General features: G+C 63.5%; 55 protein-coding genes, 1 other RNA gene and 2 pseudogenes (2 of these 58 only partly in view). 33 read left to right on the plus strand and 25 right to left on the minus strand.

The genetic code is table 11. From position 1 onward, the window contains the following. Both AB6802_RS12000 and AB6802_RS12005 read right to left on the minus strand, forming a co-directional pair. Positions 1–424 carry the start of an MATE family efflux transporter gene (locus AB6802_RS12000; protein WP_371010308.1) on the minus strand. It extends 1,046 nt beyond the left edge of the window, so only the first 424 of its 1,470 coding nucleotides appear in the window; the start codon lies at positions 422–424; its stop codon lies off the left edge, out of view. 105 nt (positions 425–529) lie between these two features. Beyond that, the gene (locus AB6802_RS12005; protein ID WP_371010309.1) at positions 530–2,002 is read right to left on the minus strand and encodes an esterase-like activity of phytase family protein; all 1,473 of its coding nucleotides are present in this window, start codon (positions 2,000–2,002) and stop codon (positions 530–532) included. 216 nt (positions 2,003–2,218) lie between these two features. Here AB6802_RS12005 and AB6802_RS12010 point away from each other — a divergent pair, with 216 nt between their 5' ends. Beyond that, positions 2,219–2,533 (plus strand): hypothetical protein, encoded by a 315-nt coding sequence (locus AB6802_RS12010; RefSeq protein WP_371010310.1) that lies wholly within the window; start codon positions 2,219–2,221, stop codon positions 2,531–2,533. A 20-nt stretch (positions 2,534–2,553) separates the two neighbouring features. Here AB6802_RS12010 and AB6802_RS12015 read toward each other — a convergent pair whose 3' ends face one another. Continuing rightward, positions 2,554–3,579 (minus strand): LacI family DNA-binding transcriptional regulator, encoded by a 1,026-nt coding sequence (locus AB6802_RS12015; RefSeq protein WP_371010311.1) that lies wholly within the window; start codon positions 3,577–3,579, stop codon positions 2,554–2,556. 195 nt (positions 3,580–3,774) lie between these two features. Here AB6802_RS12015 and AB6802_RS12020 point away from each other — a divergent pair, with 195 nt between their 5' ends. The 5 genes from AB6802_RS12020 (at position 3,775) to AB6802_RS12040 (ending at position 8,707) form a co-directional block, all read left to right on the plus strand. Beyond that, positions 3,775–4,806, plus strand: a complete 1,032-nt coding sequence (locus AB6802_RS12020) for a Gfo/Idh/MocA family protein (RefSeq protein WP_371010312.1) — start codon at positions 3,775–3,777, stop codon at positions 4,804–4,806. Next, positions 4,806–5,711, plus strand: a complete 906-nt coding sequence (locus tag AB6802_RS12025; protein ID WP_371010313.1) for a sugar phosphate isomerase/epimerase family protein — start codon at positions 4,806–4,808, stop codon at positions 5,709–5,711. The genes AB6802_RS12020 and AB6802_RS12025 overlap by 1 nt, the downstream gene beginning before the upstream one ends. 73 nt (positions 5,712–5,784) lie before the next feature. Beyond that, the gene (locus tag AB6802_RS12030; protein WP_371010314.1) at positions 5,785–6,792 is read left to right on the plus strand and encodes a substrate-binding domain-containing protein; all 1,008 of its coding nucleotides are present in this window, start codon (positions 5,785–5,787) and stop codon (positions 6,790–6,792) included. Positions 6,793–6,875: 83 nt separating this feature from the next. Continuing rightward, a complete protein-coding gene (locus AB6802_RS12035; RefSeq protein ID WP_371010315.1) occupies positions 6,876–7,673 on the plus strand; it encodes an ATP-binding cassette domain-containing protein in 798 nt (265 codons plus the stop codon). Then, positions 7,670–8,707: an ABC transporter permease gene (locus tag AB6802_RS12040; RefSeq protein ID WP_371010316.1), complete on the plus strand. Its 1,038-nt coding sequence runs from the start codon at positions 7,670–7,672 to the stop codon at positions 8,705–8,707. Before AB6802_RS12035 ends, AB6802_RS12040 begins: the two co-directional genes overlap by 4 nt. Positions 8,708–9,007: 300 nt before the next feature. Here the strand turns inward: AB6802_RS12040 and AB6802_RS12045 are convergent, their stop codons facing one another. Beyond that, positions 9,008–11,665 carry an ATP-dependent helicase gene (locus AB6802_RS12045; RefSeq protein WP_371010317.1) on the minus strand — a complete coding sequence of 886 codons (2,658 nt, stop codon included), beginning with the start codon at positions 11,663–11,665 and terminating at the stop codon, positions 9,008–9,010. 161 nt (positions 11,666–11,826) lie between these two features. Here AB6802_RS12045 and AB6802_RS12050 point away from each other — a divergent pair, with 161 nt between their 5' ends. Continuing rightward, positions 11,827–14,142, plus strand: coding sequence for a glucose/quinate/shikimate family membrane-bound PQQ-dependent dehydrogenase (locus tag AB6802_RS12050; protein WP_371010318.1), 2,316 nt, complete (start codon positions 11,827–11,829; stop codon positions 14,140–14,142). 144 nt (positions 14,143–14,286) lie between these two features. Here AB6802_RS12050 and AB6802_RS12055 read toward each other — a convergent pair whose 3' ends face one another. The 5 genes from AB6802_RS12055 to AB6802_RS12075 form a co-directional block, all read right to left on the minus strand. Next, positions 14,287–16,413 (minus strand): putative bifunctional diguanylate cyclase/phosphodiesterase, encoded by a 2,127-nt coding sequence (locus tag AB6802_RS12055; RefSeq protein WP_371010319.1) that lies wholly within the window; start codon positions 16,411–16,413, stop codon positions 14,287–14,289. Positions 16,414–16,755: 342 nt separating this feature from the next. Further along, positions 16,756–17,193 carry a hypothetical protein gene (locus AB6802_RS12060; RefSeq protein WP_371010320.1) on the minus strand — a complete coding sequence of 146 codons (438 nt, stop codon included), beginning with the start codon at positions 17,191–17,193 and terminating at the stop codon, positions 16,756–16,758. 274 nt (positions 17,194–17,467) lie between these two features. Beyond that, positions 17,468–17,917, minus strand: a complete 450-nt coding sequence (locus AB6802_RS12065; protein ID WP_371010321.1) for a response regulator — start codon at positions 17,915–17,917, stop codon at positions 17,468–17,470. Continuing rightward, the gene (locus AB6802_RS12070; RefSeq protein WP_371010322.1) at positions 17,914–19,011 is read right to left on the minus strand and encodes a histidine kinase dimerization/phosphoacceptor domain -containing protein; all 1,098 of its coding nucleotides are present in this window, start codon (positions 19,009–19,011) and stop codon (positions 17,914–17,916) included. Before AB6802_RS12070 ends, AB6802_RS12065 begins: the two co-directional genes overlap by 4 nt. Before the next feature lie 180 nt (positions 19,012–19,191). Continuing rightward, positions 19,192–20,085, minus strand: coding sequence for a DMT family transporter (locus tag AB6802_RS12075; protein WP_371010323.1), 894 nt, complete (start codon positions 20,083–20,085; stop codon positions 19,192–19,194). Between the two features lie 88 nt (positions 20,086–20,173). On the opposite strand from AB6802_RS12075, the gene AB6802_RS12080 reads away from it, so the two are divergent. Beyond that, the gene (locus AB6802_RS12080; RefSeq protein WP_371010324.1) at positions 20,174–20,650 is read left to right on the plus strand and encodes an Lrp/AsnC family transcriptional regulator; all 477 of its coding nucleotides are present in this window, start codon (positions 20,174–20,176) and stop codon (positions 20,648–20,650) included. 5 nt (positions 20,651–20,655) lie between these two features. Here AB6802_RS12080 and AB6802_RS12085 read toward each other — a convergent pair whose 3' ends face one another. Beyond that, positions 20,656–20,853 carry a hypothetical protein gene (locus tag AB6802_RS12085; protein ID WP_027168755.1) on the minus strand — a complete coding sequence of 66 codons (198 nt, stop codon included), beginning with the start codon at positions 20,851–20,853 and terminating at the stop codon, positions 20,656–20,658. 146 nt (positions 20,854–20,999) lie between these two features. Beyond that, positions 21,000–21,485, minus strand: a complete 486-nt coding sequence (locus AB6802_RS12090; protein ID WP_371010325.1) for a thioesterase family protein — start codon at positions 21,483–21,485, stop codon at positions 21,000–21,002. 164 nt (positions 21,486–21,649) lie between these two features. Here AB6802_RS12090 and AB6802_RS12095 point away from each other — a divergent pair, with 164 nt between their 5' ends. The 5 genes and pseudogenes from AB6802_RS12095 (at position 21,650) to AB6802_RS12115 (ending at position 24,873) form a co-directional block, all read left to right on the plus strand. Next, complete coding sequence (locus AB6802_RS12095; protein ID WP_371010326.1) at positions 21,650–23,062, plus strand: FAD-binding oxidoreductase; 1,413 nt, start codon at positions 21,650–21,652, stop codon at positions 23,060–23,062. A 70-nt stretch (positions 23,063–23,132) separates the two neighbouring features. After that, positions 23,133–23,582, plus strand: a complete 450-nt coding sequence (locus AB6802_RS12100; RefSeq protein ID WP_371010327.1) for an avidin/streptavidin family protein — start codon at positions 23,133–23,135, stop codon at positions 23,580–23,582. Positions 23,583–23,636: 54 nt separating this feature from the next. Beyond that, positions 23,637–23,774: pseudogene (locus AB6802_RS12105) on the plus strand (FAD-linked oxidase C-terminal domain-containing protein); the annotation flags it as partial. A 60-nt stretch (positions 23,775–23,834) separates the two neighbouring features. Beyond that, a complete protein-coding gene (locus AB6802_RS12110) occupies positions 23,835–24,251 on the plus strand; it encodes a GFA family protein (RefSeq protein WP_371010328.1) in 417 nt (138 codons plus the stop codon). A gap of 103 nt (positions 24,252–24,354) precedes the next feature. Then, on the plus strand, positions 24,355–24,873 hold the full coding sequence (locus tag AB6802_RS12115; RefSeq protein ID WP_371010329.1) for a hypothetical protein: 519 nt from the start codon (positions 24,355–24,357) through the stop codon (positions 24,871–24,873). A gap of 27 nt (positions 24,874–24,900) precedes the next feature. Here AB6802_RS12115 and AB6802_RS12120 read toward each other — a convergent pair whose 3' ends face one another. Next, on the minus strand, positions 24,901–25,869 hold the full coding sequence (locus AB6802_RS12120) for a Dyp-type peroxidase (RefSeq protein WP_371010330.1): 969 nt from the start codon (positions 25,867–25,869) through the stop codon (positions 24,901–24,903). A gap of 211 nt (positions 25,870–26,080) precedes the next feature. Between AB6802_RS12120 and AB6802_RS12125 the strand changes: the two genes are divergently transcribed. Beyond that, positions 26,081–30,049 carry an AsmA family protein gene (locus AB6802_RS12125; RefSeq protein ID WP_371010331.1) on the plus strand — a complete coding sequence of 1,323 codons (3,969 nt, stop codon included), beginning with the start codon at positions 26,081–26,083 and terminating at the stop codon, positions 30,047–30,049. A gap of 39 nt (positions 30,050–30,088) precedes the next feature. Here the strand turns inward: AB6802_RS12125 and AB6802_RS12130 are convergent, their stop codons facing one another. After that, entirely contained in the window at positions 30,089–30,520 is a 432-nt protein-coding gene (locus AB6802_RS12130) for a MarR family winged helix-turn-helix transcriptional regulator (protein ID WP_371010332.1), read from the minus strand. A gap of 229 nt (positions 30,521–30,749) precedes the next feature. On the opposite strand from AB6802_RS12130, the gene AB6802_RS12135 reads away from it, so the two are divergent. Continuing rightward, the gene (locus tag AB6802_RS12135; RefSeq protein WP_371010333.1) at positions 30,750–32,552 is read left to right on the plus strand and encodes a chloride channel protein; all 1,803 of its coding nucleotides are present in this window, start codon (positions 30,750–30,752) and stop codon (positions 32,550–32,552) included. Positions 32,553–32,562: 10 nt separating this feature from the next. Here the strand turns inward: AB6802_RS12135 and AB6802_RS12140 are convergent, their stop codons facing one another. From AB6802_RS12140 to AB6802_RS12155, 4 genes are all read right to left on the minus strand, one after another. Beyond that, a complete protein-coding gene (locus AB6802_RS12140; RefSeq protein WP_371010334.1) occupies positions 32,563–32,790 on the minus strand; it encodes a ribbon-helix-helix domain-containing protein in 228 nt (75 codons plus the stop codon). Positions 32,791–32,797: 7 nt separating this feature from the next. Next, positions 32,798–32,995, minus strand: coding sequence for a DUF4169 family protein (locus AB6802_RS12145; RefSeq protein ID WP_371010335.1), 198 nt, complete (start codon positions 32,993–32,995; stop codon positions 32,798–32,800). A 9-nt stretch (positions 32,996–33,004) separates the two neighbouring features. Further along, the gene (locus tag AB6802_RS12150) at positions 33,005–33,538 is read right to left on the minus strand and encodes an SspB family protein (protein WP_371010336.1); all 534 of its coding nucleotides are present in this window, start codon (positions 33,536–33,538) and stop codon (positions 33,005–33,007) included. Between the two features lie 116 nt (positions 33,539–33,654). Further along, positions 33,655–34,338, minus strand: a complete 684-nt coding sequence (locus AB6802_RS12155) for a TetR/AcrR family transcriptional regulator (RefSeq protein WP_371010337.1) — start codon at positions 34,336–34,338, stop codon at positions 33,655–33,657. Positions 34,339–34,569: 231 nt separating this feature from the next. On the opposite strand from AB6802_RS12155, the gene AB6802_RS12160 reads away from it, so the two are divergent. Beyond that, positions 34,570–35,775 (plus strand): multidrug effflux MFS transporter, encoded by a 1,206-nt coding sequence (locus AB6802_RS12160; RefSeq protein WP_371010338.1) that lies wholly within the window; start codon positions 34,570–34,572, stop codon positions 35,773–35,775. Positions 35,776–35,822: 47 nt separating this feature from the next. Here the strand turns inward: AB6802_RS12160 and AB6802_RS12165 are convergent, their stop codons facing one another. Both AB6802_RS12165 and ssrA read right to left on the minus strand, forming a co-directional pair. Next, a complete protein-coding gene (locus AB6802_RS12165; protein WP_371010339.1) occupies positions 35,823–36,380 on the minus strand; it encodes an AAA family ATPase in 558 nt (185 codons plus the stop codon). 98 nt (positions 36,381–36,478) lie between these two features. Beyond that, positions 36,479–36,839, minus strand: a transfer-messenger RNA (tmRNA) gene (gene ssrA, locus AB6802_RS12170). A 169-nt stretch (positions 36,840–37,008) separates the two neighbouring features. Between ssrA and AB6802_RS12175 the strand changes: the two genes are divergently transcribed. Both AB6802_RS12175 and AB6802_RS12180 read left to right on the plus strand, forming a co-directional pair. Beyond that, positions 37,009–37,320, plus strand: a complete 312-nt coding sequence (locus tag AB6802_RS12175) for a DUF2853 family protein (RefSeq protein ID WP_371010340.1) — start codon at positions 37,009–37,011, stop codon at positions 37,318–37,320. Between the two features lie 226 nt (positions 37,321–37,546). Beyond that, positions 37,547–38,341, plus strand: coding sequence for a thymidylate synthase (locus tag AB6802_RS12180; RefSeq protein WP_371010341.1), 795 nt, complete (start codon positions 37,547–37,549; stop codon positions 38,339–38,341). Between the two features lie 16 nt (positions 38,342–38,357). Here the strand turns inward: AB6802_RS12180 and AB6802_RS12185 are convergent. Next, positions 38,358–38,566 (minus strand): annotated as a pseudogene (locus AB6802_RS12185) (molybdopterin-binding protein). Between the two features lie 166 nt (positions 38,567–38,732). Between AB6802_RS12185 and modA the strand changes: the two are divergent. The 4 genes from modA to AB6802_RS12205 all read left to right on the plus strand — a co-directional run bounded on the left by modA (position 38,733) and on the right by AB6802_RS12205 (position 41,790). Then, entirely contained in the window at positions 38,733–39,527 is a 795-nt protein-coding gene (gene modA / locus AB6802_RS12190; RefSeq protein ID WP_371010342.1) for a molybdate ABC transporter substrate-binding protein, read from the plus strand. 19 nt (positions 39,528–39,546) lie between these two features. Further along, on the plus strand, positions 39,547–40,251 hold the full coding sequence (modB, locus tag AB6802_RS12195; RefSeq protein WP_371010343.1) for a molybdate ABC transporter permease subunit: 705 nt from the start codon (positions 39,547–39,549) through the stop codon (positions 40,249–40,251). Further along, on the plus strand, positions 40,248–41,360 hold the full coding sequence (gene modC, locus AB6802_RS12200; protein WP_371010344.1) for a molybdenum ABC transporter ATP-binding protein: 1,113 nt from the start codon (positions 40,248–40,250) through the stop codon (positions 41,358–41,360). The genes modB and modC overlap by 4 nt, the downstream gene beginning before the upstream one ends. 88 nt (positions 41,361–41,448) lie before the next feature. Continuing rightward, complete coding sequence (locus AB6802_RS12205; protein WP_371010345.1) at positions 41,449–41,790, plus strand: winged helix-turn-helix domain-containing protein; 342 nt, start codon at positions 41,449–41,451, stop codon at positions 41,788–41,790. Between the two features lie 110 nt (positions 41,791–41,900). Here the strand turns inward: AB6802_RS12205 and cobF are convergent, their stop codons facing one another. Then, on the minus strand, positions 41,901–42,665 hold the full coding sequence (gene cobF, locus AB6802_RS12210; RefSeq protein ID WP_371010346.1) for a precorrin-6A synthase (deacetylating): 765 nt from the start codon (positions 42,663–42,665) through the stop codon (positions 41,901–41,903). A gap of 140 nt (positions 42,666–42,805) precedes the next feature. Between cobF and AB6802_RS12215 the strand changes: the two genes are divergently transcribed. The 6 genes from AB6802_RS12215 to AB6802_RS12240 all read left to right on the plus strand — a co-directional run bounded on the left by AB6802_RS12215 (position 42,806) and on the right by AB6802_RS12240 (position 48,429). Then, positions 42,806–43,825 carry a DUF4424 domain-containing protein gene (locus AB6802_RS12215; RefSeq protein WP_371010347.1) on the plus strand — a complete coding sequence of 340 codons (1,020 nt, stop codon included), beginning with the start codon at positions 42,806–42,808 and terminating at the stop codon, positions 43,823–43,825. Continuing rightward, positions 43,825–44,343, plus strand: a complete 519-nt coding sequence (locus AB6802_RS12220; RefSeq protein WP_371010348.1) for a dihydrofolate reductase — start codon at positions 43,825–43,827, stop codon at positions 44,341–44,343. Before AB6802_RS12215 ends, AB6802_RS12220 begins: the two co-directional genes overlap by 1 nt. 134 nt (positions 44,344–44,477) lie before the next feature. Next, complete coding sequence (hflK, locus tag AB6802_RS12225; protein ID WP_371010349.1) at positions 44,478–45,587, plus strand: FtsH protease activity modulator HflK; 1,110 nt, start codon at positions 44,478–44,480, stop codon at positions 45,585–45,587. Then, positions 45,587–46,558: a protease modulator HflC gene (gene hflC, locus AB6802_RS12230; RefSeq protein WP_371010350.1), complete on the plus strand. Its 972-nt coding sequence runs from the start codon at positions 45,587–45,589 to the stop codon at positions 46,556–46,558. Before hflK ends, hflC begins: the two co-directional genes overlap by 1 nt. A 6-nt stretch (positions 46,559–46,564) precedes the next feature. Continuing rightward, the gene (locus AB6802_RS12235; RefSeq protein WP_371010351.1) at positions 46,565–46,750 is read left to right on the plus strand and encodes a DUF2065 domain-containing protein; all 186 of its coding nucleotides are present in this window, start codon (positions 46,565–46,567) and stop codon (positions 46,748–46,750) included. 161 nt (positions 46,751–46,911) lie between these two features. Beyond that, entirely contained in the window at positions 46,912–48,429 is a 1,518-nt protein-coding gene (locus tag AB6802_RS12240) for a DegQ family serine endoprotease (RefSeq protein ID WP_371010352.1), read from the plus strand. Positions 48,430–48,473: 44 nt separating this feature from the next. On the opposite strand, the gene AB6802_RS12245 is transcribed toward AB6802_RS12240, so the two are convergent. Both AB6802_RS12245 and serB read right to left on the minus strand, forming a co-directional pair. Beyond that, on the minus strand, positions 48,474–49,046 hold the full coding sequence (locus AB6802_RS12245) for a GNAT family N-acetyltransferase (RefSeq protein WP_371010353.1): 573 nt from the start codon (positions 49,044–49,046) through the stop codon (positions 48,474–48,476). Then, a complete protein-coding gene (serB, locus tag AB6802_RS12250) occupies positions 49,043–49,930 on the minus strand; it encodes a phosphoserine phosphatase SerB (RefSeq protein WP_371010354.1) in 888 nt (295 codons plus the stop codon). The genes AB6802_RS12245 and serB overlap by 4 nt, the downstream gene beginning before the upstream one ends. On the opposite strand from serB, the gene miaA reads away from it, so the two are divergent. Next, positions 49,920–50,858, plus strand: a complete 939-nt coding sequence (gene miaA / locus AB6802_RS12255; protein ID WP_371010474.1) for a tRNA (adenosine(37)-N6)-dimethylallyltransferase MiaA — start codon at positions 49,920–49,922, stop codon at positions 50,856–50,858. The two genes, serB and miaA, sit on opposite strands and share 11 nt — an antisense overlap. A gap of 126 nt (positions 50,859–50,984) precedes the next feature. Next, the gene (locus tag AB6802_RS12260) at positions 50,985–51,776 is read left to right on the plus strand and encodes a GGDEF domain-containing protein (protein ID WP_371010355.1); all 792 of its coding nucleotides are present in this window, start codon (positions 50,985–50,987) and stop codon (positions 51,774–51,776) included. A 166-nt stretch (positions 51,777–51,942) separates the two neighbouring features. On the opposite strand, the gene AB6802_RS12265 is transcribed toward AB6802_RS12260, so the two are convergent. Then, on the minus strand, positions 51,943–53,772 hold the full coding sequence (locus tag AB6802_RS12265) for an ATP-binding protein (RefSeq protein ID WP_371010356.1): 1,830 nt from the start codon (positions 53,770–53,772) through the stop codon (positions 51,943–51,945). Positions 53,773–53,922: 150 nt separating this feature from the next. On the opposite strand from AB6802_RS12265, the gene AB6802_RS12270 reads away from it, so the two are divergent. The 3 genes from AB6802_RS12270 (at position 53,923) to AB6802_RS12280 (ending at position 55,368) form a co-directional block, all read left to right on the plus strand. Continuing rightward, positions 53,923–54,489 carry a helix-turn-helix domain-containing protein gene (locus tag AB6802_RS12270; RefSeq protein ID WP_371010357.1) on the plus strand — a complete coding sequence of 189 codons (567 nt, stop codon included), beginning with the start codon at positions 53,923–53,925 and terminating at the stop codon, positions 54,487–54,489. A gap of 5 nt (positions 54,490–54,494) precedes the next feature. Continuing rightward, entirely contained in the window at positions 54,495–54,803 is a 309-nt protein-coding gene (locus tag AB6802_RS12275; RefSeq protein WP_371010358.1) for a hypothetical protein, read from the plus strand. An 88-nt stretch (positions 54,804–54,891) separates the two neighbouring features. Then, entirely contained in the window at positions 54,892–55,368 is a 477-nt protein-coding gene (locus AB6802_RS12280) for a GNAT family N-acetyltransferase (RefSeq protein WP_371010475.1), read from the plus strand. Here AB6802_RS12280 and AB6802_RS12285 read toward each other — a convergent pair. Continuing rightward, a protein-coding gene (locus AB6802_RS12285; RefSeq protein WP_371010359.1) for an NAD(P)-binding domain-containing protein crosses the window boundary here: on the minus strand, positions 55,365–55,749 show its end. The gene runs 1,418 nt beyond the window's last position; 385 of the gene's 1,803 nt are visible here — the last part of the coding sequence; its start codon lies off the right edge, out of view — the gene reads right to left on this strand; its stop codon occupies positions 55,365–55,367. The two genes, AB6802_RS12280 and AB6802_RS12285, sit on opposite strands and share 4 nt — an antisense overlap.

The raw sequence follows: 55,749 nt of genomic DNA on the forward strand, positions 1-55,749 counted from the left end.
TGCGCGCCAGCGGCAAGGCGTCGGCCGGCGTGCCGAGGCCGGTGAGGATGGCATCGACCCAAATCCAGCCGCAGACGGCGAACACGACCGAGATGAGGAAGAAGAAGGTGGCGCTGGTGCCGACGATGCGCTTGGCTTCGGGCAGGTCGCGGGCGCCGACCGACTGCGCGACCAGGATCGTCGCCGCCATGCCGATGCCGAACACGGTGCCGAGGATCAGGAACAGCACCAGATTGGCGTTGGAGGTCGCCGTCAGCGCCGCCTCGCCAAGGAAGCGACCGACCCAGACCGCGTTGATCGAGCCGTTGAGCGACTGCAGCACGTTGGAACCGAGCACGGGCAGCGCGAACAAAAGCAGCGTGCGCGGGATCGGGCCGCTGGTCAGGTCGCCGACGCGTTGGCGGCTGGGCTTGTTGTCATCCATGTCGGCACCGAAAATCATTCAGGCCCGCGATGCTATCGCAGGCCTGATGCACATGCACGCCTTTGTGGCCGAGCCAGATGGGCAGGTATCTGGCGCTGCGCCGCCTTACTGGGTGTTGCTGGCGAGGCCAGGCAGGGTCACCTGGAAGACAAGGAAGGTGGTGTCGACGTCGGCGCCGTCGTCGGCCTTGTAGGGGGCGCCGACCTGGAAACCGTCCTGGGTCAGGAAGTCATTGTCATTGGCGACGAACAGAAAATAGTCGTCGGGCAGCTTCGGATCCAGCACCGAAGCCAGCGACATCGCCTCCCATTTCTCCGAGAGATTGTTCTTGTCGTTCGGCGCGCCGTTGTGCATGCCGAAGCGGCCGAGCTCGGCATTGTCGTTGATGTCGATAAAAGGCGTCAGCTTGGCCGTCGTCACCGACGGATCGAGCACGCCCTTCGGCGCGACCGGCTTGTCGGCGGCGTCGAACGGGCCGTTGGCGATATCGGTGGCTTCGGAGAGATCGACAATGTTGATCTTGCGATAGATCGACTCGGCGCCCTTCAGGCCCTGGCCGTTGCCTGAGTCGCGTGCCAGCATCAGGAAGCGGGTGTCGGAGAGCGCCACGATCTCGCTCTGCGCGGCCACCTTGGTCTTGCCCTTGGCGTCCTTGAACACCGGCAGCGGCACGACATATTCATGCGCAAGCTTGAGGTGGGCGAGGTCGGAAGCGTCATAGACCAGCGCGCGGGTGTTCTGGCGCGTCGAGCCGGAATCGCCGCCATCCTGGCGGGTTGCCGACTGCAGCACGGCGATCAGGAACTTGCCGTCCGGCGTCATCGCCATGCCTTCGAGGCCCTGGTTGTTCTGGCGGCCGGTCTCGGGATCCTTCGGATCGGGCTCGGCGGCGCCGGGGCCGGGATTGTCGGACGCGAAGTTCGGCTTGCCGTGGCGCATGGGCACCAGGGCAGCCGGCGGCTGGGTGGCCGACATCAGATGGCCGTCGGCCGAGAAGCGGTAGATGTTTGGGCCATATTCGTCGGAGATGAACATGGTGCCGTCTGGCAGGCGCACGATCGCCTCATTGTCCAGCGCCAGCTTGCCATTGTCGGCCTGCGGCAGGATCGGCATGTCGCCGGCGGCCGGGCGCACGCCGTTCAGTGGATCGAGCCCGGTGGTGTCGGCGCCCTTGTCGTCGGTCAACAGCATGGTGTCGGCAAGTGCTGCCTTGACGCCCGACCGTTCCTGGCCTGCTGTCGGTGCAGCACCCGGCACCACCGGCGCAAGCTCGATCGAAATGGTGTTTAGGCGCGGGCGGTAATCGGTGGTACCGGCGACGTTGTAGCCGCGATCCGGCAGCAGCCAGAGCGAGCCCTTATAGGCATTGCCGTCACGCGCCCAGCCCTTGGTGTCGATCGCCATGCCCGAGCCGGAACCGAAGGTTTCGCCGAACTTGTCCTTCTGGCTGGCCGGGATGCGACCGATGCCGACCAGACCCTTGTTGACATAGGCAACGCCGTCGGCAAGCGCGGGCGTCACGGCGGTGAACAGCGCAAGCGCGGCGCCAAGCGAAACAGTTCGGGTCAGATGTTTCATGGATATCCCCTTGTGGCAAAACAGCTCGGAGCAGACGTCGCATCGGGGCGCCGCCCGCACCCTTCCGCCAAGCGGTCTAGGACGCGAACGTGATGGTTGCGTGACAGGGTGGGTTGGCGGGTATCCCGGAACCATTTCTCTCTCCGATCCGTTGGAGGCAAGCTCCGGCCGCCTGCGATCGGTGTGCGGCGCCGCGGGATTTGAGGAGAGGGAAAAATGGGTTTCGATCAGTATCACGAACCGGCGAACGAACTGTCGCAGAAGGTGCGGACCTTTGCCCGCATGATCACCTCGCTGATCGAGGAGGCGGAAGCGATCGGCTGGTACGAACAGCGCATCTCGGTGGAGAAGGACCCTCAGGCAAAGGCGATCATGAAGAACGCGCAAGCCGAGGAGTTCAAGCATTTCGGCATGGATCTGGAATTCCTGCTGCGCCAGAAGCAGGACTGGCGGGCGGAACTGAAGGAAATCCTGTTCACCACGGGCGATATCGTCAAGGCTGGCGAGCGGGGCGAGAAGAAGGTGGATTGATCGGCTTTCGCCGATTGCCATCAATCGCTCTCTCGCGCGATCAGTTCCAGCGGCCAGACCTCGCGGATGATGCGCGGCCCGTCCGGGCCAGCAAAGGCGGGGAGGGAGGCGAGCAGCATTCCGGCCAGCCGCTGGCCCATCGGTTCAAGCGCCGGACGGAAGGCGGTCAGCGTCGGCGAGAAGTAGCGGCAAAGCGGCGTGTCGACGATGACGATAACCGCCATGTCATGGCCCGGCTTGATTCCCATCTCGGCCAGCGCCTTGCAGCCGCCAAGCGCCATCGCGTCATTGTTGAAGATGATGGCCGTCGGCGGGTCCTTTGAGCGCATGACTTGCGGCGTCACCTGGTAGCCGCCGGTCTCGTTGATGAAGCCGTCGGCGACCAGGTCAGAGTCGACCTCGATGCCGTGCCGCTTCAGCGCCTTGCGGTAGCCGTCGAGGAACAGGTAGCCGAAGTTGAGATCAAGCGAAGGGCGGATGGCGGCAATGCGGCGGTGGCCGCGTGCGACCAGGCGGTCGACGGCTTCATCACCCGCTCTCTCGAAATCGATATCGAGCGAAGGATAGGTGTCGCCGCCGGACTGACTTCGGCCAAGCGTGGCAAAGGGAAAGCCGGCCTTGCTGAGATAGTCGATCCGATCGTCTTCCCGTCGCGTATTGGCCAACACGACCGCGTCGACCCAGCGCGTCTCAACCACGCGGCGCAACCGCTCCTGTTGATATTGGCCGGGCTCACCCATCACGACCATCAGATCGAGGCCATGCTCGGCAAGCTTCGCCTGTAGCCCGATCAGGAAAGGGATGAAGAACGGCTCGCCATATTGCTGGTCGCCCGGATGTGGCTGCAGCATGAAGGCGATCGAATGGGTGGCGCCTTGCCTGAGGCTGCGGCCGGACCGGTTGGGCGAATAGTTGAGCTTTTTGGCCGCATCGAGAACGCGCTGGCGAGTGTCGGCATTGACGTCGGCACGGCCGTTCAGCGCCCGCGACACGGTGCCGATCGAAATGTTCAGGTGACGCGCAAGGTCGTGGATGCTGGACGCCAAAGATCATTCTCCCCCTGCCTTGGCTACCACCGGCCGCCGCTCAGGCCAAGGCTTCGGAACGATTTTCGAGAGACCGCCAGTTGACATTCTACGCTATCGGGTGTGTTCTCGTAAACGTTTACGGAAAAACGTTTACGGTGATGCCGTGGATGCCGTGACATTCGGCCTGGAGGGGCCGGACGGGAGGAACGCCGGATGATGAATGTCGTCCTCGTCGGCTGCGGCGCGATGAGCAGGCAGTGGCTCGATGCCGCAAGGCAGATTGACGGGCTCGCCATTGTCGGGCTTGTCGACCTCGACGCCGAACGGGCCAAGGCGAGGGCGCGCGAATACGACCTCACCGGCGCCATCGTCGGTACCAGCCTTGACGCCGTTCTCGACCAGACAAAGCCCGATGCCGTCTTCGATGTCGTGGTCCCCGCCGCGCGCCGCGAGGTCGCGTTTTCCGCCTTTGCCCATAATTGCCATCTGCTAACCGAAAAACCGCTGGCCGACAGCCCGGAGAACGCGCAGGCGATCATCGAGGCAGCGCGCCGTGCGGGGCGCGTGCACGCCGTGGTCCAGAACCGACGGTATGTCGCCAACGTCCGGCGCATAAAGCGCTTCCTCGACTCCGGCGCCATCGGCGCGCCGACCAGCATTCATGCCGACTTCTTCGTCGCGCCGCATTTCGGCGGCTTTCGCGAGGAGATGGCGCATGTGCTGCTGCTCGACATGGCCATTCATACGTTTGACGCCGCCCGCTACATGGCCGGCGGCGAGCCGGCCAGCGTCTACTGCCAGGAATGGGAGCCGGCCAATTCCTGGTACCGGCAGGGATCGTCGGCAAGTGCCGTCTTCGATCTCGGCGGCGGCAAGGTGTTTACCTATGCCGGCTCCTGGTGCGCCGACGGTTTTCGCACCAGCTGGGAAGGCAGCTGGCGCATCGTCGCCGAGCGCGGCAGCGTGTTGTGGGACGGCCATGACGGGCTGAAGGCGGAAGTGGTTGCGTCCGGTCGCGACGGCATCATCGCCAAGACCCAGCCGATCGAAGTGCCGCCACTCGATCCCGCCGATCGCGTCGACGGCCATCTCGGCATCATCCAGGATTTCATGCACGCCGTGGAGACCGGCGCCGAGCCGGAGACGCACGGCGCCGACAACATCAAAAGCCTGGCCATGGTTTTCGGCGCCATCGAAAGCGCCGAGACCGGACGCCGCGTGACGATTTCGCAGGAAGCACAGTGATGCCAAATCCACTTCTCGACATCCGCATCGGCACCATGGTGCGGGCCAACCTCGATGAGCCGGCGGCCTACATCAAGCAGATCGTGCCGCTCGGTTTCGAGAGCATCCAGCCCTTCTTCTGGCAGACGCTGGGCGGCAAGGATTTGCCACGCCTTGCCGGCGAGATCCGCGACGCGATCGGCGATGCGGATGTCATCGTGTCTTCCCTGGGCGTGTTCGGCAATCCGCTGGAGGATGGCGAGGTCGATCGCGGCGTGCTTGCCGCCTGGGAAACCGTCATCGACAATGCGCATCTGTTCGGCGCTTCGATGGTCAGCGGTTTCACCGGGCGTCTGCGCGGCAAGAAGCTAACGGACAGCCTGCCGCGTTTCCGCGAGGTGTGGGGTCCGCTGGCCAAGCGCGCCGCCGACAAGGGCGTGCGCATTGCCTTCGAGAATTGCGCCATGGACGGCAACTGGGCCGCCGGCGACTGGAACATCGCCCACAATCCGGACGCGTGGGAGCTGATGTTCAACGAATTGCCTGACGACAATCTCGGGCTGGAATGGGAGCCGTGCCATCAGCTCGTCTATCTGATCGATCCACTGCCGCAGATCCGCAAATGGGCGCCGCGCATCTTCCATGTCCACGGCAAGGACGCCACGGTGCGCTGGGACGTGATCCGCGAGCATGGCGTGTTCGGCAGGTTGCCCTTCGTGCAGATGCGCACGCCCGGCTTCGGCGACAGCGACTGGGCGCGGGTGATCAGCGAATTGCGGCTGGCCGGTTACAAGGGCGCCATCGACATCGAGGGCTGGCACGACCCGGTCTATCGCGACGACCTCGAGATCACCGGGCAGGTCCGTGGCCTGGAGTATCTGAAGCAATGCCGGGGAGGGAACAGCTACTTGCCCAATCCGGCTTGAGTACCGGCCGGCTGGAGGAGCCGGAAATCATTGTCGAAAACCCTCGATCGAGGGACAAAAGGGAGGAACGTGCATGAGCATCACGACCAGAAGGACTGTTCTGCGCTCGACCGTCGTGGCCGCAGCCACGGCGCTGTGCGCCTCGATTTCCACCTTGCCGGCGCAGGCGCTCGACGCCCAATGGTGCAAGGACGTGCACATCCGCTTTTTCGTCGGCGGCGCCGAGGGCGACGCTTTCGGTACCATCGTCTACAATGGCGCCAAGCAAGCGGCCGCCGATCTCGGGCCGAAAGTCGACTACATCTTCTCGGGCTGGGACGTCGAAAAGATGGTGCAGCAATTGCGAGAAGCCGTCGCCGTCAAGCCGAACGGCATTGCCATGATGGGCCATCCCGGCGACGCCGCGATCATGCCGCTGGCCGAACAGGCGCACAAGGACGGCATCAAGATGATGTACCAGAACGTGCCGGTGCCGACGGTGACGGCGGCATTTGGCGGCGGTTACGTCGGCGCCCAGCAGGAACAGCAGGGCCGCGCGCTCGGCGCCGAGGCGTTCAAGCTGGCCGGGCTCAAGGCCGGCGACAAGGCGATCATGATCGGCCCATTCGAGAATGAAAGCCGGGGCGCACGCGAGCGCGGCACAGTCGCGGCACTGAAAGAGGCGGGCGTCGATGTCGTTCAAATCAATTCCGCAACCGAGTGGGCCGCCGATCCGAATCTCGCGATCCCGGTGATCACCGCGGCGTTGCTGAACAATCCCGGCGTCAAGGCGGTCGGCTATCCCGGCGGGCAAATGCTCGGCAATGTGCCAACCTATATGCAGGCCGCCGGACGCAAGCCCGGCGATATCTTCAACTTCGGCTTCGACACCAGCCCGCAGATCGTCGAGGCGTTCAAAGGCGGCTGGGTGCAGCTGACCGCCGACCAGCAGCCGTTCCTGCAAGGCTACCTGCCGATCCTGAGCCTCTGCCAGCAGGTGGTGCTGGGCCTGTCGCCGATGAATGTCGACACCGGCGCCGGCTTCGTCACGCCGCAGAATTATGAGATCGTCTCGGAGCTCGCCAAGCAGGCGCTGCGCTGACCTCCCAAGGCTGCCGGCCGGGTTTGTTGCCCGGCCGGCCGGATCGCCGGCAAGCGGATCGGCAGAATTCAAGCGAGGATCGCATGGGCGAACGCATCATCGAATTGCGCGACATCAAGAAATCCTACGGCCAGGTTTACGCGCTGGGTGGCGTCAATCTGAGCGTCGACCGCGGCGAGGTCGTCGGCCTGATCGGCGACAACGGCGCCGGCAAGTCGACGCTGATCAAGATCCTGTCCGGCGTGGTCACGCCGACCAGCGGCGAAATCCTGGTGCGCGGCAAGCCGGTCACTGGATGGAGCGCGGCGCGCTCGCGCGACGCCGGCATCGAGACGGTGTTCCAGGACCGGGCCTTGGCCGTGCAGCAGACCATCGTGCGCAACATCTTCATGGGCCGCGAGCTGACCGGCTTCATGGGCTGGCTGAAGGTCAACAAGGAGATCGAGGAAGCAAGCCGGCTGATGCGCGAGATCGGCTTCACCTCGAAAGTGTTCACGCCGCAGTCGATCGTCGGCCAGCTCTCCGGCGGCGAACGTCAGGGCGTGGCGATCGCGCGCGCCATCTACAAGCAGGCGGAGCTGATCATCCTCGACGAGCCGACGACGGCGCTGTCGCTGACCGAGACCGCCAAGGTCTTCCATTTCGTGCGCCAGGTGCGGGCGAGCGGCCGCTCGATCCTGTTCATCGGCCACAACATCCATCATGTCTTCGACATCGCCGACCGCTTCGTCGTGCTCGACCGCGGCAAGGTGGCGCTGACGACCGACCGCAGCCGGATGAACTCGGCCGAGGAGTTGATCAATTTCATGGAAGACGTGGCGCATCCGGGCGGCCTGGCCGGATTGCACGAAGCCGGTGAAACGGAGCGGCTGGCACGATGAGCAACACGATGGAACCCGATCTCGATACACCTCTCGGCGAAGCTTCCACCAAGGAATGGAAGCATCCGTCCGATCACTGGCTGCGCGGCTTTGTCCTCGACAACCGCGCTTCACTCGGCACGCTCGCCGTGTTCGTCGTCATGATGGCGGTGTTCACGATCGCCAACCCGACCGTGTTCACCACCTGGTATCTCTACAGCTCGGTGCTGACGACACTGCCGGTGGCGCTGTTCGTCGTGGTGCCGCTGGTCTTTGTCGTCACCTGCGGCGAGATCGACCTGTCGTTCCCGGCGACGATGGGTTTTGCCTCCTGGGTGTTCGCGCTGGTCGTTCAGGCCGGCTACGATCCGTTCCTCGGCATTGCCGCGGCACTCGTCACCGGCATGCTGCTCGGTGGCCTCGTCGGCTCGCTGGTGGTCTATGGCGGGCTGTCGTCGCTGATCGCTACGCTCGGCATGAATTTCCTGCTGCGCGGGCTGATCCAGATCATCAACGAGGGCAAGTCGATGGCGCTGACCGGCCTTGCCGACAGCGCGGCCTACAGGATCTTCTCCAGCCAGGTCTACGGAATCCCGGTGCAGATCTTCTGGGCCATCGGCTTCGTCGTGCTGTCGGCGATGCTCTACAACAGGCATCGCTTCGGCGCACAGGTGAAGGTCGTCGGCGACAATCCCGACAGCGCACGGCAGATGGGCATCGACGTCAAGCGCGTGCGGGTGAAAGTGTTCGTCTTCACCGGCATTGGCGCCGCGATCGCCGGCACGTTTTCGGTGATGATCAACTTCACCTGGTGGCCGACGGCCGGCGACGGCTATCTCCTGCCGGTGCTGGCCTCGGTGTTTGTCGGCGGCACGCCGACCTGGGGCGGCATCGGCACGGTCGCCGGCGGCGCCATCGGCGCGGTCACGGTGTCATTCATCCAGACCGGCGTGGTGGCGGCGGGCCTGAGCGGCTTCTACGTGCAGTTCTTCAACGGGCTGATCATCATCCTGTCGCTGCTCGGGCACAAGTGGAACCAGGCGAGGTACAGGTGAGAAGGCTATTTCGTTGACTGACCGCATGTCTTGACGATTGGGGCGGACGCCCATCGTTTCGTCATCCACGGGCGGAGCAAGGAGCGTAGCGACGCGCCGCAGACCCGAGGATCCATGCCCGGATTCAAACGCCCCACCACGGTGCAGAATTCTGCTCTGCTGCACTCTTCGGCCAAGGTCACGGAATGCATCCTCGGGTCTCGGCGACGTCGCTTCGCTCCTGCTTCGCCCGTGGATGACGATGGTGGGAGGCTTCCGCCAGAGAATGGTCACTTGTGGGACAACGGGACAGGCGGACGCTCACACCGCCGCGACAAACCCGTCCAGCACGCGTTTCTGGCCGGCCTTGTCGAAGTTGATCGTGAGCTTGTTGCCTTCAATCGCCGATATATTGCCGTTGCCGAATTTCTGGTGGAACACGCGGTCGCCGACGTTGAAGGCGGATGGCGTGTCGGAGACGGATTTGGCGACCAGCTCGCCCTCGATGGTGCGGCCTTTGACTGAAGTACGACCGGCGCCGTAGCCGGAGTCGGTCTCGCCATAGCCGATGCGCTCGACCTGGTGGCCGGAGCGGGTGCCCCAATTGCGATCGGTCGCCTCGGTGCGGTTGGCCTGCGCGCGCTGCCAGCCAGGCGTGGCATAGGTGTTGGAAAAGCTGCCCTGATCCTTGGCGCCGATGTTGTCGAAGCGCGAGGCGCCATAGGGGTTCTGCCGGCCGCCGCCGCGTCCCGAGGCAAAGGCGCCGCCGCCATAGGGATTGCCGTAGCCGCCGTAGCTGTTGCCGCTGTCGGCAATTTCGACATGAGTTTCCGGCAGTTCGTCGAGGAAACGCGACGGTATGGTCGATTGCCAAAGGCCGTGGATGAGACGGTTGGAGACGAACCAGATGTGCAGGTTCTTCTTGGCGCGCGTCAGGCCGACATAGGCCAGCCGGCGTTCCTCCTCGAGGCCGGAACGGCCGCCTTCGTCGAGCGCGCGCTGATGCGGAAACAGGCCTTCCTCCCAGCCGGGCAGGAAGACGGTCTCGAATTCGAGGCCTTTTGCCGAATGCAGCGTCATGATCGAGACGGCGTCCTGGTCGGCATTCTGCTCGGCGTCCATGACAAGAGCTACATGCTCGAGGAAGGAGCGCAGCGATTCATACTCCTCCATGGAGCGGATGAGCTCTTTCAAATTCTCCAACCGTCCGGGCGAATCCGCGGCACGGTCGTTCTTCCACATGTCGGTGTAGCCGCTCTCTTCGAGAATGGTCTCGGCGAGCTCGGTGTGAGGGGTGGTTTCCAGCGCCTTCTGCCAGCGCTCGAAATTGGCGGCGACCTCGCGGAGTGCAGCGCGCGGCTTCGGCTTCAGCTCGTCACTTTCGGCAAGTGTGGCGGCCGCTTCCAGCATCGGGATGCGCATGGCGCGCGCCGTGTCATGGATCTGGCGGATGGTGGCTTCGCCGAGGCCGCGCTTCGGGGTGTTGACGATGCGCTCGAAGGCGAGGTCGTCGCCACTGTTGGCGACGACGCGGAAGAAGGCCAATGCATCGCGGATTTCCAGCCGCTCATAAAAACGCGGGCCGCCGATGACGCGGTAGTTCAGGCCGAGCGTGATGAAGCGGTCTTCGAAGGCGCGCATCTGGAACGACGCGCGCACCAGGATCGCCATATCGTTGAGCCGGTGCTTCTGGCGCTGATAGGTCTCGATGGCGTCGCCGATGGCGCGGGCCTCTTCCTCCGAATCCCACGACGCATGGACATGCACCTTGTCGTCCTCGGGATCGTCGCGGTCGGTGAACAGCGTCTTGCCGAAGCGGCCTTCATTGTGGGCGATGAGGTGGGAGGCAGCCCCCAATATATGCGCGGTCGAGCGGTAGTTGCGCTCCAGCCGGATGATGGTGGCGCCCGGGAAATCCTTGTCGAAGCGCAGGATGTTGTCGACCTCGGCGCCGCGCCAGCCATAGATCGACTGGTCGTCGTCGCCGACGCAGCAAATATTAACTTTGTTTTCGCTCACGGCCGCGCGCGAGCTTCGCTCGCCGGCCTCCGCGGGGGCGGCCTGGGCGGCCGACGCCCGGTCGGGCTTGCGGCCTTCGGCCGTTCGCAGATCTGGCGATGTGGAAGGACGTCCGGTATCCGGCCGCTGCGCCAATAGCCGCAGCCACATGTACTGGGCGGTGTTGGTGTCCTGATACTCGTCCACCAGGATGTATTTGAAGCGCTTGTGGTATTCCTTCAGCACATCGGGATTGGCGCGGAAGATGCGGATAGGGTGGCAGAGCAGGTCGCCGAAGTCGCAGGAATTCAGCGTCTGCAGGCGCTCCTGATAGGCCTTGTAGAGCTCGCGGCCCTTGCCGTTGGCGAAGCTGCGCGCGTCGCCCTCGGCAATATCGGCGGGTCCTTGCCCCTTGTTCTTCCAGCCGTCGATCATCTGCGCGAACTGCTTGGCCGGCCAGCGCTTGTCGTCCAGCCCTTCGGCCTGGATCAGCTGCTTGATCAGGCGCACCACGTCGTCGGTGTCGAGGATGGTGAAGTCCGATTTCAGCCCGGCCAGCTCGGCGTGCCTGCGAAGCAGTTTCACGCCGATCGAGTGGAAGGTGCCGAGCCAGGGCATGCCTTCGACATTGCCTTCGCCGATCAGGATGCCGATGCGCTGCTTCATCTCGCGCGCGGCCTTGTTGGTGAAGGTCACGGCCAGGATCTGCGACGGGAAAGCTCGGCCGGTGGCGAGGATGTGGGCGATGCGGGTGGTCAGCACCCGCGTCTTGCCGGTGCCGGCGCCGGCCAGCACCAGAACCGGACCTTCGGTCGTTTCGACGGCGAGCCGCTGTTCCGGGTTGAGGCCCTTCAGATAATCGGGCGCGCTGTTTTGGCCACTGCGCGCCGCCATGGCGCGCGCGGCTATGCCGCCGGACGGGGCCGCGGGCCGCGCATTCGGTTCATCGAAAAAAGGCATGTCTTCGGAAAAGCCCGACATCGTCCCCGAATGTAGTGATTCGGCAGCGAAAGACCAGAACTGTCTACGTTTTGTTCTATTTTTGCGTGTCCCGCGCCAACTTGACAGCCGGAGCGGGCAGGGGAAAGCTGCGAGGCAGGGCAGGACCCGGATGCCCACGCTCGCATCGAAGGAGCATCGTCTTGGCTGTCGTCATCACATCCCTCGTTCTCTTTCTCATCGGTCTCATTCTCGGCGGCGGCGGCATCTGGCTCGCCGTGCTGGGCGGCAGCTGGTACTATGTCGTTTCAGGCCTGGTCTTCCTGATCACCGCTTGGCTGCTTTTCAGGCGCCGATCGACATCGCTCTGGCTATACGCGTTCTTCGTGCTCGCCACGCTGTGCTGGGCGGTGTGGGAAATCGGCTTCGACTGGTGGCAGCTCGGTCCGCGCGGCGGCGTCATCGTCCTTGTGGCCATATGGCTGCTGACGCCTTGGGCCAGGCGAGGGTTGACAGGCCCCGACGGGCGGGCGCCGCTGATCCTGGCCGTGCTCGCTTCGCTTGCCGTCGCCGGTTATTCGATGACCGCCGACCCGCACGACATCGGCGGCACGCTCGGCATGGACAAGGTGACGCCGACCGCCAATCTCGGCGGCGACATGCCGGCGGGCGAATGGCACTTCTACGGCCGCACGCCCTTCGGCCAGCGTTATTCACCGCTCGACCAGATCACGCCGGACAATGTCGCCAAGCTGCAGCCGGCCTGGACCTATCGCACCGGCGATGTGAAAGGCCCCGACGACATCGGCGAGACCACCTATCAGGTGACGCCGCTGAAGATCGGCGATGCGCTGTTCATCTGCACGCCGCATAATTTCGCCATCGCCATCGACGCCGCAACCGGCAAGGAGAAATGGCGCTACGATCCGAAGATCAAGCTGGACCCCGACCGCCAGCACCAGACCTGCCGCGGCGTGTCCTACTATGCCGATGCCAAGCTCGCCGCCGGGCAGCCTTGTGTTCAGCGCGTCTATCTACCGACCTCGGACGCACGGCTGATCGCGCTCGACGCCGCCAACGGGCAGGTGTGTCCGTCCTTCGCCGAAGCCGGCACGCTGAACCTGCTGAACAATATGCCATACCCTAAGTCGGGTTATTATTATTCGACTTCGGCGCCACTGATTGTCGGCGGCAAGATCATCGTCGGTGGCGCGGTCAACGACAATTATTCGACGCAGGAGCCGTCGGGCGTCATCCGCGCCTTTGACGTCAACAGCGGCGCACTGCTGTGGAACTGGGATTCCGGCAATCCGGACCAGACGACGCCGCTGCCCGCCGGCCAGACCTATACGGCCAACTCGCCCAACATGTGGTCGACGCCAAGCGCCGATGACAAGCTCGGCCTGCTCTACGTGCCGCTCGGCAACCAGACGCCGGACCAGCTCGGCATGGGCCGCAGCGCCAATGTCGAGAAATTCTCCTCTTCGATCGCCGCGCTCGATCTCAACACCGGGCAATTGCGCTGGGTGCGGCAGACCGTGCATCACGATCTGTGGGACATGGACGTGCCGGCGCAGCCGACGCTGGTCGACATCACCACCGCAAGCGGTGTCGTGCCGGCGCTGGTCGGGCCGACCAAGCAGGGCGACCTCTATGTGCTCGACCGGCGCAGCGGCGAGCCGATCATTCCGGTCAAGGAAGTGCCGGCGCCGGGCGGCGCGATCGATGGCGATCATGCCTCGCCGACGCAACCCGCCTCCGATCTTTCCTTCAATCCGAAACCGCTGACCGGCGCCGACATGTGGGGCGTCACCATGTTCGACCAACTGGCGTGCCGGATCGAGCTCAGGAAATTGCGCTACGAGGGCCGCTACACGCCGCCCTCGCTGCAGGGCTCGCTGGTCTATCCCGGCAATTTCGGCGTCTTCAACTGGGGCGGCGTCGCGGTCGACCCGGTGCGCCAGGTGATGTTCGGCATGCCGACCTATCTGGCGTTCACATCCCGGCTCGTGCCTCGCGCGGACGTGCCGGCGCCGGGCGACAACACCAAGGGCAGCGAGCAGGGGCTGAACCGCAATGACGGCGCGCCCTATGCCGTGGTGATGGGGCCGTTCCTGTCGCCGCTCGGCGTTCCCTGCCAGGCGCCGCCATGGGGCTATGTCGCCGGGGTCGACCTCAAGACCGGAAACATCGCCTACAAGCACCGCAACGGCACCGTCTACGACATGACGCCACTGCCGCTGCCGCTCAAGGTCGGCGTTCCAGGCATCGGCGGGCCGATGATCACGGCAGGCGGCGTCGCCTTCCTGGGGGCCGCGGTCGACGATTATCTGCGCGCCTACGACCTCGCCACCGGCAAGCAGCTCTGGCAGGCAAGGCTGCCGGCCGGCGGCCAGTCGACGCCGATGACCTACACCGTCGCCGACGGCCGCCAGTTCGTCGTCATCGTCGCCGGCGGCCATGGCTCGGTCGGCACCAAGCCGGGCGACTATGTGATGGCCTACACGCTGCCGAAGTAGGCGGCTGATATTCAGGTGAGGCCGGCCTGCGAATGGCTCGTTCCTGCGCTTCCGGTGCTCACGTACTTTTAGTACGCTCCGCTCCGGTTCTCGGACCGAGCCATTCTCGACTCGGCCTGACCTGAATCTCAACCACCTATTGCGCTAGGCCACGGCTTGGGCGGGAACTACCAGCGAGATCACGCTTGTCGCAGCTTCGCCACTCATCAACGCAAAGATCTCGCCGAACGGCGCTGGCCTGCCGAGCAGAAAACCTTGCGCCTCGTTGCAGCCTTCGGCGCGCAGGATCGACAATTGGCTGTGCGTCTCGACACCTTCGGCAAGCACCGGGATGTGGAGGCTCTGGCCGAGCGCCAGCACGGCGCGGATGATGGCCTTGGCCTGCGGGCTGGTTTCGACCTCCGACATGAAGGAGCGGTCGAGCTTGATCTTGTCGAACGGGAAAGCGCGCAGCGTCTCCAGCGAGGAATAGCCGGTGCCGAAATCGTCGATGGCGATGGTGACGCCAAGCGCCTTGATGCGCCGCAGGATGTTCAACGTGCGGTTCTTGTCGGCGATAATCGTGGATTCGGTGATCTCGAGCTCAAGCCGGCTCGGCCGCAAGCCGGTTTCGAGCAGGATCTCGTGGACGAGCTTCGGCAGGTCGGCGTGGGCGAACTGTACAGGCGAGAGGTTGACCGCGATCTTATAGGGTTGATCCCATGTGGCGGCCTTGGCGCAAGCTGTGCGCAGCACCCATTCGCCAAGCGGCAGGATGAGGCCGTTTTCCTCGGCCAGCGGAATGAATTCGGCAGGCGAGATGTTGCCGCGGCTCGGATGCTTCCAGCGCAGCAGCGCCTCGTAGCCGCGAATGTCACCGGTGGAGACGGATGTCTGCACCTGGTAGTGCAGGTCGAGTTGACCATTGTCGACGGCGTCGCGCAGGTCGTTGGCCAGCGTCCGGTTGGCGCGCACGGCCTCATCCATGGCCTGCTCGTAAAAACAGACGTTCTGGGTCACATTCGCCTTCGCGCGGTACATGGCGAGGTCGGCATTGTTGACCAGCGTCTCGCGATTGTGCGCGTCGCTCGGATAGATGGCGACGCCAAGGCTGGCGCCGGTCGCCGTCTCGATGTCGCCGATCCTGACCTGTGCGAAGAGCGCCGTTTCGAGACGTGAAACGAAGTCGACGAGATCCGACTGGTTCTTCATGCGCTTGACGCCGGCGAACTCGTCGCCGCCCAGGCGGGCGACGAACTCGCCTTCCAGCAAGAGCCCGTTCATGCGTTCGGCCAGGTCCTTCAACGTCTTGTCGCCGGCGCCGTGGCCCCAGATATCGTTGATCTCCTTGAACCGATCGAGGTCGATGCCGACCACGGCGACCTTGCTGCCGAGTTCGCGGGCGCGGTCGATCTCGCGGTCGAGATGATCGTTGAAATTCGCACGGTTCGGCAGGCCGGTCAGGGCGTCGTTCATCGCCAGGTGATGCAGGCGCTGAAAGGCCTCCGAGCGCGTCTGGTCATCGATCAGATAGCTTGCCAGCCCGGTGCCGATGATGATCAGGCCGGCGACGGCAACGCCGAGCGCCATGGCATGCAACGCCGCGCTATCGGCGTGGGCGCTCTGCATGACCAGCGGCGTCACCCGCACCGCCGCCATCGCGGTAAAATGCAAGCTGACGATAGCCAGTACCAGAATAGCGGCAGCCCAATATTTGCGGGTCGCCATGCGTTTGTTCAGAGCGATATTGATGGCGAGACAGGCAAACACCACGGAGAACAGGACAGACGCCGCGATATAGCTGGCGTCCCATTCGACGATGCCGTCGACATGATAGGCCGCCATGCCGGTGTAGTGCATGCCGGAGATCGCAAAACCGACAATCGTGCCGCCGAGTAGGGGAGCGATGCGCGGGGCGTGGCCGGTGGCCGCGATGAAGCCGGCCGCGGTGCCGGCGATGGCGATGAACAGCGATGCAATCGTCAAAACCGGATCGAAGGCGATCGGGGCGCCGGGATCGTAAGCAAGCATGGCGATGAAATGCGTACACCAGATCGAAGAGCCGGCGCACACGGCAGTCAGGAAATGCCAGCCGATCTGCTGCAGCCCGGTGGCTTCATGCGAGCGCAGGAAAAGCCTGATCGTCGCCCAGGAGCCGGCGCTGCAGACCAGCGCCGCGACAAGCACAAGCCAGAGGTTGTGATCCACCGTCACGCAGGAGATGACGCGCATCATGGCCGGGTCGACCTTTTCGATCTCGGAGGTGCGAACCTTCCTGCCTTGCCAGACCATCGCCCGGTGCCCGTCAGTGCGGACATCCGATTTGTTGTGGCGGGGTGTGACAGGCGGTAAAGGCAGCCGCCCCCAATGCGGATACCGATAAATTCGACCACAACCTGCGGTGCAACTTCTAATGGTTGGTTAATTGCGGTGGAGTGTGCCCGTCCCGGGCAACGGCATGGTTTCCGCAATGTGTATGATAATTCAATAATTTATAAAATATCGATTTTTTGCGCATAATCCGCTCGGAACAGTTCAGGCAAATAGTCTAGGCGACCCGTTGAATTTCAATCGGCCCGCACTGCAGCGCGGCCAGCGGAGGCGAAACATCCTCCGCCATGCCGCGGTCGAAAATCAGAGGCCGAGATGGCCCTTCAGGCTCGGCACCTGGTCCAATACCTGATTTGTGAGATCAGGTCCGGCGGCTGCTTCGGCCTGCTGGATCAAGGTCGAGCCGGCCTTTTGAATCTGCGCCATATCGAGGCCGGATGCCTTCAGCGCGGCAACGCCATTGATGAGCGCGCCGGCCTTTTCGCCGAGCACGCCGCCAAGCGCGCCCTGCAGGGACGACAGAAAACCGCCACCGGAACCGGCCGCGGCGCCGGCGGCCATCACATCGTATTCTTTGGCCAGCGCGTCGGCGCCGGGGATCTGGGCGAAGAAAGCGGAAATGCTGGTGCCTTCCGCTTCATGCTCGAGCACGGAGAAGATGGTGCCGACGACCTTTTCCGTCGTTGCCTGGTCGAGCCCCGCCTTCTGCGAAACGGTGTTGACGATGTCCTGGATGTTCATGGCATTCTCCTTTCGTCGTCGCTTGGATCGGCGAGGCCGCGTCGGCAGCTTCCCGTCCTCATGTGACAGTATCATCAAGGCTTTGCGAAATGACCAAAATGTGATGAGCCGCCGCGATCGTCCGCGACCGTCACGGGCCGTGACCGGACCGTGCAAGTCTCGGCCCTGTCTTGCGGGTCAACCTAAGAGGGAGCGCCATGAACGAACCCGTTGCAAAGCCCGTCATCACGCAGCCTGTCATCACTCAGGCGATGATGCTGGAGGGATCGGGCGGTCAGGCGACCGATGGCGACCATACCGTGCTAAATGCCGGCGAGAGAGTGAATCCTGTCGGTAGTTGCGAGACGGGAGGCGGGCGCCTGACGCCTTCCTGCAGGTAGCGCAGCGCCGACACCAGGCCGTTCATCGTGTATGGTTTCGAAATGACGCCGATGGCGCCGGCGAAGTGGTCGGGTATGCGCTTAGGATTGGCGGTCATGAACACCACCATCGGCCGGCCCGATTGCTTCAAATGCTCGGCGACATCGACCCCCGTCGGGCCATCGGCGAGGTGGATATCGACAAAAGCAATGTCGGCATCGCTGCCTTCGGCAATGCTCCTCGCTTCATCCGACGACATGGCCCATCCGACGACCCTGTGGCCGGCTTCCTCGACGAGGCTTTCGAGCTCCATCGCCAGCAAGGCCTCGTCCTCGACAATCAGCACTTTGAGCGGTTCGGTCATTGGGTCTGCCTTTGCTGCTGTGGGCCGTTCGGCATTGTTATGACAACCTGTGTGCCCGGACCGGCATCGCGCCATTCGACATCGGCGCGCAATTGCCGGCCGAGCTGCCGGATCAGTCGCATGCCGAAGGAAGTGTCGCCGTCGGCGCCATCCATGCCGATGCCGTCGTCGGACACTTCGATGATCAGGTGTCCGTCCGGCTGGCTCATCTTGAGGCCGATGTTGCCGGGCCGTGTTTCATCCTTGAAGGCATGCTTGAGCGCGTTGGTCACCAACTCGTTGACCATCAGTGCGACCGGCGTCGCCTTCTCTGCCGGCACGATAACCGGCGCGAGGTCAAGCTTCGAGCCGATGTGAGATCGGCCGGAGGCTGCAAGCAGGTCTGAAACGAGATCGCGGGCGAAATCGGAGACATCGAAGGTGCTCACGTCCTTCGACTGGTAGAGCCTTCGATGCACGGTGCTCAATGCCTCGATCCGTTCCAGCATCGTCGCCAGCGAGTCCCTGACGGCCTTATCCTTGATGGTCCGGCTCTGCATGAGGATCAGTGACGAGACCATCTGCAAATTGTTCTTCACGCGGTGGTCGACCTCGTGCACCAGCGTGGTCTGCGTTTCGAGCGCGGCTTCAAGCTCCCTTGTGCGCTCCTTCACCGCCTTCTCGAATTTTTCCTTGTCCGCCGTCATGCGACGTTCCGACACCTTGCGGTCGGAAACGTCGAGCTGGGAGGCGAAGAAGAACAAAAGCTCACCTTTGTCGTTCGAGACTGGACTGATGTAGAGCGCGTTCCAGAAACTGGAACCATCCTTGCGATAATTGAGAAGGTCGACGCTGATGTCGCGGCTCTCGGCGATAGCGGCCCGAACCTCGGCGATGGCCGCTTTGTCCGTCCCCGAGCCTTGCAGAAAGCGGCAATTCTTGCCCATGACTTCCTCGCGCTCGTAGCCGGTCAGGCGCAGAAACGCGTCATTGGCGAAGACGATTGGATTGTCCGCTTGGCGCGGATCGGTGATGATCATCGACATGCGTGTGGCGCGAATGGCTGCCGCGAACGGATCACCCTTGCCTTGTTCGGCATGAAGATCGTCCGTCATGTGCCATGCGTCGGCAGATTCTCTGGTCCGCTTCCAATCCATGAGAAAACTCCAAGCCTTATTCGCCGCCACAACGACGCAGACTTGGAATTGGTTCACTCGCGAGTTTTGTTGCCGCAGTCGGAAAAGTGAAGGAACCAAACCGTTGTTGGCCTAAGTTTTTGGGCGCTAACGGCTTTTCTAATCTGTTGCCGCATTTGGCTTGTGGGCGGCGACACCGAACACCACCAGCGCAATGCCGAGGCAATCGGTCAGGCTCGGTATCTGACGCAGCACGAGGGCGCCGATCAGCGTCGCTGTGAGCGGCAATAGCGACAACATCAGCGCGAAGCTTGCGCGCGGCAGCCGCGCCATGGCCAGTTGATCGCAGATGTAAGGGATGACCGACGAGCACACCCCGACGCCGACGGCAGCGATCAACAACTGCGGCGCCGAGAAGGCCGGCAGCGCCTCGCGAAAACCGATCGGCAGGACGACGAGGAAGGCAATCACCATGGCAGTGCCGAGGCCGGCAATGCCGAGGCCGGTCCGGGCAATGCGGTGGCCGATGACGATGTAGCCGATGAAGAGCGCGCCGTTGAGGAAAGCCCAGAACAGGCCAACGGGATCGCTTGACCATTTTACGTCGATGAGCAGCAAGGTGCCGGTGACGGCAATGGCCAGTGCCCCGAAATTGCGCCGGCTTCTGAGGCCGACAAGCGCGACGCCGATCGTGCCGACGAATTCGATCGAAGCCACCAGCGATATCGGCAGCCGGGCAAGCGCGAGATAGAAAGAACAGTTCATCACCGCCAGGCAGACGCCGAAGGCGAGAAGCAGCAGCCGGTCCGAGCGATTGGCGCTGGCGAACACACGCCAGGGCCTGGTCAAAGGCGCGAAGATCAGCGCTGCGGTGGCAATGCGCAACCAGGCCATGCCCAGGACCCCGACCTCGTCGAACAACAGCACGGCGAAAGCCGGCCCGAGATAGTGGAAGACGGCGCTGACGCAGAACCAGACATGCGGCGGCAGGGCGTTGGCCAATCCGGCCAGAGCGGAGCGGGCAGGTGGCGAGGCTTGCGCTGGTGTATCCATGCGCTCATTATCGCAGGCCAATCCCGCAACTGACATGGCGGATCGACGTCAGGTCAGCCATTCTCCCTTGAGAAGAAAGATATTCCTGGTGAAGCGCCTTCGAAACGAAAATACCGACCTTGACGCAGCCGACCTGAAAATCCTGCGCCTGCTCGAAAAAGACGCCCGCACCAGCACGGCCGAATTGGCGCGTGCCGTCGGGCTGTCGGCGCCAAGCTTGGCCGAGCGCATCCGCAAGCTGCAGGAGCACGGCGTGATCGAGGCCTATACGGTGAGGATCAACCCGGCCGCGCTTGGACTGAAACTGTCGGCATGGCTGCGCATCAGGCCGGTGCCCGGGCAGCTATCGGTTGTGGCCGAGATCATCCGCGAGTTGCCCGAGATCGCGCAATGCGACCGTGTCACCGGCGAGGATTGTTTCATTGCGCTCGCGCATGTCGGCTCGGTGACGGAACTGGAAAGGGTGATCGACCGCATCATTCCCTATGCGATGACCAACACCGCCATCATCCAGTCGTCGCCGGTCGAGCCGCGTTCGCCGCTCGGGGCCTTGCGAAGCCGTTGAACGGATCAGGCGTGGCCGCGCTTCATGCGCGCCTGCTTCAGGATCGCGCGCCAGCGGATCATGTCGAACGGGATAGGCTCATTGTTGTTGGCGATGTGGAAGATCTCGTTGTTCACGTTCTTCAGCGATCGCCAGAAATCATAGTCGGTGATGCGAGGATCGGCCGCCAACCGTTCCACTTCGACCTTGATGTCGGTTTTCATGCACTGTCCTCGTACCGCATCCCGCCAGCCGCCCGCGCGCAAACCCGGTACGGCGGTTTTCAAACACGCCACTGAGTCGTTCAACGGGCTCAAACGGCTTGTTAACGTTAAAACCTTGGTAAGGTTAACGCGGCTTAACAGGTGCTTCAAGCGGTCTTGCGTTTGATGCCGATCGCACGCCCGGCGCGCTCCGGCATCGGCAGAGCGGCATGGGCGGCGCGCATCGCTTCGACCTTGGCCATCACATCGGGCGGGAAGGGCGCGACCTTCGGTCCGGCCATATCGACATGCAGCGCAAGCTGCTCGGAGGTGGCGGCGAGCCAGCCATCGACATGGCGGATTTCCTGATAGGCGCGCAGGCGCTTCTCATCGTGGTCGAGGAGCTGGAAGGAGACCGTCACCTTGTGATCGAGATGCAGTTCCTGCACGTAGCAGACATGGACTTCCGCGGTGTAGATGGTGAGACGGCGGTCCTTGGCGTAGCTCGGCCCCATCCCCATCAACTCGAAAGCCTGGTCCGAGCCGCGGTCGAACAGCACGTTGTAATAGGCCATGTTGAGATGGCCGTTATAGTCGATCCAATCCTTCTCGATGCCCATCGGGCTGGTGATGATAGGCGAAGGGGTCGTCATCTGGTTTTCCTCGATCGTCGCTGGACAGGGCGTGGCTGGTGAGATTTCTTCAGTTCTGGAGCAATTCCGGGCGGAAAACCGCTTCACACTTTTCCTCCAATTGCTTTAGGCATCTCCATAGCTGCAGAACAAGCGTGGACGCTGGTCCATTCGCGGAGGAATTCATGGCTCTGAGCGACCTCAATCCGGTCGAACGCAACGAGGAAGGCATCGCCGCGGTGCTCGGCATCCTCAAGCAGCGGTTGGGCGAACGCTTTCAGACGGGCGCGGCGATCCGCGGCCAGCATGCGCACACGACCACGTATATCCCGACCCAGGCGCCCGATGGCGTCGCTTTCCCGGAGACGACGGCCGAGGTTCAGGAGATCGTGCGCGCCTGCGCCGCGCATCGTGTGCCGGTGATCGCCTTTGGCGTCGGCTCGTCGCTGGAAGGCCACACCAACGCGCCGGGCGGCGGCATATCTGTCGATACGTCACGGATGAACCGCATCCTTGCGGTCAATCCGCAGGACCTCGACTGCACGGTCGAACCCGGCGTGACGCGCGAGGATTTGAACCGTCACTTGCGCGACACCGGCCTGTTCTTTCCGATCGATCCCGGCGCCAATGCCTCGCTGGGCGGCATGGCGGCGACCAGAGCTTCCGGCACCAATGCGGTGCGCTACGGCACGATGCGCGAGAATGTGCTGTCGCTGACCGCCGTGATGGCCGACGGCGAGACGGTAACGACCGGTAAGCGAGCGAAAAAGAGTTCGGCGGGCTACGATCTGACCCGGCTGCTGGTCGGCTCGGAAGGCACGCTCGGCGTCATCACGTCGCTGACCCTGCGACTCCAGGGCATCCCGCAAGCGATCTCGGGCGGCGTCTGTCCGTTTCCAAGCCTTGAAGCCGCCTGCAACACGGTGATCGCTACCATCCAGATGGGCATCCCGGTGGCTCGGATCGAGCTGGTCAACGCGCTGCAGATGCGGGCGATGAAGACTTATTCCAAGCTCGACTATCCGGAGAGCCCGTGCCTGTTCGTGGAATTCCATGGCAGCGACGCCGGGGTAGCCGAACAGGCCGAAACCTTCGGCATGATCGCCGAGGAGAATGGCGGCGGGCCTTTCTTGTGGACCACCGTCGCCGAGGAGCGGACGAAACTGTGGAAGGCGCGGCACGACGCCTACTGGTCGTCGCTGACGCTGCGCCCCGGCGCCAAGGGCCTGTCAACCGATGTCTGCGTGCCGATCTCGCGGCTTGCCGAATGCGTCACTGAGACCGAGGCCGACATTGCCGAGATGGGCCTGGTAGCACCCATCGTCGGTCATGCCGGCGACGGCAATTTCCACGTGCTGGTGCTGATGGACGTCGACAACCCGGCCGAGATCGCGCTTGCCGAGAAATTCGTGGCGCGGCTCAACATGCGCGCCATCGCCATGGAAGGAACCTGTACAGGCGAGCACGGCATCGGCCAAGGCAAGGTCGGCTTCCTGCGCCACGAGCTCGGCCACGGCGTCGATGTCATGCGCACGATCAAGCAGGCACTCGATCCGCAAAACATCATGAATCCCGGCAAAATACTGCCGAGAGACTAGCCAGAATTCGCACGCGGCTCGTTGATCAATCACGGATTCGAGCCGAGATCGGCCGCACGGTGGGCCTGAAATGGCCCGCACCCTCGGAACCCGAGTCTCGGCTTTCGCGTTGCGGCAACCAACGGATATCGTCAAAACGGAGCGGTCGTCCATGAATTGGAAAGGTGTCTGGAAGAATCAATATGGGTCCATTGTTGAAATCACCGATGATGCGGACAATCGCATATCGGGATCGTTTCGAACCGCGCTGGCGGATAGCGGTTTCCATGGCCAGGAAATTCCGGTTCTGGGAGTCCATCGCGGCGACTGCATCAGTTTTGCAGGCGGCGGGAAAACGGCGGTTGGAGATGCTGTCGTTTCCTATACCGGCCTGCTTCGGGACGGAAAAATGGAGACGTTATGGTTTGTCGTCGCGGATGCGGCGATAAAGGCCGGCGGCGAGGGACAACCCGCGAAAATCGAAAAACTGAATTGGTGGCGCTCGATGTCGACCAGCGCGGACACGTTCCAAAGAAGCTAATCCCACGGCAGAGAGGCTAACTCGGATTGGCCTCTCCGGCGATCGCGATGGCGCGAGCACGGCATCGGCCGGGGCAAGATCGGCTTCCTGCGGCCCGAGCTTGGCCATGGCGTCGACATCATGCGCGCGATCAAGCAGGCTCGATCCGCAGACATCATGAACCCGGGCAAGATATTGCCGGGCGTGGGGTAGGGCGAAGCGGGGACAGAGAGAGCCGGAGACATCGGAACCGTCCTGAGCTAGCATTGCTGGATGCTGGATGGTTCATGTGCTTGCGGCCATGTCCGCTACAAGATCGAGGGTGGGCTTCTCGGGCCAGTCACGTATTGTCATTGCTGGCGATGCCGCAAGCATTCCGGGTCGAGTTTCGGGACCACCGCAGGCGTGCGCGCAGAGGATTTTGCGATTGTTCTGGGTGCCGAATTGCTGAAAGTGTGGGAGTCCAGCCCCGGTGTGCAACGCTTCTTCGCCAGTTGTTGCGGCTCGCCAATCTACAAGACCGACCAAACCTTCCCTAAGGAACTGGGGTTGAGACTCGGAACGCTCGATACCGATCCATCGGTGACGGTGGCCGAGCATTTCATGGTTGGATCGAAGGCTCCTTGGGTCGAGATTGTCGATAAATTGCCGCAAATGAACGGCGGTCCCCCATTTGGGGAGCGCGATTAGCTCGGCGCGGATACGGCTCGTCTTGACCGCGCCACCATTCAGGTCGAGGCTCCCTCGGCGGCAAGTCTGAAAAGACAGGCACCGCCCGCTGAGGAGGATTGTCATGGCCATTTCACGGAAGGAAGAAGCGCGCGCGCTGAGCGCCGACGAACAGGAATTGGTGGAGAAATCGCACCATCCGGCGGTGCAGGAGCTTGCCGATGTCGACCTTTCCGGCCTGGTCAAGCTGCTGCGCGCGCGGCGCGACAAGGCGCAGACCGAAGCGCATCGCCGCCGGCGTGAAATACGCGGCAAGGGCGCGGCAAAAGGGGCTGCGCGCTCCAAGGCCGATGGCGGCTCACAATTGAAGCTCGAGGTTCTGGCGATGGCCATGCGGCGGCTAAACGGCGAGGCCGAACGCCGTCGCCAATTGGCGGCGCGTGCCTCGTTGATCAAGAACGCGCGCAAGGCGCTGGACAGCAAGCAGGCGGCCGCGAAGAGCCCGGACTTCAACACCCGCACCGCGCATCGCGGCATGCGGGCGGTGGCCAATCAGAAGGCTGAGAACCTGGTCCGGCCGATGGAACGTGGGCGGCAGCGAAAGGCCGCTGCGGTGGCGCAGGCCAAGCGCGACGCGCGCTAAACGCGTCGCAGCAGATTCTTACGCTGGTTAAGCTCCGGGTTGTTCGGTGAGCTTCTGCAGCAGCGGTCGCGTCGGCGCGAAGAAGGTCGTGCCGGTATGCGGCGTCGAAAAATCGAGCAGCCGGTCATAGGCGCCTGGCGGTTCGCCGACATACATGCGCTGCAGCATCTTCTCGATCACCCACAGATAGCGCGTGTAGCCGATGAAATAGGTGCCGAACTCGTTCTGCCCCGGACGGCCGAACGGCATGTTGTCGCGCAAGATGTCGAATTCGTTGCCGGCGTCGTCCTCGATCGTGGCCAGTGACTTGTGCGATTTGCGCGGCTTGTCGTCGTCATCGATTTCCATGTTGTCGATCTTGGTGCGGCCGATGATCTCTTCCTGGACATGCGTCGGCGTTTTGCCCCACGCGGCCATGTCGTGCAGGTATTTTTGCACCACGACATAGGAGCCGCCGGCAAAGTCGGCGTCCTCGTCGCCGACGAGAGCCGAGGCGGGCAGGTCGAGACCGGTCGGGTTGGCGGTGCCGTCGACAAAGCCGAGCAGGTCGCGCGCGTCGAAATAGCGAAAGCCCGAGACCTCATCGACGACGCTCACGCAGTCGCCGAGGCCATTGAGCAAAATACGCTCGAACTCGAAGCACATGTCGGGCCGCTCGGCGCGGATGTGGAAGAGGAGGTCGCCCGGCGTCGCGGGCGCCGAATGCACCGAGCCCTTGATCGGCGCGAAGGGTTTCAACTCGCGCGGCCGCCTATTGGGTGAAAGCCGGTTCCAAAGGTCAGCGCCAATGCCGGCGATGCAGGACAGCCGGCCGGACAAGTCGCGAAAACCGACATTCTTGACGAGATCGTCAAGGCCGCCGAGCACCGAAGCGAACTCGTCGAGCGCCGCCTTGTCGGCGCCAACGGTGACGACGAGGAAAATCGCGGCCATCGACAGCGGTGCGTCGACGCTTTGCGCGTCGATCGGCACTCTGTCCCAGTTCTTGCCTGACATCGGGAACGCTCCGTGTTGGGTTCAGCTTTGAGACGGCCAAGGGCATGGCCGGGAGGGGCAGGGGATTGCGAAAGAGATATCGCGACCGCGAGCGGTCGCGCAACTGCCGAGATTGCCCGGGATTGCGGGCCGACATTGCCGAATTGCCTCTTTATCGACACGCGGATGCGGGTAGAGTGCGGCTGGCTTTCATCCCAACCCCCTGGAGCAAATGCTCGCACGCCTGTTCGTGATCTTCGGTGGCTTGTTCGTGCTGGTGCTGTGCGCGGCGCTGGTGGTGCCGTATTTCATCGACTGGACGGGCTACCGTGCCGATTTCGAGCGTGAGGCGAGCGCCATTCTTGGCCGCAAGGTGACGGTGAAGGGCGATGCCACCGCACGGCTGCTGCCGTTTCCGTCGGTGACCTTCTCCAATGTCGAGGTTGCCGGTGGCCCGGCCGGCCAGCCGGCCATGACCGTCGAGACCTTTTCGATGGATGCCGAACTCGCGCCATTCCTGCGCGGCGAAGTGCTGATCTTCGACATGCGGCTGGTGCATCCGAAAGCGATCATCGACGTCGCCAGCGACGGCACCGTCGACTGGGCGATGCGGCCATCCTCGCCCTTCGATCCCAACCAGATCTCGATCGAAAAGCTGACGATCACAGAGGGGCAGATCGAACTGCGCCACGAGGCCGGCGGACGCAATCATCTGATTTCGCAGATCAACTCGACGGTGTCGGCCAAGTCGCTCACCGGCCCTTGGCGCATGGACGGCACGCTGCGCTTCGATGGGCTGCGCACGGACGTGTCGGCCTCGACCGGCAAGGTGGAAGCCGACGGCCAGATGCGGATCAGGCTGAAGGCCGATCCCGATGCCTATCCGCTTGTTATCGAGACCGACGGCAATGCCGGCATCGTCAAGGGTGCGGCCGTCTATTCCGGCCAGTTCAAGGTTACAAGCTCTGAGCAGAATGGCGCCGACAGGAACTCGGTCGAACTGCGCGGCACCGACGGCGAGCCGGTCAAGGTCGGCACCGGCAAGCCCGATCCGGGTTTCCGGCTTAACGGCAAGTTCGCGCTCGACTATCAAAAACTCGGTGTCGACGAGTTCCGCTTCGAGACCGGGCCACTCGACAATCCCTATACCGCCGACGGCAAGGCCGCAATCGATCTCGGCTCGAAGCCGCATTTCTCGATCGAGGCCAGCGGCGCGCAGGTGCAATTCGACGAGGCCGTCGGTGCAAGTGCCGGCGCCGGGCTGACGCTCGACCAGCGCCTCGCGGCCTTCGAGCAGACGCTGCAGCACATGCCGAAGCCGACCATACCGGGCACGGTCGAGGTCAAGCTGCCGGCGGTGGTGGCGGGCGACACGACGGTGCGTGACGTGCGGCTTTCGGCCGAGCCGGTCGAGGGCGGCTGGTCGGTGAAGTCGCTTGCCGCCACGCTGCCGGGCCGCGCGACGCTCGAAGCCAACGGCATGCTGAGCATCGAGGATCATTTCGGCTTCACCGGCTCGCTGCTGCTTGCGGTCGGGCAGCCTTCCGGCTTTGCCGCCTGGCTGTCGAAGGATGTCGACGAAGCGATCCGACGACTGCCGGCCGCCGGCTTCAAGGCCAAGGTCGATCTCAGCGACAACCGGCAGTCGTTCAGCGATCTCGAACTCATCCTCGGCAAGGCGAAATTCTCGGGCGACATCGATTCCAGCCAGCCGGACGGCGCCAGGCCATCGGTGCTGATGCGGCTCACCGGCGGCGAAATGGACCTTGACGGGCTGGCCGCCTTCGCCTCGATCTTTATCAGTGATAAGGGCGCCAACCGCTTTTCCGACCGCGATCTCGATTTCCAGATCAAGGCCGGTCCGGTGAGCGCCGGCGGGCTCACCGCCGACACGGTCGACACGGCGCTGCGGCTGCGCGAGGGCCTGCTGGAGGTGGACAAGCTCTCCATCGGCGGACTGGCCGGCGCCTCGATCAGCGCCACGGGCCGGGTCAAGGATTTTCCGCAGGCGCCGACGGGCAAGCTCAATGCCTCCATCGTGGCGGTGGATTTGAAGCCGCTGATCGATGTTGCGGCCGAGCACTATCCTGACAATGTCGTGCTGAAGGGCCTCGCAAGCCGCGCGGCGGCCTATCCCGAACTGTTCCAGGATGCCCGTGTCGATCTGCTGACAAGTGCCGCCGACAATGGCGACGGCACCACCGGCCTGGCGCTCTCGGCCCAGGGCAAGGCCGGCGGTTCGGCCTTCTCGGCTTCGCTGTCCGGCAAAGGAACCGCGGACAAATTGCTCGAAGCGCCGGTATCGATCACCTTCAATGCGCGCAACGACAACGCCACGCCGCTGCTTGCGCTTTACGGGCTGCCGGCGCTGCCGCTCGGCATGCTCGGCCACGCCACAACCGACATCTCGGCAAAGGGCTCGGTGGCCGGCGGTCTGGCGACCAGCTTCAACCTGACTGCCGATGACTTCAAAGCGAGTTTTGGCGGGACCGTCGCCGCCACGCCGCAAGGTGCGGCCGCCAAGGGCAAGGTCAATCTCGACGCTGCTGATATCGAGCCGTGGTTGATGACAACGGGCGTCGGCTTGCCCGGCATGGGCACCGGCACCTCGGCATCGCTCGCGGCCGATGCCGATTTCGGCAACGGGCTGCTGGTGCTGAGCGGTCTCACCGGTTCGATCAACAAGGCGTCGGTGTCGGGCGACGTCAATATCGATGCCAAGGACGGACTGCCGCATCTGGCCGGCGCGCTGGTGCTTGACGAACTCGATCTCGATCCGCTGGCCGTGTCGCTGTTCGGCGACCAATCCTTCGCCACGGCCAAGGACGGATGGCCGACTGCGCCGTTCAGCCAGAAATCGACGCTGCCGTTCAATGCCGACCTCGACCTCACCACATCGGCGCTGACCGCCGGGCCGTTCGCCACGGCGCATGACGCGGCCTTTTCGCTCAAGCTCGATCGCGAAGGCATCCATGTAGCGGACCTCAAGGCCAAGCTCTACGGCGGCGTGCTGACCGGTCTGTTCGAGCTCAAGAACACCGAAGGTACCGGTCTGTTCTCCGGGCAGATGAAGCTCGCGGGGGGTGATCTTCCCGCTGTGCTGCCGGGTGCCGGCGTCAGCGGCAACGGCGACATTTCGGCGGCGCTCTCGACCAGCGGCAAGTCGGTCGACGCGATGATTGCCGCTCTTTCCGGATCGGGCACTGCGACCTTGAAAGGACTGAAGATCGACGGCCTCAATCCGGACGGGTTTGCCGCCATCATTGCGAAGGCAGATACGATCGGGCGCGATATCGACACCGCCAAGACGGCGGATTTCGCGCCGCGGATCGCCGGCGCAGGCGGCTTTGCCGCCGGCGATACGGATATGGCCTTCACCGTCGCCAATGGCACGCTGCGCGCGCCGCCGATCAGCCTGGAGAATCCGGCCGCAACCTTGTCCGCCGACGTGATGGCCGACCTCAACACTGAGACCGTCACGGCAAAGGGGGCTTTGACCTATCATCCGGGCGACGAGGCGCTAGTCGGTTCGGAACCGGCCGTCAACTTCAGCCTTGCCGGACCGCTGGGGGCGATCGCTGCCAAGTTCGACAGCGAACCGCTGGCGCAGTTCTTGACGCAGCGCGCGCTGGAGAAGGAGCAGCAACGCGTCGAGGCGATGCAGGCGGCGCTGCTCGAAAAGCAAAGGCTGCGGCGCGAGGTGCGCTACTACGCAGCGCTCGAGACTGAGCGCGACAAGGCGGCCGAGGAATTGCGCCGCCAGGAGGAAGAGGCGCGGCAGAAGGCGGAGGCCGACGCCAAGGCAAAGGCCGAAGCCGAGGCGCAGGCCCAGGCGGAAGCCGAAGCAAAAGCCAAGGCGGACGAGGAAGCGAAAGCCAAGGCGGACGCTGCCGCGAAGGCTCAGGCCGAGGCCGATGCAAAGGCCAAGGCCGACGCTGAGGCAAAGGCCAAGGCTGACGCAGAGGCAAAAGCCCAGGCCGAGCAACAGGCGGCCGACAAAGCAGCCAAGGCGCGAGCCGAGGCGGACCGCAAGAAGGCCGAGCAAGCTAAACAGGAGGCCGAGCGCAAGGCCGCCGAGCAAGCGCCGAAGGCCGACCAATCGCTACCCGGCGTCAATGACGGCTCGATTTCAGCGCCGGCGAAGCCGAAGCCCAATCCGTTCACCATCGACAATCTGTTGAAGTCGCTCGACGGCGGTTGATGCCTCCCCAATGGATAGCGGCCGAAGTCGTCGCGGCGCTCAGGATGGCTCGCGGCGTGAAAGCAGGCGCCGAAGCATAGGCTCGATGCGGGAAAGCTCGTCGAGATGCGCGACTGACAATTCCGCCAGCCGGTCGTCGGCCAGAGGCGTCAGCTGCAGCAGCACACGCCGGTTGTCCGCCTTGTCCTGATCCCTGACGACAAGCCCCGCCTCGGCAAGGCGGTTCACCAGTTCGACCGCGCTGTGATGGCGGATGCGCAGCCGCTCGGCCAGGTCACCGACGGCCACCGGTCCGCCACCGGGATAGCCTTTGATTGCCAGCAGCGCCTGGTGCTGGCGAGGCGTCAGGCCTGCGTCATTGGCCTGGACCTGGCTGAATTCGAGAAAGCGGCGGAGGAGATAACGGAACTCCGACAGCCTCTGGTAGTCGGCCAGGCTGATTTCGGGTCGTGGGTTTTTTGGCGTCGTCATCTCTCGACTTATGGCGCTTTCGCGCGAAACCTCAAAGCGTAGATCTTTGTTGGCGCATGATGTTCGCCGAAAACCGGTTCCCATTGTGCGGGATCATGCTGTGACGCAATCCTTGTCCAAAATGACGCGGGGGCGGCGGTCGAAGGGGTCTTGAAGAATTATATCGTGTTACGATATGTAGCCGCCCGACGATCGGTCGGCAAGCGCGCCGCCAGAAAGCTGAGTCCCCATGAAATCCGCCTCCGACGGCAACGACCACCTCCGTGACTTCACCACCGATCCACGCGTTCTGCTGATCGCGGCCATTGCCGTCGTGGTAGCGACCGCCGGGCTGTTCGCCGGCATCGCGCTGCTGAAGCTCATCCGGCTTGCCACCAATGTTGCTTATTTCGGTCAGTTTTCGCTGGCCGAGCTCAGGCTGGAAGACACACCGCTCGGGCTTGCCGCCGTCTTCGTGCCGGTGATCGGTGCGCTGATCATCGGACTGATGGCGCGCTTCGGCAGCGAGAAGATCCGCGGCCACGGCATCCCCGAAGCCATCGAGGCGATCCTGCTCGGCCGCTCGCGGCTCGACGCCAAGGTCGCTGTACTGAAGCCGTTGTCGTCAGCGATCTCGATTGGCTCGGGTGGGCCGTTCGGTGCCGAAGGCCCGATCATCATGACCGGCGGCGCCATCGGCTCGCTGATCGCGCAGATGCTGCCGGTCAGCGACAATGAGCGCAAGACGCTGCTCGTGGCGGGCGCTGCGGCCGGCATGACGACCGTGTTCGGCACGCCGATCGCGGCCATCATGCTCGCGGTCGAGCTGCTCTTGTTCGAATGGACGCCGCGCAGTTTCATCCCCGTCGCTGTCGCCGCGATCGTCGCCGAGGTCGAGCGCACCTTGCTGCATATGCCGGGGCCGATCTTTCCGTTTTCGGGGGGCATGGAGGCATCGATCACCGGCTTGGGCGGCTGGGTGCTGATCGGCATTGCCGCTGGCCTTCTTTCCGGCCTGCTGACGCAATTGGTCTATGCCTGCGAGGACGCTTTCCTGAAATTGCCGATACACTGGATGTGGTGGCCGATGATCGGCGGCCTGGTGGTCGGCATCGGCGGCCTGATCGAGCCGCATGCCCTTGGCGTCGGCTACGACAACATCGCCAACATGCTGGACGGCCGCATGATTGCGACGGCGGCGCTCCTGCTGCTGGTGGTCAAGACGATCATCTGGTCCGTCGCGCTAGGCTCCGGAACCTCCGGCGGCGTGCTGGCGCCGCTCTTGATCATGGGCGGCGCGATGGGCGCGGTGCTGTCGGGCATCCTGCCGGAAGCGAGCCCCGGCTTCTGGCCGCTGCTGGCGATGGCGGCGACCATGGGCGGCACCATGCGTGCGCCGCTAACCGCAACCTTCTTCGCCACCGAGCTTACCGGCAACACGCATGTGCTGGTGCCGCTGATCGCGGCCTGCGCCACGGCGCACGCCGTCACCGTATTGTTGATGAAGCGCTCGATCCTGACCGAGAAAGTGGCCCGGCGCGGACATCATCTCGTGCGCGAATACCGTGTCGATCCTTTCGCGCTGACCAGGGTGCGCGAGGTGATGACGGCCAAGGTGGAAAGCGTGCCTGCGACGATGACGCTGCATGGCGCGGCTGCCTTTCTCACCGGGCCCGAGACGAGGCATCCGAGCTTCCCGGTGGTCGATGCCGAGGGGCATGTGCTCGGCGTCATCGATCCGCCGGCGATCCTGCGCTGGCGTCGTAACGGCAGGCACCGCAAGGCGACGCTCGGCGAACTGCTTGCCGGCAGCAAGATTACGCTCGCTTATCCGGACGAATATCTGGAGGCACTTTCCGACAAGCTGCTGCTCGCCAATGTCTCGCATCTGCCGGTCGTCTCACGCGAGGATGAACAACTCGTCGGCTATATCGGCTGGAAGGACATGATGCGGGTCAGGTCGAAAAAGCAGGCGGAAGAGCGCGATCGCACCGCGTTGCTCAATTTTGGCGGCAGGCGCAAGGCGGGACAGGGCGTTAGCGACCCGGCGTAAGCGCCCGTCTTTACGATGCCTTGCCGTCGCGCTTTGCCCAGGCGAGCACATAGAGCCTGAGCGCCGAAGATAGATTGGCGTCGCGCGTGCGGGTCTCGTCGATCTCTGCGACGAGTGCGGCGAGCGACAGCGATCGTTCCGCCGCGATGACGATGAGGTCGTTGTAGAAGGGCTGTTCCAGCGAAAAGCTGGTGCGGTGGCCGCGGATCGTTACAGAGCGTTTTTCGACCGCGGCCATCGGGTGCTCAGCGCTCACCAGGATCGTCAGGCTTTTCGCGGCGATGGCCGGCGACGAACTTTTCGGCCTTGTCGGAGGTCAATCGGTCACGGTCGCGCTCGGCTTTGGAGCGGCCGTGCAACGCTCGATTCTCACCTGCCAGGCGTTCCTTCTCGGTGCGCGCTTTCTGTTTGCGGGCCTGGCGGAGATTGACGATCTCGCCCATCGCGCCGGCTTACTTCTTGCGGAAGGCGTCGAGCGAAACCACGTCGGCGCCCTTGCCGCCGGTCTCGGCGACAGCGGCCTTCTTCTCGGCCTCGGCGGCCTTCTTCTTGGATTCCGGCTTCTTTTCGGGAACGACGACGGCGATCGGTTCGGGAGCAGGTGCCGCGGCTTCGTCTTCCGCGGTCTCGCTCTTGACGTCGAATTCGAGCTCGAAATTGACCGACGGATCGTAGAAGCCGCGCACGGCGGAGAAGGGGATCTCCAGCTTTTCCGGAACATCGGAGAAGGAGAGCCCGACCTCGAAACCGGCATCCGTCACTTTCAGGTCCCAGTACTGGAACTGGATGACGATGGTCATCTGTTCGGGATAGCGCTCGCGCAGCCTGGACGAGACGCGCACGCCCGGCGCGCCGGTCAGGAAGGTGATGAAAAAGTGATGATTGCCCGGAAGGCCGGTGCGCGCGACTTCGGCCAGGACCTTGCGCATGACGCCGCGCAGAGCCTCCTGGGCCAGAATGTCGTAGCGGATGTGGTCGTCGGCCATGTGCTGGTCGGGTTCCGTTGAATCGTCCGCATAGCTGTAATCAAGCTTGGGCGCGGCGTAAACCGCATATAGGCGCAAAGCGCTGAGGCCAAGAGGGGTGCCGACGATTTGATCGCTCAGGCGTGGGCGAGGACCGGCTGTTTGCCGGCTGGCTGTTTCTTCCTGGCAAAGGCGTTGAGGAAGGTCCGCACGCCGTTGCTGGCGGAGTGCTGGACCTCTTCCTCGGTCGGCGTGCCGCCGAGCATGAAGGTGATCTGCAATTCGGCATTGACCAGCGCCAGGAACTGGCGCGCCGCGACATCGGGATCGCCGATCGACAGGTGGCCGGCAAGAGCGAGCCGGGCGAAGCGGGCGGCAAGCGCCGACCATGTGCGGCCGGGACCCCGCTCACGCCATTCGGCAAAGAGTTCCGGGTAGCGTTCGCCCTCGGCCTGGATCAGCTTGCGCAGGAAACGGCCATCGCGGCTGCAGATGCAGTTGCGGTTCATGCGAACGGCAAACGTGATCAGATCGGCCTCGAGATCGGTCGGTTGGTCGGGGAAGGTGGCGATCGTGGCGAAGATGCCCGCATTGCAGCGCTCGGTCAGGTCGCGCACCACCGCGACAAAAAGCTTTTCCTTGTCGCCATGATGGTTGTAGACGGTCTGGCGCGACACGCCGGCCTCGGCCGCGATCAAGTCGATATTGGCCCCGGCATAGCCTTCCCGGCAGAACACGCCAGCAGCAGCGTCGACCACCGACACGCGTTTGGCCTCATGGCTACGTGGCGGGAAAGTGTCAGGAGAAAAGCCGTGCTTCATAAAAAACTATATAGCGGTGATTGACGAATTGGACAAGGGTGTCTAAATTTGTGGACATAAGAAAGGGAATTCGCGATAGGGGACGAATTCAATTCGCTAAGAGGCGAACTGAATTCGCGCTTGAGACAAACAAGTTTGCTCCTTGATGTCGAATTTCCGCGGGATGGAACGTCCTGGGTTTAGACACCGCTATTTCGCGGCGACAAACCACATTCGAAAAGAGCCTTTATCATGAGTCCCAAATTCCTCCGCATTGCGGTCGTGCTCGGCTTGTTGTCCGCGATCGGCCCGTTCGCCATCGATATGTATCTTCCCGCGCTGCCTTCGATCGGCCAGGATCTGCATGCCGGCACCGCTGCCGTGCAGATGAGCCTGTTGATCTTCTTCCTGTCGATGGGTTTTGGTCAGATCGTCGTCGGTCCGATCTCCGACATGGTCGGGCGCAAATTGCCGCTCTATGGCGGCCTCGCGCTGTTCATGATCGGCGGCGTCGGCTCGGCGATGGCGCCGACCATCGAATGGCTGATCGCCTTCCGTTTCCTGCAGGGGCTCGGCGCCAGCGCCGGCATGGCGGTGCCGCGCGCCATCGTGCGCGACCTGCACACCGGCAACGAGGCCGCCAAGCTGATGTCGCTCTTGATGCTGGTGTTTTCGGTGTCGCCGATCCTGGCGCCGCTGACCGGCAGCCAGATCATCGAGAGCTTCGGCTGGCGCGCCGTGTTCTGGACCGTGACGGCTGCAGCGGCTTTGGCCACGATCCTGCTTGCCACCTCGCTCAAGGAGACGCGGTCAGCCGAAGAGCGCGCCAACTCGTCCTTCGGCACCGCATTGGCCGGCTACCGCTTCCTGTTGGGTGACCGCAACTTCCTCGGCCTGACGGCAATCGCCGGCTTCGGGATCGCCAGCTTCTTCGTTTATCTGTCGAGCTCGTCCTTCATCCTGATCGACCATTACGGCCTGTCGCCGTCGGTCTATAGCGTGTTCTTCTCGATCAATGCGGTTGCCTTCATCGGCATGTCGCAGCTGACCGGGATGCTGGCCGAGCGTTTCGGCTTGAAGCGCGTCGTCTGGGTTGCGGTCACCGGCTATGCCACGACGATGGTGGCGCTATTTGCGATCATGGCATCCGGCGTCGACCGCCTCGACGTGATGGCGGCGCTGCTGTTTGTCGGCTACGGCTTCCTCGGCCTCGTCATCCCCACCACCTCGGTGCTGGCCATGGAAGAGCATGGCGAGATCGCGGGTACCGCCTCGGCGCTGATGGGCACGCTGCATTTCGCCATCGGCGCGCTGGCGATGGGCGTCGCCGGTGTCTTCTTCGACGGCACCCCACTGCCGATGGTCGCCGGCATCACGCTGTGCGCGGTGATCTCCTTCACGCTGGCCAAGGTGACGCTTGGCCGCTCGCGGGAAGCAGCGGAAGCGCCGGCGGAATAAGCAACGGCCACCAGCAAGCAAGAAGGCCGGGTCATCCCGGCCTTTTTTTATGTCTGACGCAAGCCGGCCTGATCGAGGATGAAGCGCACCCGCTCCTCGACGGAGACAAGAGGCAGCGGCACCAGCTCGTAGCCGAGTTCGGCGTAGACACCGGTCACCGCTTGAAAAGTGCGCTCGGCTTCGTTGAGCGTCTGCTTGCGCTCTTCGTCCTGGGTGAAGATCTCAGGCCATGGCGGCGCGACGAAAACGCGACGCGCATAGCGGAATTTATCTGCCGCACTTCCGATGTGCTCGGGCACCGGCAGACCACAAAGCCTGAGATAGCCGATTGTATCGGCCACACCGCGGTCGAAGAAGACTGGAGCGGGCTCGGCATGCGCGGCATGCCAGGAGCGCAGCTCCCAGGACAGCATAAGTTCGGCAAACAGCGCGCGGTCGCGCCAGGGGAGGGCAGGGCCGTCGATCGCCATCTGGTCGCGGATGATGCCGCGCCCGGCTTCGGGCGCGGTCGCGAAGCCTTTGGCTTTCAGCGCTTCGATCAGTGTCGTCTTGCCGGAACCGGGACCGCCGGTCAGAACGAAAAATCGATCGATGTCATTCTGCATGAGCTGTCTGTGGATGATGCGCGGCAGGCCGCGCCGCGCATGACGCGCCGGAGAGGGCTTGGCCGTTCTGTTGATGATTGGGGAAGCAGAAAGGGGGAAGTGGAGGTTTCTGTTGCCAGGTACCTCCGAACCCCGCCTAGAAGTGCGAACCCCTAGGGCTTGATTTGAAGCTATCGCACTGCATTAAGCAGCGAGACGTGCTTCCGCATAGTTGTCGTTGGCAACTATAAGTTTAGCCCGATGACGGTGGTACAATGCCGGGCAAAAGTACGATCTTTACACCTTCGTCGATCCTATTTCGCCCCCAGCAAAAGCCGCTCCGTCATCCAGAGCGGTTTTTGGTGGAGGCGCCGGGTACCGCCCCCGGGTCCGAACGGCTTATTTCATCGCCTGTTTATCGCCATAGTCGGTCAAGCCGACGAACCGAATATAGGGATCGATAAGCGAAAAAGAAAGGCCAAACCGGCACTTTGTCCCCGTGGCAAAGCGCGCCGCCGAGGGTTGACTTGCGCTCGCACTCAATCGAAGCTCCGGCTTGCGGTGAGGAGTCTCTGACCTAGCGCACAGGTTGCGCGGCGCGCCACAACCCTCATCGATCACATCGGTGGCGCCGACGAGGGGAAGTTTGATGGCCGACTATCTTGCGGATGTGAAGAAATACGACGCCGGCGCCAGCGCGGAGGTGGTCGAAAAGATCGTCAAGCATTTGGGCATTGCGCTCAGGAACCGCGATTCCTCGCTGGTGTCCTGCACCGACCCCAAGGAACTCGATCGCGTCCGAGAGAACTGGATCGGCAAGAAGCTCGGCATCGCCGACGCCGCAAAGGCCAATGCATCGATCGAGAAGACCTGCAAGGCGATGCATGCGGACAACACCAAGAGCCGCGTGACCTTCTACTACCTGGTCGCCAAGGATCTCGGCAAACTCGGCTCGCTCTAGAACCTTTTGATAATTCTACTCTGGCAGCCACTGGCGCGCTTTGCTGCGCTTCCGGTGCTCACGTACTTTTAAGTACGCTCAGCTCCGGTTGTCGAATACCACGCTATTCGACTCGCCAGAGCGAATTCTGAAAACGCCTCCGCTCCCGGCATGGGATTGCAGACAGGCGTGGCGTTGGCGTGCACATGCGCTATGATCATGTGTTAGCCGAATCGAGGCAATGCCGATGCGCCAATATCTCGACCTGTTGAAGCATGTGCTGGAAAACGGCGCCGATCGCGGCGACCGCACCGGCACCGGCACGCGCTCGGTGTTCGGCTACCAGATGCGCTTCGATCTTTCGCGCGGCTTCCCGGTCACCACCACCAAGAAGCTGCATCTGAAGTCGATCATCCACGAACTTCTGTGGTTCCTGGCCGGCGACACCAACATCAAATATCTGAACGACAACGGCGTCACCATCTGGGACGAATGGGCCGACGAAAACGGCGATCTCGGCCCAGTCTATGGCAAGCAATGGCGTTCCTGGCCCGACGGGCATGGCGGCGCAATCGACCAGATTGCGAATCTTCTGAAGGAGATACGTAAAAATCCTAATTCGCGCCGGCTGATCGTCTCGGCCTGGAATCCGGCCGAGGTCGAGGCGATGGCGCTGCCGCCGTGCCACTGCCTGTTCCAGTTCTATGTCTCGGAAGGCCGGCTTTCCTGCCAGCTCTACCAGCGCTCGGCCGATATCTTCCTCGGCGTGCCGTTCAACATTCCTTCCTACGCGTTGCTGACACTGATGGTGGCGCAGGTGACCGGGCTGAAACCCGGCGATTTCGTCCATACGCTGGGCGACGCGCATCTCTACGCGAACCATTTCGAACAGGCGCGCGAACAGCTGCGGCGCACACCCAAGGCGCTGCCGACGATGTGGATCAACCCCGATGTGAAGGACCTTTTCGGCTTCCGTTTCGAGGACTTCCGGCTTGAGAATTATTTCGCCGACGCGAATATCAAGGCGCCGATCGCGGTGTGAACCTGCCTCGTCGGCATCAGTCGATGCCGACCATCACGTCGGAGGCCTTTACCACCGCATAGGCCTGCTTGCCCTTTTCGAGCGCGAGGTCGGCCACCGCTTCATTGGTGATCGACGCGGTGACAATGACGCCACCGCCAATGTCTATGCGGACATGCGAGGTGGTGGCTCCCTTGACGATCTCGGTTACCTTACGTTGAGGATGTTGCAGGCGCTGACCTTCATGCGTCTCTCCTTTGAACTTCGCTGTGCCGTTTCGCATCCGTTGTAGGCAGTGACCACGCTGGCGCACAATGTCATGGCAGGCGAAAAGCCTTCCCTTGTTATGTTCATCCGGATATATCGATCCGAGGCTTTGGGCCGTGCGAATTGTCAAACCGGGAGAGAGTTTATGTTGGGCAATGGTTTTGGATTGAAGGCGGCCGCCATTGGCGGTCTGACCGCAATGCTGATCGCCGCAATGCCTGCGGCCCATGCCGACGACAAGGTGATCGTGTTCGCCGCGGCGAGTCTCAAGGATGCGCTCGATGCGGTCAACAAGGCCTGCGAGCCGGAAGTCGGCGGAACGGTGACCATTTCCTACGCTGCAAGCTCGGCGCTGGCCAAGCAGATCGAAGGTGGCGCGCCCGCCGACGTCTTCGTTTCGGCCGATCTCGACTGGATGAAATATCTCTCCGACAAGAAGCTGACCAAGCCGGACACTGAAGTGAAGCTGCTCGGTAACCAGATCGTGCTGGTGGCGCCGAAAGATTCCAAGGTCGGGACGAAGGTGGAAAAAGGTTTCGATCTCGCCAAGCTCGTCGGCGACGGCAAGCTCGCGATGGGCGATTTCAAGGCGGTGCCCGCCGGCAAATACGGTAAGGCAGCGCTGGAATCGCTGGGCGTATGGTCGTCGGTGGAAGGCAAGGTCGCCCAGGCCGAGAACGTTCGCGCCGCGCTGAAGCTGGTGTCGACCGGCGAAGCGCCGCTCGGCATCGTCTATGCGACCGACGCGCATGCCGAGAAGGGCGTCAAGGTCGTCGGTACCTTCCCGGAGGATTCGCATCCGCCGATCATCTACCCGATTGCCCAAATCGCGGATTCGAAGGACAAGGATACGGCTGCCTTCCTGAAATGCGTCGAGTCGGCCAAGGCCGCCGACCTCTTCAGGGAACAGGGTTTTACGGTGCTCACGCCGAGCAACTGAGAAAGACCTGACATCGCGTATGAACTGGCTGCTGAACCTCACTCCTGATGAATGGAATGCGGTCCGGCTGTCGATCAAGGTCGCCTTGGTGGCGATGGTCTTCAGCCTGCCACCCGGCATCCTGATTGCGCTCCTGCTCGCGCGGGGGCGCTTTTGGGGCAAGACCTTGCTCAACGGCCTGGTGCACCTGCCGCTCATCCTGCCGCCCGTTGTCACCGGCTATCTCTTGCTGCTTGCATTCGGCAAACGCGGGCCGGCGGGCGCGTTCCTGGCCGAGCATTTCGGCATCGTCTTTTCCTTCCGCTGGACCGGTGCTGCGCTTGCCTGCGGCGTCATGGGCTTTCCGCTGATGGTACGCGCCATCCGGCTCTCCATCGAGGCCGTCGACCGCAAGATGGAGGCGGCCGCCGGCACGCTTGGCGCCAATCCGCTCTGGGTGTTCGCCACCATCACGCTGCCGCTGATCCTGCCTGGCCTGATCGCCGGCGCCATCCTCTCTTTTGCCAAGGCCATGGGCGAGTTCGGCGCCACGATTACCTTCGTCTCCAACATTCCGAACGAAACGCAGACATTGCCTTCGGCCATCTACACCTTCACCCAGGTGCCGGGCGGCGATGAGGGCGCACTTAGACTGACGCTGATCTCGATCGTCATCTCGATGGCGGCGCTCATCGCCTCGGAAGTGCTGGCGCGGCGCGTGGGCCGGCGGATGGACATCGAATGACGCTCGCTGTCGACATCAGCCATCGTCTGGGCGACTTCGCCGTCGAGGGGAAATTCGAGAGCGCCGGCCGGCTGACGGCGTTGTTCGGGCCCTCGGGCTCGGGCAAGTCGACGCTGATCAATCTGATTGCCGGGCTGATCCGCCCCGACAGGGGCCGCATCACGGTCGACGGGCGCATGCTGGTCGACACGGAAGCAGGCATCTTCGTGCCGATGCACAAGCGGCGGATCGGCATGGTGTTCCAGGACGCGCGGCTGTTCCCGCATATGAGCGTCGCCGGCAATCTTCGCTATGGTCGCTGGTTCACGCCGGCGGCCGAGCGCTACGCCAACATCGATGCCGTGGTCGACCTGCTCGGCATCGGCCATCTGCTCGACCGGCGGCCGGCAAAGCTGTCGGGCGGGGAAAAGCAGCGCGTGGCGATCGGCCGTGCGCTGCTCGCCAGCCCAAAACTGCTGTTGATGGACGAGCCGCTCGCCTCGCTCGACGAGGCGCGCAAGGCCGAGATCCTGCCTTATATCGAGCGGCTGCGCGACGAGACGAAAATCCCGATCGTCTATGTCAGCCATTCCATTGCCGAGGTGGCGCGGCTGGCGAGCGACGTGGTGGTGCTTGCGCAAGGCAAGGTTTCGGCCTCCGGCCCCACGGAAGCGATCATGCAGCGGCTCGACCTGTTGCCGGCGGAAGAACGTGGCGAGGGCGGCGCGGTGCTCGACGCCAAGGTGCTGCGCCACGACGAGGCATTCGGCATGACGGTGCTCGCCTCGCCGGCCGGCGAGATCCGCGTGCCGAAACTGGCGAGGCCGGTCGGCGCGCTGGTTCGCATCCGCGTCCGTGCCCGCGACGTCATGATCGCTACCGAGAAACCGACCGGCCTCAGCGCGCTCAACATCCTGCCGGGCACGATTGTCAGCATGAAGCCAGGCGAGGGCCCCGAGGTCGAGATCGGCATCGATTGCGGTGGCGTGATGGTGCTGGCGCGCATAACCGCGCAATCGCGGCAGGCGCTTGGGTTGCAATTGGGAAGCAAGGTGTTCGCTGTCATCAAGACGGTGAGTTTCGATCGGGCGAACACCGGTGCCGGCCTGTCGGTCGAAGCAAGCGTTTGAGGAATTCGATGATACCGCTATGTGCATTTGGAATAGCGATCTTTCCCAGCAAGGGCTATTCTGCCGCTGTCAAATCCGAGGAAATGAAATGCCGTCGCTCAGCCTGCGGATAAATCTCGACCCGGACGGAAGAATCGGCCCGGGCAAGATCGAGCTTCTGGAGCAGATCGCCGCCTTCGGCTCGATCTCGGCCGCGGCGCGCGGCATGGAGATGTCCTACAAACATGCCTGGGACCTGGTCGAGGACATGAACCGCGTGTTTGGCAAGCCGCTGGTTTCGGCACAGACCGGCGGCAGGAAGGGCGGCGGCGCGCAACTGACCTCGGTCGGGCTGGCGGTCGTCAGCCGGTTCCGAGCAATAGAGCGGGCCGCCGCTTCGGCCGCTTCGGTGCATATGCAGGCCCTGCAGGCCGAAATCGAGGCGGAGTAGGGCAGTAGGGCAGTAGGGCAGTAGGGCAGTAGGGCAGTAGGGCAGTAGGGCAGTAGGGCAGTAGGGCAGTAGGATGCGACGTCTCGGCGTGCTTAATCTTTCCTGCTGCCCTACTCCCCTGACTTCCGCAGCAGATACGTGTCCATGATCCAGCCCTTTTTCTTGCGAGCCTCCTCGCGAACCTTTTCGATCTCTTCGCCGACGTCACCAAGCCGGCCGGAGATGACGATCTCGTCGGGCGTGCCGAGATAGGCGCCCCACTGTATCAGGACATCCTTGTCTACAATCGTGTTGAAGGCGCATTTGCCGTCGAGCATGACAACGGTCGAGCCGGCATTGGCAGGTAAGCCTTCCTCCGTAAGGCGGCGGCCGGTGGTGACCAGGATCGAATCGCCGATGCGGTTGAGCGCGGTGGCATGCGAGGCGGCAAGCGCCTGGATGGCGGTGATGCCTGGGACGACCTCGAGTTGGAAGGCGACATTGTCCCTTTGCCGCACGCGTTCGAGGATGCGCAGCGCACTGTCATAGAGCGACGGGTCGCCCCAGATCAGGAAGGCGCCGCATCCGTCCTCGGTCAACTCGTCGCGGATCAGGCCTTCGTAGATGGCGGCAATCGCTTCATGCCAATCGTCGACCGTGGTCCGGTAGGACGATGTCGGCTCGGCGCGAACCGGAACGTCGAACTCGACCCGGCGCGATTTCGGGTTGGTGACGAAGCGATCGCAGATCTGTCGGCGCAACTCGGCGAGATCGTTCTTCTTCGCCCCCTTGTCGGGAATGAACAGCACGTCGGCCCGGTTCAGGCCGTTTATGGCCTGTACCGTCATGTGCTCGGGATTGCCGGCGCCGATGCCGATGACGAGAAGCTTGCGCATGGGGGGCACTCCTGCCTGATCGGAAACGGCCTGTCCAGATCGCCGGCGCCGCGGTGGCTCGCGACTTCAGCGCGGAAGGGCTTTGAAACGCCATGCCGACCGGATAGGTTGGCGGAGGCATTTCCGCCGGGGGGATTTTCATGTTCCGCAGCTTCCTGTTCGCAGTGCTGGCGCTTTCGGCCGCACCGGCCCTCGCCAATGATTCCACTGCCGAGCTCAGCACCGGCGGCCTGATCCTGTCGCGCAGCGATGCGGTCGCGATGCAAAGCGAGGACCTCTTCATCTCGCCGGAAAAAGTGACGGTCGACTATGTCTTCCACAACAACACCGACAAGGATGTCGATGCGATCGTCGCTTTCCCGCTGCCCGACATTTCGGGCGACCCCGAGGAAATGCCGGCGATCCCCGAGAACCAGAGCGACAATTTCCTCGGTTTCGAGCTGACGATCGACGGAGCCCCGGCAAAGCCGCAGCTCGAGCAGAAGGTGTTCGCGCTCGGCATCGATATCAGCGCCGAGCTGAAGGCGCAGAACGTTCCGTTCAACCCGTTCAGCGACGCCGCCAAGACCGCGCTGGCGAAGCTGCCAAGCGCGGTCGCCAAGGACTGGGAAAACCGCGGCATCATCATCGAGGATCCCGAGTCCGACAACAGTCCAGGCCTGACGCCGGCCTACGCGCCGTTCTGGCAGCTGCGTTCGACCTATTGGTGGCGTTCGACCTTCCCGGCCAACAAGGACGTCCATGTCTCGCACCGCTACAAGCCGAGCGTCGGCGGCACCTCCTCGGTCAGCTTCTTCTATGACGGAAAGTTCGCCGAGGGCAGCCAGTACACCACCTACAAGACGCGCTACTGCATGGATGACGCCTTCGAGAATGCAATTCGCCAGGCGGCGAAGGCTGACGGCTATCCGAAATTCTACGAAAACCGCATTGCCTACATCCTGACCACCGGCGGCAATTGGGCGGCCGGCACCATCGGCAAATTCAAGCTGACCGTCGACAAGGCCAATCCGAAAGCGCTGATCTCGTTTTGCGGCGACAATGTCAAAAAGGTCGGACCGACGACCTTCGAGATGACGGCAAAGGATTTCTATCCCGAGCATGACATCGACATCCTGCTGCTCGAGCCGTCGGACAGCAATGGCGGGGACGCCAACTGATGGAGGTTGCGATCTATGTCGCCATCGCCGAAAACGGCGTGATCGGGCGCGAAGGCGGTCTGCCCTGGCGGCTTTCCACCGATCTCAAGCGCTTCAAGGCCGATACGATGGGCAAGCCCATCATCATGGGCCGCAAGACCTATGAAGGCATCGGCAGGCCCTTGCCCGGCCGGCTCAACATCGTGGTGACGCGCGACAAGGCCTGGCGCGCCGAGGGCGTCGACGTCGCCCATTCGCTGGACGAGGCGATCACGCTGGCCAGGGTGCGCGGACGCTGCATGGCGGGCGCCGAGGAGATCTGCGTGGTTGGCGGCGGCGAAATCTATGCCCAGGCCCTGCCGCTTGCCGACCGCCTGCATGTCACGCATGTGCTGGCCGAGGTCGACGGCGACGCGCATTTCGCGCCGATCGACCCAAATGTCTGGCGGATCGTGCGTTCGGAAGATTTTCCCGCCGGCGAAAAAGACAGCCACGCGACACGCTACACGGTCTACCAGCGTCGTCGCCCAGGCGATTAAAGACGACAAACGGTCGCTACCGGCCCAAATCGGACGGCGGCGATGGCACATCGCGTTGAAAGCGTGCCAAGGCGTCCCTATAGAAGGACGACATTGCGCCGTAAGGCCCGAGGGAACCGAGCGAAAGGACATTCATGCCCTGGAACGACAAGAGCGGCGGCGGCGGCCCGTGGGGCGGCGGCAACAATCAGGGGCCTTGGGGGCAGGGACCGAAAGGGCCAAGCGGTCCGCAGGGTTCGCCTCCCGATCTCGAGGATATCATTCGTCGCGGCCAGGACAGGCTGCGGCGCGCCCTTCCGGGCGGCGGCGGCGCCAGCCCGGCGGTGCTCGGACTGATCGCGCTGGCGCTCATTGCGCTGTGGGCTTTCAAGGCGATCTATACCGTGCAGCCGGACGAGGTCGCGGTCGAACTGCGCTTCGGCAAGCCGAAGACCGAGCTTTCGCAGCCGGGCCTGCATTTCCATTGGTGGCCGATCGAAACGGTCGAAACCGCCAAGATCTCCGAACAACTGGTCAGTGTCGGCGGTGGGGCAAGCAGCGGCTCCGGCCTGATGCTCTCCGGCGACCAGAACATCGTCAACGTGCAGTTCTCGGTCGCCTATCAGGTCTCCGACCCCAAGGCTTACCTGTTCGACGTTTCCGATCCCGACGGCATGCTGTCGCAGGTCGCTGAAAGCGCGATGCGCGAAGTCGTCGGCCGGCGCCCGGCGCAGGATATCTTCCGCGACGACCGTCAGGGCATCGCAACCGGGGTGCGGGAGATCATCCAGGCAACGCTCGACGGCTACAAGACGGGTCTGCAGGTCAACGCAGTCTCGATCGAGGATGCTGCTCCGCCGCGCGAAGTGGCCGATGCGTTCGACGAGGTGCAGCGCGCCGAGCAGGACGAGGACAAGTTCGTCGAGCAGGCGAACCAGTATTCCAACCAGAAGCTCGGCCAGGCGCGTGGCCAGGCGGCTCAGGTCCGCGAAGATGCGGCCGCCTACAAGAACCGTGTCGTCCAGGAGGCGGAAGGCGAGGCGCAGCGCTTCATCTCCGTCTACAACGAATATGCCAAGGCGCCCGAAGTGACGCGCAAGCGCCTTTATCTGGAAACCATGGAGAAGATCCTGAAGGACTCGAACAAGGTCATCGTCGAACAGGGCAACGGCCAGGGCGTTCTGCCTTACCTGCCGCTGCCGGCCCTGCAGCCGAAGGCCCCGCCGGCGCCCGCCCTGGGCGCCACGACGGGAGGTAACCAGTGATGGCCAACCGTCTTCCCATCCTCGCGGTCGTCGCAGCGGTTCTTCTGTTCCTGCTCTATTCCGCGGTGTTCGTGGTCAGTGCCGGCCAGCAGGCCATCGTTTTGAGGTTCGGTGAAATCATCGACGTCAAGAGCGAGCCCGGCATCTACTTCAAGGCGCCGTTCGCCTTCTTCGACGCCGACAGCGTGCAAATGGTCGAAAAGCGGGTGATGCGCTTCGACCTCGACAACATCCGCGTCCAGGTTTCCGGCGGCAAGTTCTATGAGGTCGACGCCTTCATCGCCTACCGCATCTCGGACCCGCGTACATTCCGCGCGGCCGTGTCCGGCCAGGTCGAGCTTGCCGAAGCGCGGCTCAGGACCCGTCTCGATGCGGCGCTGCGCCGCGTCTACGGTCTGCGCGACTTCGAGGCCGCACTCTCCGAGGAGCGCGGCGTCATGATGCGCGAGGTGCGCGATCAACTGCGTCCGGACGCTACCTCGCTCGGTCTCGACATCGAGGACGTGCGCATCCGCCGTACGGATCTCACGGCGGAGGTCTCGCAGCAGACCTTTGACCGCATGAAGGCCGAACGCCTGGCGGAAGCCGAGCGGCTGAGAGCGCGCGGTAACGAAGCAGCGCAGCGCATCAAGGCGCGAGCCGATCGCGAGGTCGTAGAGATCGTTGCCGAGGCGCAGAAGGAATCGGAAATCCTGCGCGGCGAAGGCGAGGCGCAACGCAGCGCGACCTTCGCCGAAGCCTACAAGCGCGATCCGGCCTTCTTCGATTTCTACCGTTCGATGAATGCCTATGGCTCGGCGCTGGACAACACGGGAACGACGATGGTGCTGTCGCCAGAGTCCGAGTTCTTCCGCTACTTCCGCGATCCGGGCAGCAAGCCTCAGCCGGGACTGCCGGCGGCATCGCTGCCGGCGCCGGCCGCTTCCACCGCGCCGGCGGCCCCGACCGCGCAACCCAGCACCGCCCAGTAACGGGCGGTGCAGGATTTTCTGGCGGCTATTGGCCTCGTCCTGGTGATCGAAGGCCTAGTCTATGGCGGGTTTCCGGCGCTGGCCCGGAAACTCGCAACCGAAGTGCTGTCGATGCCGGAGAATGCGCTTCGCGTCGGCGGGCTGGCTGCAATCGCCGTCGGCGTCGGCGTCGTCTGGCTGGTGCGCGGGTGAAGAATTCCGCGCGGTGCGGCGGCGATTGACGATTTATCGTCAGCCGGTAGCCATAGCCGCAACAGTGCCGTATTTCTTGCCAACATGACCGGGTAGGCGTCTTTGCGGAGGCGCCTGTCCTTTTCAGACACACGCTTGTTTCAGATTTTCGGGAGGCCACGATGATATCCGACACCCTGTTGCGCGCGGCGCGGCGCACTTTCATCGCCGGCACTGCGGCGTTCGTGGTCGGCATGGTTGCCGTCCCGTCATTCGTCACGCCGACGATCGCGTCCGATGGGCCGCCTTCGGTCGCCGATCTCGCCGAACACCTGCTTGGCGCCGTGGTCAACATCTCGACCTCGCAGACGGTAAAGGGAACTGAGGGGCCGGGTGCGGTCCCGATGCCGCAACTGCCGGAGGGTTCGCCGTTCCAGGACTTTTTCGACGATTTCTTCAAGAACCGCGGCGGCGACAAGGGTGGCGCCGCGCAGAAAGTGCAGTCGCTGGGCTCCGGCTTCGTCATCGATGCCGAGCAGGGCATCGTGGTGACCAACAACCATGTCATTGCCGATGCCGACGATATCGAGGTCAATTTCTCCGACGGCATCACGTTGAAGGCGAAGCTCATCGGCACAGACACCAAGACCGACGTCGCGGTGCTGAAGGTCGAGCCGAAGGGGCATAAGCTGACGGCGGTGAAGTTCGGCGATTCCACCAAGATGCGCGTCGGCGACTGGGTGATGGCGATCGGCAACCCGTTCGGCCTCGGCGGCACGGTAACGGTCGGCATCGTCTCGGCGCGCAACCGCGATATCAATTCCGGACCCTATGACGATTTCATCCAGACCGATGCCGCCATCAACCGCGGCAATTCGGGCGGTCCGCTGTTCAACAGCACCGGTGAGGTGATCGGCATCAACACGGCGATCATCTCGCCGTCGGGCGGTTCGATCGGCATCGGCTTCTCGATCCCCTCGCAACTCGCCGCCGGCGTGGTCGACCAGCTGCGCCAGTTTGGCGAGACGCGGCGCGGCTGGCTCGGCGTGCGCATTCAGCCGGTGACCGACGACATCGCCGAAAGCCTCGGCATGGCGACGGCCAAGGGCGCGCTGGTGGCCGGCGTCATCAAGGGCGGCCCGGTCGACAACGGCACGATCCAGGCCGGCGACGTCGTCATAAAGTTCGACGGCAAGGACATCCATGAAATGCGCGACCTGCCGCGCGTCGTGGCTGAAAGCCCGGTCGGCAAGGCGGTCGACGTCGTCATCGTGCGCAAGGGCGTCGAGCAGACGGTCAAGGTCACGCTCGGCCGGCTCGAGGATGGCGAGAAACTCGCCAGCGGCGAGAACGGCAACACCGATCAGGACAATGGCGACAAGGCAACTCCGCCGGTGTCGACGGCTTCGGTGCTCGGCATGACGGTCGGCGAGCTCAACGACCAGACACGGCAGAAGTTCGGTATCGCCGCCGACGTGTCGGGCGTCGTCGTCACCGACGTCGCCAAGGACTCGGCCGCCGCCGAGCGCGGCATCCAGCCCGGCGAGGTGATCACCGAGATCGCGCAGGAATCGGTTGCCACGCCAAAGGACGTCATGGACCGGATCGGTGCATTGAAGGAGCAGGGTCGCAAGAATGCGCTGTTGATGCTGGCGTCAAAGACCGGCGAACTGCGCTTCGTGACGATCCGGATGGATTGAGTCCGACAAGCCTGGCAACCAGTTGTTTTCAAACAAAAGGGCGGTTAGCGAGCCGCCCTTTTTTGTGCCTGCCACTCGTCGCGCGACAGCCGGTAGAGCGAATGCCATTTGAGATGCGGATGGCTGTCGGGAATGTTGGGATGGTCGAAGTCGTTGGCGGGGTCGGCGCGCATGCCGAGGCGCTTCATGACCGCGGTCGAGCGGTGATTGTCGGCGACCGCGAAGGCCACGATCTCGTCCTGGTCGAGCGTTTCGAAGCCGAAGGCGAGCCAGGCTTCGGCGGCTTCCGTGACATAACCCTTGCCCCAGAATTCGGGGGCCAGCCGCCAGCCGATCTCGATCACGCCGTTGGACAGGGTGGGCACGTGATCCGTATCGAGGAGGCCGACAAAGCCGATGCATTCGCCGGTCGCGTCGATCTCGGCGGCGGCGAAGCCGTAGCCGTCCTCTTCGATCCAGCCACGGAATTCATCCATTTTGGCGTCGGCTTCGGCCCGAGTGCGGCGAAACGGAAAGAACTCCATCACGCGTTCGTCGGAGTTGATGCGGTGGAACAGCTCGCGGTCGCGATCTTCCCAATTGCGCAGGATGAGGCGCTCGGTGCGGATAGGTCTCACTCAATGAACTCCTCGCGGCGGTATCCCTGCAGATAGAGCAGCGCGGTCAGGTCGCCATGATCGATGCGGATTCTTGCCTGCTCCGCCACGGAAGGCTTTGCATGCAAGGCGACGCCGGTGCCGGCGAGGCGGATCATGTCGAGATCATTGGCGCCGTCGCCGACCGCAACGGCGTCCTCGGCCTTCACGCCAATCTTGGCCGCGATATCAAGCAGAGCCTCGGCCTTGGCGGCGCGGCCAAGGATCGGCTCGGCCACCATGCCGGTGAATTTGCCGTCCTGCTCGATCAGGCGGTTGGCGCGGTTTTCCTGGAACCCCAGCATGTCGGCGATGCGGCTGGTGAAAACATCGAAACCGCCCGAAACCAGCGCGGTCCAGGCGCCGTTGGCGCGCATCGTTCGCACCAGCGCGCGGCCGCCGGCGGCGAGCGTGAGCCGATTGGCGATGATGCGATCGACCACGGTGGTATCGAGGCCCTTCAACAAGGCAACGCGCTCGCGCAAGGCGGGCTCGAACGCGATCTCGCCATTCATCGAGCGCGCGGTGATCGCCGCGACGTGGCTTTTGACGCCGATCTCGTCGGCCAGCTCATCGATGCATTCCTGGTCGATCATGGTCGAATCCATGTCGGCAAGCAGAATCTTCTTTTTTCTGCCTTGCGCCGGCTGAACGATGACGTCGACCGGCTCGGAGGCCAGTGCCGCGCGCAGATTGGCCGTCAATGCGCCGACGTCCGGCACCTCGGGCAAAACGACATCGCAGGCAATGTTCTCGGCCAGCCAATGAACAACGCTTGCGCCCGCCGCCCGCGAGGCCATATTCGCAAGCGAGACCGACACGGCGCGGTCTTCGGGACGGGACACTATTGTGGCGATCAGCGGCATCGAAGATTCCGGCGGGCAAGCGGGCGAGGGCCGCGTGAAAAACGCGATCCTGATAGCCGGGCCGACCGCCAGCGGCAAGTCGGCGCTGGCGCTTGATCTTGCCGAGCGCCAGGGCGCGGTCATCGTCAACACCGATTCCATGCAGGGCTATTCGGTGCTCGATGTGCTGACAGCGCGGCCGAGCGCTGCCGAAATGGCGCGCGCGCCGCACTTCCTCTACGGCCATGTGCATCCCTCGACAGCCTATTCGACCGGCGCCTGGCTGCGCGATGTGACGAAGCTGATCGATGAGGGTGTTCTGTCGGGCCGTGCCGTCATATTCGTCGGCGGCACCGGGCTTTACTTCCGCGCGCTGGCCGAAGGCATTTCGGACATGCCCGACATTCCGCAGGCAGTGCGGGACCGCTGGCGTTACGAACTCAAGGAACAAGGCGCCGAGCGGCTGCATCGCTTGCTGATGCGCGAGGATTCGGCTGTCGCCATGCAACTCAAAGCCACCGACAGTCAGCGTATCGTGCGCGCGCTCGAAGTGCTCGATGCCTCGGGGCGCTCCATCCTGGAATGGCAGGCGGCGCGCTGCCGGCCACTGATCGATCGCGGCAGCGCGCGCTTCCTGGTGATCGAGCCGGACCGGGCTGAGCTGGTGCGGCGCATCGAAGTTCGTTTCGACCAGATGCTCGACAAGGGCGCGCTCGACGAAGTCCGCCAACTGACGGCGCTCGACCTCGATCCCGCGCTGCCGGCCTTAAAAGCGATCGGCGTGCGCGAATTGCAGGCGGCGATGGCCGGGCAAACAGGATTTCCCGAAGCGATCGAACGCGCCAAGATCGCAACCCGCCAATATGCCAAGCGCCAGGCGACCTGGTTCAGGAATCAGCTGGGAGTGGAATGGCGCAGATTGCGGCCGGGTGACGACCTCGCGGTCTGATCCAATACCATTTTCAATCAGAGCCTTAAAATCTTCGCGCGTTCTTCTCGCCAGGGTTGTTACGGTTAACCCTCCGTAAGGCCGGCCATGCCATAACCCCAAAGGTTACAGTGCGGCGGGGAGTTGATGCGTTTCCACAAGGCGGAATCCGCTTTTTTCGTCTTTATTTTCGTGATCCTGGCCGCCGGCCTGGTGACATTCCATGCCTATGGCCAGTTGCAGGGCATCGCCACCGACCTCGATACCGCATCACGTGTCGATAGGATCATCTACCTCAACAAATTGCTGTTCGTGACCGGAGCGCTGCTGGCGACGGCGATGTTCTTCGGGACTTTCTTCATCTACCCGCTGATCCGCGGGCAGGTGCGGGAAGAAGGCAAGCTGCGCGCCATGACGGTGTCGCTCAGCGCTCGTTCACAGACGCTGGAGCAGGCGGCGCTCACGGACGGCCTGACCGGCATGCAGAATCGCCGCTACTTCGACGACGCCTTGCGCGAGTATCTCGAGGAATTCCGTCGCATCGACAGGCCGGTCGGGCTGATGATCCTCGACCTCGACCATTTCAAGCAGGTCAACGACACGCATGGTCACGATGTCGGCGACGAGGTGCTGAGAGCCGTCGCCTCGTGCCTCAGGGGCATGACGCGCTATCACGACGTGGTGGCGCGCCTGGGCGGCGAAGAATTTGCGGTGGTCACGCCCAACATGGACGCCGAACTGCTTGCCCGTTTCGCCGAGCGCATCCGCAAGGCGATCGCCAACATGTCGGTTCTGTCCGGCAATGTGCGGCTGAAGGTCACCACCAGCGTCGGTCTTGCCGTCTGGGATCACAAGGAAAGCGCTGAGGATTTCTATCGCCGCGCCGATCGCCAGCTCTACGAGGCAAAGAAGCAAGGCCGCAACCGCGTCTGCGCCTAAAATCTCATCATTAAATTCGTGAGGCTGGCCGCATGCCGCCGTTTGCTGCGCTTCCGGTGCTCACGGACTTAGTGTCCGCTCCGCTCCGGTTCTCGCAAACGGCACCATTCGACTCAGCCTGACAAATTCCCTATCGGAATTTGGCAGTGTCTGCGCCGTTGATCGATTAATCGTTCTGTTGGCGGATGCCGAAGGTGGCTGGCTTCAGGCCATAGCGCAGGTCGAAATCCTCGTCCGCCGGCAATCGCGCTGCGGCCGGCTTTCGATAGTCGGCGTCGCCGGCCTGGCGGGAAGAGTCCACCGTTTCGGCGAAGGCCATGGACTGCTGCGGTTTGGGCACATTGCGCAGGCGCTCGACGATCATGGCGAGATCGACATCGTTGCCTTCCTCGGCTGCCACGCTCTGCTCGCGTTGCGAGGTGCCTGGGATGAACTCCTGCGGCAGCTTCTCGAACTTGAGCCGCATCGTCGTCGCGACACCTTCGCCGAAAGCGATGGCTTCGCGCTGCCCCATCGAGGACAGGAACGCCAGCGTCGAGGCCGAGGAGTCCGCGATGGCGGAGCGGATGATCGCCTGGTCCTGCTCATTGGCAAGCCGCATGGCGAAGAAGGTCGAGCACTGCGACAGGATGGTCGGGTCGAGCTCGCCCGGGCGCTGGGTGACGACGCCGAGATAGCAGCCGTATTTGCGGCCTTCCTTGGCAATGCGTGACAGAGCGTGCCTGGTTGGCGCAAAGCCCAGGCGCGCGTCGGCCGGCATATAGCGGTGCGCCTCTTCGCAAAGCAGCAGCAGCTTCAGCCGGCCCTCGCTCCACAGAGCGAGATCGAAAGCCAGGCGCGCCAGCACCGAGCAAACCGAATTGACGACCTCCGACGGCATGCCCGCCATCTCGAAGCAGGTCACCGGGCGGCCGTGGTGGGGGACGCGGAAGATATTGCCGATCGTTTCGTGGATCGTGTCCTCGATCAGCCGCGAATTGAACATGAAGCGGTACCGCGGATCGGCCGCCGCCGATTCGATGCGGGTCTTCAGCGAGCGCAAGGTCGGACGGTCGTTCTTGCTCTCCAGCAAGCCCATGCGCTCGTCGATCTGCTTGATCAGATCGGCGATGCGGTACGGCACCGGCGTATCGGCCGTCAGTGCGTCGCTGCCGCGCCTGATATAGCTGCCGGAACTCGGGTTGCGATAGAGGTTCTTGGCGACCGGGATCAGGTCGCGCAGGACATCGACTTCCTCCGGGACTATCTCGCGCCCGCGAAACAGCACTTCGGTGAATTCCTCCAGCCTGAACATCCAGAACGGCAGGTCGAGCGTCTTGGAATCGACCTTCACGCAATATTCCGGCAACGAGGCGGCGAATTCATTATGCGGGTCGAGGATGAGGACGCGCAGGTCCGGTCGCGCTTCGATCGACTTACGCAACAGCAGCGAGACGGCGGTGGATTTGCCGACGCCGGTGGTGCCGACGATGGCGAAATGGCGGGCCAGCGTATCGTCGATGGCAATCTTGGCATCGATCGACTCGTCCTGCGACAGGCTGCCGATGGTGACCGAGTGGCGCCCGGCGAGATCGTAGACTGCCTGCAGGTCGCGGGTGCGGATGCGATGCGCGATGGCGCCGATATGCGGGTAAGTGGTGATGCCTCGGTCAAATACCGGCTTGGCGCCTGGATCGATCCCGTCACGCACTTCGCCGATCAGCTCGATCGAGACCTCGATCGGGTTCTGGCCTTCGTTGCTCCAGGCGCGATCCGACTTGCCGATCGCGTAGACCAGGCCGACCGTGCGCGTGGCGCCGAGATTGATGGAGATCATCTTGCCGACGGTCCACAGGCCGGTGACCGCGCCTTCGGTATCCTCAGCATAGGCGCTGATGGTGGCACGCGCGCCATCGCACTGCACGACGTTGCCCAGAATGCGTTTGTCGTTCAGTTCCGCGTTGCGACGTTCCTGCGAGGTCAGTTCTCCAACCGAGGCTTCGCGTTCGACGAACATTGTGACTGTCCCATTCCCCTGGAGCGTCAACCCTATGCGATCGGGGTTAAAGTCAGGTGATGTCGAATGGTGTAGGCGCCGTTAAGCCGATCGGCGCAATTGGATCGAATCCCCTCTTTCCAGGCCAAGCAATTTCGATATACTGGACGAATGGACGATATAACGAACGACATTGCCGTCACCATCGGCAGGCGGATACACGCTGAAAGGACGATGCGAGACTGGTCACTGGCGGAGCTTGCCGAGCGCTCCGGCGTCTCGAAGGCGATGCTGAGCGCGGTCGAACGCGGCATGACCAGCCCCACCGCCGTGCTCCTGGTGCGCATCGCCTCGGCCTTCGGCATGACCTTGTCGACATTGATCGCGCGAGCCGAGATGCAAGGCGGTGGCCTGTTGCGCAAGGACGCGCAGCCGCTCTGGCGGGATCCCCAGACCGGCTATGTCAGGCGCCATCTGTCGCCGGCAGCGCAGATGCCGCTCGAACTGATCAGGGTCAGCCTGCCGGCGGGCGCCAAAGTGAGCTTGCCGGCGTCGTCCTACGCCTTCATCAAGCAGCAGATATGGTTGATCAGCGGCAGGCTCGACTTCACCGAGGGAGACGTCGTGCACAGGCTGGAGCCCGGCGACTGCCTGGCGCTTGGGGCGCCGAGCGACTGCGTTTTCCACGCTCCCGGGCCGGATGCGGCCGACTATCTCGTGGCGCTGGTCAGGGACTGATCCCGGTGCCTCGCCGACCCAAACGCTCGCACAATGGCGGGCCGCCGCTCACGGACTATGTCGGTCCACCCTGGGGCGAGGGGGACGCCTATCTCTTCCTCGCCTGGCGCGCCGCGCATGACAAAGCCTGGAAAGCGCCCAGCCAGGCCATCATGCTGATGCGCCTGGAAAGAGCCGAGCGGCTCGGTCTCACCTATGAGGAATACACGCTCGAGATCCTGGAGCGCGGGCGTCACCTTGGCGAGGAAGACGCCGAACGCATCGCCGAAATCCGGCGGGCGCGGCGGCGCAAGCGGCACAGCCATTTCGAATGACGGAGAGCCGGAGTCCAGCCATGGAAGGAACACCAGCGTGAACAGCCTCGACATCAGGCCGCTCAGCGACGATGCGGCGACCACGCCCATGCTGGCCGAGCTGTTGATCGGGACGGTCGCCGCCGGAGGATCGGTCAGCTTCATGCATCCATTGTCGCCGGATGCGGCGCAGGCGTTTTGGCGCAACTCGCTTGCCGCTGCGGCTCGAGGTGAAAGGTCGGTGTTGGGCGCCTGGCAGGGCGAGGCGCTCGTCGGTACCGTCACGCTGCTTCTCGACTGCCCGCCAAACCAGCCGCATCGCGCCGAGATCGCCAAGCTGATGACGCGGCCTGAGCATCGCGGCAAAGGCACAGCGACCCGCCTGATGCGGACCGCGGAAGCTCTCGCCATCGAGAAGGGCAAAACCCTGCTGGTGCTGGACACGGCCAGCGAGGAGGGCGCTTCCGGCCTCTACGAGAAGCTCGGCTTCACGCTGGCCGGCGAGATCCCCGACTACGCGTTGAAACCGCATGGCGGACTGACCGGCACGCTCATCTACTGGAAACGGATCGGCGAGCCTGCCTAACCCTTGTGATGCACCTGTTGCAGCGCGTAGACCGGCGTCGCGATGCCTTCCATGCGCGCCTTCAGCTGCAGCGACAGGAACTGCGAGTAATGACGCGACTGGTGCAGGTTGCCGCCATGGAACCAGAGCGCCTCCTGCTGCGTCGGCTTCCACATGTTGCGCAACTCGCCTTCCCAAGGCCCAGGATCCTTGGTCGTGTTGGAGCCCAGACCCCAGCATTTGCCGACCTTGTCGGCGACCTCTCTTGAAATCAGGTCGGCCGCCCAGCCGTTCATCGAGCCATAGCCGGTGGCGTAGACGATGAGATCGGCCAGCAGTTCGGATCCGTCGGAGAGCAGGACGGAATGCGCCTTGATCTCCTTCACCTCGACACCGCTCTTC

Origin of the sequence: Mesorhizobium sp. RCC_202 (assembly GCF_041355295.1) — a bacterium.
Lineage (GTDB): Bacteria > Pseudomonadota > Alphaproteobacteria > Rhizobiales > Rhizobiaceae > Mesorhizobium.

Coding starts and splice junctions, on each gene's coding strand:
- cobF (WP_371010346.1), bottom strand. CDS start 42,665: ATGCGCAAGCTTCTCGTCATCGGCATCGGCGCCGGCAATCCCGAGCAC.
- serB (WP_371010354.1), bottom strand. CDS start 49,930: ATGCCGCTGATCGCCACAATAGTGTCCCGTCCCGAAGACCGCGCCGTG.
- AB6802_RS12160 (WP_371010338.1), top strand. CDS start 34,570: ATGAGTCCCAAATTCCTCCGCATTGCGGTCGTGCTCGGCTTGTTGTCC.
- AB6802_RS12060 (WP_371010320.1), bottom strand. CDS start 17,193: ATGAACATCCAGGACATCGTCAACACCGTTTCGCAGAAGGCGGGGCTC.
- AB6802_RS12260 (WP_371010355.1), top strand. CDS start 50,985: ATGCGTTTCCACAAGGCGGAATCCGCTTTTTTCGTCTTTATTTTCGTG.
- AB6802_RS12110 (WP_371010328.1), top strand. CDS start 23,835: ATGCTGGATGGTTCATGTGCTTGCGGCCATGTCCGCTACAAGATCGAG.
- AB6802_RS12075 (WP_371010323.1), bottom strand. CDS start 20,085: ATGGATACACCAGCGCAAGCCTCGCCACCTGCCCGCTCCGCTCTGGCC.
- modC (WP_371010344.1), top strand. CDS start 40,248: ATGACGCTCGCTGTCGACATCAGCCATCGTCTGGGCGACTTCGCCGTC.
- AB6802_RS12150 (WP_371010336.1), bottom strand. CDS start 33,538: ATGGCCGACGACCACATCCGCTACGACATTCTGGCCCAGGAGGCTCTG.
- AB6802_RS12215 (WP_371010347.1), top strand. CDS start 42,806: ATGTTCCGCAGCTTCCTGTTCGCAGTGCTGGCGCTTTCGGCCGCACCG.
- AB6802_RS12175 (WP_371010340.1), top strand. CDS start 37,009: ATGGCCGACTATCTTGCGGATGTGAAGAAATACGACGCCGGCGCCAGC.
- AB6802_RS12180 (WP_371010341.1), top strand. CDS start 37,547: ATGCGCCAATATCTCGACCTGTTGAAGCATGTGCTGGAAAACGGCGCC.
- AB6802_RS12155 (WP_371010337.1), bottom strand. CDS start 34,338: ATGAAGCACGGCTTTTCTCCTGACACTTTCCCGCCACGTAGCCATGAG.
- AB6802_RS12100 (WP_371010327.1), top strand. CDS start 23,133: ATGGCCCGCACCCTCGGAACCCGAGTCTCGGCTTTCGCGTTGCGGCAA.
- AB6802_RS12135 (WP_371010333.1), top strand. CDS start 30,750: ATGAAATCCGCCTCCGACGGCAACGACCACCTCCGTGACTTCACCACC.
- AB6802_RS12205 (WP_371010345.1), top strand. CDS start 41,449: ATGCCGTCGCTCAGCCTGCGGATAAATCTCGACCCGGACGGAAGAATC.
- AB6802_RS12120 (WP_371010330.1), bottom strand. CDS start 25,869: ATGTCAGGCAAGAACTGGGACAGAGTGCCGATCGACGCGCAAAGCGTC.
- AB6802_RS12090 (WP_371010325.1), bottom strand. CDS start 21,485: ATGACGACCCCTTCGCCTATCATCACCAGCCCGATGGGCATCGAGAAG.
- hflC (WP_371010350.1), top strand. CDS start 45,587: ATGGCCAACCGTCTTCCCATCCTCGCGGTCGTCGCAGCGGTTCTTCTG.
- AB6802_RS12030 (WP_371010314.1), top strand. CDS start 5,785: ATGAGCATCACGACCAGAAGGACTGTTCTGCGCTCGACCGTCGTGGCC.
- AB6802_RS12125 (WP_371010331.1), top strand. CDS start 26,081: ATGCTCGCACGCCTGTTCGTGATCTTCGGTGGCTTGTTCGTGCTGGTG.
- AB6802_RS12035 (WP_371010315.1), top strand. CDS start 6,876: ATGGGCGAACGCATCATCGAATTGCGCGACATCAAGAAATCCTACGGC.
- AB6802_RS12085 (WP_027168755.1), bottom strand. CDS start 20,853: ATGAAAACCGACATCAAGGTCGAAGTGGAACGGTTGGCGGCCGATCCT.
- AB6802_RS12045 (WP_371010317.1), bottom strand. CDS start 11,665: ATGTCGGGCTTTTCCGAAGACATGCCTTTTTTCGATGAACCGAATGCG.
- AB6802_RS12140 (WP_371010334.1), bottom strand. CDS start 32,790: ATGGCCGCGGTCGAAAAACGCTCTGTAACGATCCGCGGCCACCGCACC.
- AB6802_RS12025 (WP_371010313.1), top strand. CDS start 4,806: ATGCCAAATCCACTTCTCGACATCCGCATCGGCACCATGGTGCGGGCC.
- AB6802_RS12265 (WP_371010356.1), bottom strand. CDS start 53,772: ATGTTCGTCGAACGCGAAGCCTCGGTTGGAGAACTGACCTCGCAGGAA.
- AB6802_RS12010 (WP_371010310.1), top strand. CDS start 2,219: ATGGGTTTCGATCAGTATCACGAACCGGCGAACGAACTGTCGCAGAAG.
- AB6802_RS12145 (WP_371010335.1), bottom strand. CDS start 32,995: ATGGGCGAGATCGTCAATCTCCGCCAGGCCCGCAAACAGAAAGCGCGC.
- AB6802_RS12220 (WP_371010348.1), top strand. CDS start 43,825: ATGGAGGTTGCGATCTATGTCGCCATCGCCGAAAACGGCGTGATCGGG.
- AB6802_RS12130 (WP_371010332.1), bottom strand. CDS start 30,520: ATGACGACGCCAAAAAACCCACGACCCGAAATCAGCCTGGCCGACTAC.
- modA (WP_371010342.1), top strand. CDS start 38,733: ATGTTGGGCAATGGTTTTGGATTGAAGGCGGCCGCCATTGGCGGTCTG.
- hflK (WP_371010349.1), top strand. CDS start 44,478: ATGCCCTGGAACGACAAGAGCGGCGGCGGCGGCCCGTGGGGCGGCGGC.
- modB (WP_371010343.1), top strand. CDS start 39,547: ATGAACTGGCTGCTGAACCTCACTCCTGATGAATGGAATGCGGTCCGG.
- AB6802_RS12240 (WP_371010352.1), top strand. CDS start 46,912: ATGATATCCGACACCCTGTTGCGCGCGGCGCGGCGCACTTTCATCGCC.
- AB6802_RS12020 (WP_371010312.1), top strand. CDS start 3,775: ATGATGAATGTCGTCCTCGTCGGCTGCGGCGCGATGAGCAGGCAGTGG.
- AB6802_RS12040 (WP_371010316.1), top strand. CDS start 7,670: ATGAGCAACACGATGGAACCCGATCTCGATACACCTCTCGGCGAAGCT.
- AB6802_RS12270 (WP_371010357.1), top strand. CDS start 53,923: ATGGACGATATAACGAACGACATTGCCGTCACCATCGGCAGGCGGATA.
- AB6802_RS12115 (WP_371010329.1), top strand. CDS start 24,355: ATGGCCATTTCACGGAAGGAAGAAGCGCGCGCGCTGAGCGCCGACGAA.
- AB6802_RS12065 (WP_371010321.1), bottom strand. CDS start 17,917: ATGACCGAACCGCTCAAAGTGCTGATTGTCGAGGACGAGGCCTTGCTG.
- AB6802_RS12095 (WP_371010326.1), top strand. CDS start 21,650: ATGGCTCTGAGCGACCTCAATCCGGTCGAACGCAACGAGGAAGGCATC.
- AB6802_RS12005 (WP_371010309.1), bottom strand. CDS start 2,002: ATGAAACATCTGACCCGAACTGTTTCGCTTGGCGCCGCGCTTGCGCTG.
- AB6802_RS12070 (WP_371010322.1), bottom strand. CDS start 19,011: ATGACGGACGATCTTCATGCCGAACAAGGCAAGGGTGATCCGTTCGCG.
- AB6802_RS12280 (WP_371010475.1), top strand. CDS start 54,892: ATGCTGGCCGAGCTGTTGATCGGGACGGTCGCCGCCGGAGGATCGGTC.
- AB6802_RS12055 (WP_371010319.1), bottom strand. CDS start 16,413: ATGGTCTGGCAAGGCAGGAAGGTTCGCACCTCCGAGATCGAAAAGGTC.
- AB6802_RS12165 (WP_371010339.1), bottom strand. CDS start 36,380: ATGCAGAATGACATCGATCGATTTTTCGTTCTGACCGGCGGTCCCGGT.